Annotated in this window: 55 protein-coding genes (2 of these 55 only partly in view); 24 read left to right on the top strand and 31 right to left on the bottom strand. The window is 57.4% G+C overall.

Features of this window, described 5'->3' with window-relative positions:
- The 11 genes from ACIPF8_RS11805 to rpsP form a co-directional block, all read right to left on the bottom strand.
- A protein-coding gene (locus ACIPF8_RS11805; protein WP_400421098.1) for a translocation/assembly module TamB domain-containing protein crosses the window boundary here: on the bottom strand, positions 1-1300 show its start. It extends 2723 nt beyond the left edge of the window; the window shows 1300 of its 4023 coding nt (coding positions 1-1300); its start codon is at positions 1298-1300; its stop codon lies beyond the left edge, outside the window.
- Between the two features lie 27 nt (positions 1301-1327).
- Positions 1328-3130 carry an autotransporter assembly complex family protein gene (locus ACIPF8_RS11810; RefSeq protein ID WP_400421100.1) on the bottom strand — a complete coding sequence of 601 codons (1803 nt, stop codon included), beginning with the start codon at positions 3128-3130 and terminating at the stop codon, positions 1328-1330.
- Positions 3131-3300: 170 nt separating this feature from the next.
- Positions 3301-4692 carry a class II fumarate hydratase gene (gene fumC / locus ACIPF8_RS11815; protein WP_400421102.1) on the bottom strand — a complete coding sequence of 464 codons (1392 nt, stop codon included), beginning with the start codon at positions 4690-4692 and terminating at the stop codon, positions 3301-3303.
- Between the two features lie 97 nt (positions 4693-4789).
- Positions 4790-7513, bottom strand: coding sequence for an EAL domain-containing protein (locus ACIPF8_RS11820; RefSeq protein ID WP_400421104.1), 2724 nt, complete (start codon positions 7511-7513; stop codon positions 4790-4792).
- A 252-nt stretch (positions 7514-7765) separates the two neighbouring features.
- The gene (locus ACIPF8_RS11825) at positions 7766-8116 is read right to left on the bottom strand and encodes a DUF3579 domain-containing protein (protein ID WP_400421105.1); all 351 of its coding nucleotides are present in this window, start codon (positions 8114-8116) and stop codon (positions 7766-7768) included.
- 233 nt (positions 8117-8349) lie between these two features.
- On the bottom strand, positions 8350-9306 hold the full coding sequence (locus ACIPF8_RS11830) for a CobD/CbiB family protein (RefSeq protein WP_400421107.1): 957 nt from the start codon (positions 9304-9306) through the stop codon (positions 8350-8352).
- A 189-nt stretch (positions 9307-9495) separates the two neighbouring features.
- A complete protein-coding gene (locus tag ACIPF8_RS11835) occupies positions 9496-10170 on the bottom strand; it encodes a CoA pyrophosphatase (protein WP_400421109.1) in 675 nt (224 codons plus the stop codon).
- Between the two features lie 249 nt (positions 10171-10419).
- A complete protein-coding gene (rplS, locus tag ACIPF8_RS11840) occupies positions 10420-10812 on the bottom strand; it encodes a 50S ribosomal protein L19 (protein WP_400421111.1) in 393 nt (130 codons plus the stop codon).
- Positions 10813-10990: 178 nt separating this feature from the next.
- The gene (trmD, locus tag ACIPF8_RS11845) at positions 10991-11737 is read right to left on the bottom strand and encodes a tRNA (guanosine(37)-N1)-methyltransferase TrmD (protein WP_400421113.1); all 747 of its coding nucleotides are present in this window, start codon (positions 11735-11737) and stop codon (positions 10991-10993) included.
- Between the two features lie 62 nt (positions 11738-11799).
- Positions 11800-12363, bottom strand: coding sequence for a ribosome maturation factor RimM (rimM, locus tag ACIPF8_RS11850; RefSeq protein WP_400421314.1), 564 nt, complete (start codon positions 12361-12363; stop codon positions 11800-11802).
- 35 nt (positions 12364-12398) lie between these two features.
- Positions 12399-12650 carry a 30S ribosomal protein S16 gene (gene rpsP, locus ACIPF8_RS11855; RefSeq protein ID WP_400421115.1) on the bottom strand — a complete coding sequence of 84 codons (252 nt, stop codon included), beginning with the start codon at positions 12648-12650 and terminating at the stop codon, positions 12399-12401.
- Between the two features lie 353 nt (positions 12651-13003).
- Between rpsP and ACIPF8_RS11860 the strand changes: the two genes are divergently transcribed.
- Complete coding sequence (locus tag ACIPF8_RS11860; RefSeq protein ID WP_400421116.1) at positions 13004-13423, top strand: NINE protein; 420 nt, start codon at positions 13004-13006, stop codon at positions 13421-13423.
- 77 nt (positions 13424-13500) lie between these two features.
- On the opposite strand, the gene ACIPF8_RS11865 is transcribed toward ACIPF8_RS11860, so the two are convergent.
- The 4 genes from ACIPF8_RS11865 to ACIPF8_RS11880 form a co-directional block, all read right to left on the bottom strand.
- Entirely contained in the window at positions 13501-15291 is a 1791-nt protein-coding gene (locus tag ACIPF8_RS11865; RefSeq protein WP_400421118.1) for an acyl-CoA dehydrogenase, read from the bottom strand.
- Between the two features lie 139 nt (positions 15292-15430).
- Entirely contained in the window at positions 15431-16360 is a 930-nt protein-coding gene (locus ACIPF8_RS11870) for an electron transfer flavoprotein subunit alpha/FixB family protein (RefSeq protein ID WP_400421120.1), read from the bottom strand.
- Between the two features lie 93 nt (positions 16361-16453).
- Complete coding sequence (locus ACIPF8_RS11875) at positions 16454-17206, bottom strand: electron transfer flavoprotein subunit beta/FixA family protein (RefSeq protein WP_400421122.1); 753 nt, start codon at positions 17204-17206, stop codon at positions 16454-16456.
- A 340-nt stretch (positions 17207-17546) separates the two neighbouring features.
- The gene (locus ACIPF8_RS11880) at positions 17547-17774 is read right to left on the bottom strand and encodes a sulfurtransferase TusA family protein (protein WP_170851072.1); all 228 of its coding nucleotides are present in this window, start codon (positions 17772-17774) and stop codon (positions 17547-17549) included.
- A 264-nt stretch (positions 17775-18038) separates the two neighbouring features.
- On the opposite strand from ACIPF8_RS11880, the gene ACIPF8_RS11885 reads away from it, so the two are divergent.
- The gene (locus ACIPF8_RS11885; protein WP_400421124.1) at positions 18039-19388 is read left to right on the top strand and encodes a tol-pal system YbgF family protein; all 1350 of its coding nucleotides are present in this window, start codon (positions 18039-18041) and stop codon (positions 19386-19388) included.
- Here ACIPF8_RS11885 and ACIPF8_RS11890 read toward each other — a convergent pair.
- The 5 genes from ACIPF8_RS11890 to ugpQ form a co-directional block, all read right to left on the bottom strand.
- Positions 19385-20974: a rhomboid family intramembrane serine protease gene (locus ACIPF8_RS11890; protein WP_400421126.1), complete on the bottom strand. Its 1590-nt coding sequence runs from the start codon at positions 20972-20974 to the stop codon at positions 19385-19387. The two genes, ACIPF8_RS11885 and ACIPF8_RS11890, sit on opposite strands and share 4 nt — an antisense overlap.
- Before the next feature lie 120 nt (positions 20975-21094).
- The gene (locus ACIPF8_RS11895) at positions 21095-21646 is read right to left on the bottom strand and encodes an NUDIX domain-containing protein (RefSeq protein ID WP_400421127.1); all 552 of its coding nucleotides are present in this window, start codon (positions 21644-21646) and stop codon (positions 21095-21097) included.
- 134 nt (positions 21647-21780) lie between these two features.
- A complete protein-coding gene (gene alaS, locus ACIPF8_RS11900) occupies positions 21781-24405 on the bottom strand; it encodes an alanine--tRNA ligase (protein ID WP_400421129.1) in 2625 nt (874 codons plus the stop codon).
- A 257-nt stretch (positions 24406-24662) separates the two neighbouring features.
- Positions 24663-24863, bottom strand: a complete 201-nt coding sequence (locus ACIPF8_RS11905; RefSeq protein WP_400421131.1) for a hypothetical protein — start codon at positions 24861-24863, stop codon at positions 24663-24665.
- 214 nt (positions 24864-25077) lie between these two features.
- Positions 25078-25848, bottom strand: coding sequence for a glycerophosphodiester phosphodiesterase (gene ugpQ / locus ACIPF8_RS11910; protein WP_400421132.1), 771 nt, complete (start codon positions 25846-25848; stop codon positions 25078-25080).
- Between the two features lie 212 nt (positions 25849-26060).
- Here ugpQ and ACIPF8_RS11915 point away from each other — a divergent pair, with 212 nt between their 5' ends.
- The 6 genes from ACIPF8_RS11915 to ACIPF8_RS11940 all read left to right on the top strand — a co-directional run bounded on the left by ACIPF8_RS11915 (position 26061) and on the right by ACIPF8_RS11940 (position 31482).
- A complete protein-coding gene (locus ACIPF8_RS11915; RefSeq protein ID WP_400421134.1) occupies positions 26061-26345 on the top strand; it encodes a 2TM domain-containing protein in 285 nt (94 codons plus the stop codon).
- Positions 26342-27445, top strand: a complete 1104-nt coding sequence (locus ACIPF8_RS11920; RefSeq protein ID WP_400421136.1) for a sensor histidine kinase — start codon at positions 26342-26344, stop codon at positions 27443-27445. Before ACIPF8_RS11915 ends, ACIPF8_RS11920 begins: the two co-directional genes overlap by 4 nt.
- Positions 27442-28236, top strand: a complete 795-nt coding sequence (locus ACIPF8_RS11925) for a LytR/AlgR family response regulator transcription factor (RefSeq protein ID WP_400421138.1) — start codon at positions 27442-27444, stop codon at positions 28234-28236. Before ACIPF8_RS11920 ends, ACIPF8_RS11925 begins: the two co-directional genes overlap by 4 nt.
- 231 nt (positions 28237-28467) lie before the next feature.
- Positions 28468-30243, top strand: a complete 1776-nt coding sequence (locus ACIPF8_RS11930) for a glutamine--tRNA ligase/YqeY domain fusion protein (protein WP_400421140.1) — start codon at positions 28468-28470, stop codon at positions 30241-30243.
- A gap of 153 nt (positions 30244-30396) precedes the next feature.
- Positions 30397-30876, top strand: coding sequence for a DUF4429 domain-containing protein (locus ACIPF8_RS11935; protein WP_400421142.1), 480 nt, complete (start codon positions 30397-30399; stop codon positions 30874-30876).
- Positions 30877-30972: 96 nt separating this feature from the next.
- Positions 30973-31482 carry a DUF1993 family protein gene (locus ACIPF8_RS11940; protein WP_061534125.1) on the top strand — a complete coding sequence of 170 codons (510 nt, stop codon included), beginning with the start codon at positions 30973-30975 and terminating at the stop codon, positions 31480-31482.
- A 164-nt stretch (positions 31483-31646) separates the two neighbouring features.
- Here the strand turns inward: ACIPF8_RS11940 and ACIPF8_RS11945 are convergent, their stop codons facing one another.
- A complete protein-coding gene (locus tag ACIPF8_RS11945; protein ID WP_400421144.1) occupies positions 31647-32948 on the bottom strand; it encodes a solute carrier family 23 protein in 1302 nt (433 codons plus the stop codon).
- Between the two features lie 249 nt (positions 32949-33197).
- Entirely contained in the window at positions 33198-33716 is a 519-nt protein-coding gene (locus ACIPF8_RS11950) for a DUF1269 domain-containing protein (RefSeq protein ID WP_400421146.1), read from the bottom strand.
- Between the two features lie 180 nt (positions 33717-33896).
- Between ACIPF8_RS11950 and ACIPF8_RS11955 the strand changes: the two genes are divergently transcribed.
- Positions 33897-34199 (top strand): antibiotic biosynthesis monooxygenase family protein, encoded by a 303-nt coding sequence (locus ACIPF8_RS11955; RefSeq protein ID WP_400421148.1) that lies wholly within the window; start codon positions 33897-33899, stop codon positions 34197-34199.
- 227 nt (positions 34200-34426) lie between these two features.
- Here the strand turns inward: ACIPF8_RS11955 and ACIPF8_RS11960 are convergent, their stop codons facing one another.
- Entirely contained in the window at positions 34427-34666 is a 240-nt protein-coding gene (locus ACIPF8_RS11960; protein WP_400421150.1) for a DUF3563 family protein, read from the bottom strand.
- A 247-nt stretch (positions 34667-34913) separates the two neighbouring features.
- Here ACIPF8_RS11960 and sbcB point away from each other — a divergent pair, with 247 nt between their 5' ends.
- A complete protein-coding gene (gene sbcB / locus ACIPF8_RS11965) occupies positions 34914-36347 on the top strand; it encodes an exodeoxyribonuclease I (RefSeq protein ID WP_400421152.1) in 1434 nt (477 codons plus the stop codon).
- Positions 36348-36486: 139 nt separating this feature from the next.
- On the opposite strand, the gene ACIPF8_RS11970 is transcribed toward sbcB, so the two are convergent.
- The 4 genes from ACIPF8_RS11970 to ACIPF8_RS11985 all read right to left on the bottom strand — a co-directional run bounded on the left by ACIPF8_RS11970 (position 36487) and on the right by ACIPF8_RS11985 (position 40710).
- Positions 36487-36813, bottom strand: coding sequence for a DUF3861 domain-containing protein (locus tag ACIPF8_RS11970; RefSeq protein ID WP_400421153.1), 327 nt, complete (start codon positions 36811-36813; stop codon positions 36487-36489).
- Between the two features lie 71 nt (positions 36814-36884).
- Positions 36885-37454 (bottom strand): PadR family transcriptional regulator, encoded by a 570-nt coding sequence (locus tag ACIPF8_RS11975; RefSeq protein WP_400421155.1) that lies wholly within the window; start codon positions 37452-37454, stop codon positions 36885-36887.
- A gap of 149 nt (positions 37455-37603) precedes the next feature.
- A complete protein-coding gene (gene speG, locus ACIPF8_RS11980; protein ID WP_061534130.1) occupies positions 37604-38140 on the bottom strand; it encodes a spermidine N1-acetyltransferase in 537 nt (178 codons plus the stop codon).
- A gap of 74 nt (positions 38141-38214) precedes the next feature.
- Complete coding sequence (locus ACIPF8_RS11985; protein WP_400421157.1) at positions 38215-40710, bottom strand: acyl-CoA dehydrogenase; 2496 nt, start codon at positions 40708-40710, stop codon at positions 38215-38217.
- 533 nt (positions 40711-41243) lie between these two features.
- On the opposite strand from ACIPF8_RS11985, the gene ACIPF8_RS11990 reads away from it, so the two are divergent.
- From ACIPF8_RS11990 to ACIPF8_RS12010, 5 genes are all read left to right on the top strand, one after another.
- A complete protein-coding gene (locus ACIPF8_RS11990) occupies positions 41244-42362 on the top strand; it encodes an SDR family oxidoreductase (RefSeq protein ID WP_400421159.1) in 1119 nt (372 codons plus the stop codon).
- Positions 42363-42462: 100 nt separating this feature from the next.
- On the top strand, positions 42463-43344 hold the full coding sequence (locus ACIPF8_RS11995) for a neutral zinc metallopeptidase (RefSeq protein ID WP_400421161.1): 882 nt from the start codon (positions 42463-42465) through the stop codon (positions 43342-43344).
- A 98-nt stretch (positions 43345-43442) separates the two neighbouring features.
- Positions 43443-43826: an MAPEG family protein gene (locus tag ACIPF8_RS12000; RefSeq protein WP_400421162.1), complete on the top strand. Its 384-nt coding sequence runs from the start codon at positions 43443-43445 to the stop codon at positions 43824-43826.
- Between the two features lie 25 nt (positions 43827-43851).
- Positions 43852-44145 (top strand): hypothetical protein, encoded by a 294-nt coding sequence (locus ACIPF8_RS12005; RefSeq protein ID WP_400421164.1) that lies wholly within the window; start codon positions 43852-43854, stop codon positions 44143-44145.
- Between the two features lie 27 nt (positions 44146-44172).
- On the top strand, positions 44173-44403 hold the full coding sequence (locus tag ACIPF8_RS12010) for an RNA-binding S4 domain-containing protein (protein ID WP_061534136.1): 231 nt from the start codon (positions 44173-44175) through the stop codon (positions 44401-44403).
- 81 nt (positions 44404-44484) lie between these two features.
- Here the strand turns inward: ACIPF8_RS12010 and ACIPF8_RS12015 are convergent, their stop codons facing one another.
- Both ACIPF8_RS12015 and ACIPF8_RS12020 read right to left on the bottom strand, forming a co-directional pair.
- Positions 44485-45249 carry an SDR family NAD(P)-dependent oxidoreductase gene (locus tag ACIPF8_RS12015; RefSeq protein WP_400421166.1) on the bottom strand — a complete coding sequence of 255 codons (765 nt, stop codon included), beginning with the start codon at positions 45247-45249 and terminating at the stop codon, positions 44485-44487.
- 61 nt (positions 45250-45310) lie between these two features.
- Positions 45311-46468, bottom strand: coding sequence for an aldo/keto reductase (locus ACIPF8_RS12020; RefSeq protein WP_400421168.1), 1158 nt, complete (start codon positions 46466-46468; stop codon positions 45311-45313).
- A gap of 319 nt (positions 46469-46787) precedes the next feature.
- Here ACIPF8_RS12020 and ACIPF8_RS12025 point away from each other — a divergent pair, with 319 nt between their 5' ends.
- The 6 genes from ACIPF8_RS12025 (at position 46788) to ACIPF8_RS12050 (ending at position 51615) form a co-directional block, all read left to right on the top strand.
- Entirely contained in the window at positions 46788-47681 is an 894-nt protein-coding gene (locus ACIPF8_RS12025; RefSeq protein ID WP_400421170.1) for a LysR family transcriptional regulator, read from the top strand.
- A 133-nt stretch (positions 47682-47814) separates the two neighbouring features.
- Complete coding sequence (locus tag ACIPF8_RS12030; RefSeq protein ID WP_400421172.1) at positions 47815-48708, top strand: LysR family transcriptional regulator; 894 nt, start codon at positions 47815-47817, stop codon at positions 48706-48708.
- 130 nt (positions 48709-48838) lie between these two features.
- Positions 48839-49246, top strand: a complete 408-nt coding sequence (locus tag ACIPF8_RS12035) for a cupin domain-containing protein (protein WP_400421174.1) — start codon at positions 48839-48841, stop codon at positions 49244-49246.
- Between the two features lie 8 nt (positions 49247-49254).
- Positions 49255-49788, top strand: a complete 534-nt coding sequence (locus tag ACIPF8_RS12040; protein WP_400421176.1) for a cupin domain-containing protein — start codon at positions 49255-49257, stop codon at positions 49786-49788.
- 130 nt (positions 49789-49918) lie between these two features.
- Positions 49919-50596: a carboxymuconolactone decarboxylase family protein gene (locus ACIPF8_RS12045; RefSeq protein ID WP_400421178.1), complete on the top strand. Its 678-nt coding sequence runs from the start codon at positions 49919-49921 to the stop codon at positions 50594-50596.
- Between the two features lie 2 nt (positions 50597-50598).
- On the top strand, positions 50599-51615 hold the full coding sequence (locus tag ACIPF8_RS12050) for a zinc-dependent alcohol dehydrogenase family protein (RefSeq protein WP_400421179.1): 1017 nt from the start codon (positions 50599-50601) through the stop codon (positions 51613-51615).
- A 19-nt stretch (positions 51616-51634) separates the two neighbouring features.
- Here the strand turns inward: ACIPF8_RS12050 and ACIPF8_RS12055 are convergent, their stop codons facing one another.
- On the bottom strand, positions 51635-52513 hold the full coding sequence (locus ACIPF8_RS12055; RefSeq protein WP_400421181.1) for an MBL fold metallo-hydrolase: 879 nt from the start codon (positions 52511-52513) through the stop codon (positions 51635-51637).
- Between the two features lie 379 nt (positions 52514-52892).
- Here ACIPF8_RS12055 and ACIPF8_RS12060 point away from each other — a divergent pair, with 379 nt between their 5' ends.
- Positions 52893-54500 carry a beta-lactamase hydrolase domain-containing protein gene (locus ACIPF8_RS12060; protein WP_400421316.1) on the top strand — a complete coding sequence of 536 codons (1608 nt, stop codon included), beginning with the start codon at positions 52893-52895 and terminating at the stop codon, positions 54498-54500.
- 36 nt (positions 54501-54536) lie between these two features.
- Here ACIPF8_RS12060 and ACIPF8_RS12065 read toward each other — a convergent pair whose 3' ends face one another.
- The gene (locus tag ACIPF8_RS12065) at positions 54537-56861 is read right to left on the bottom strand and encodes a heavy metal translocating P-type ATPase (RefSeq protein ID WP_400421183.1); all 2325 of its coding nucleotides are present in this window, start codon (positions 56859-56861) and stop codon (positions 54537-54539) included.
- A 128-nt stretch (positions 56862-56989) separates the two neighbouring features.
- Here ACIPF8_RS12065 and cadR point away from each other — a divergent pair, with 128 nt between their 5' ends.
- Together cadR and ACIPF8_RS12075 are read left to right on the top strand one after the other, a co-directional pair.
- The gene (cadR, locus tag ACIPF8_RS12070; RefSeq protein WP_400421185.1) at positions 56990-57445 is read left to right on the top strand and encodes a Cd(II)/Pb(II)-responsive transcriptional regulator; all 456 of its coding nucleotides are present in this window, start codon (positions 56990-56992) and stop codon (positions 57443-57445) included.
- A 1-nt stretch (position 57446) separates the two neighbouring features.
- On the top strand, positions 57447-57671 hold the start of the coding sequence (locus tag ACIPF8_RS12075; protein ID WP_400421187.1) for a LysR substrate-binding domain-containing protein. It continues 657 nt past the right edge of the window; only the first 225 of its 882 coding nucleotides appear in the window; it begins with the start codon at positions 57447-57449; its stop codon lies off the right edge, out of view.

Consider the following 57671-nt stretch of genomic DNA (forward strand, 5'->3'; position numbering starts at 1 on the left):
GGTCCAGCGCAAGCTGCTGGTTCTGCGGCGTCAGCTTGACGCTGACGGGCCCACGCAGCTGCGACGGTTGCAGCTTGCCGTGCAAGGCGTGTAGATCCAAGCCCGTTACGGCGAAATTGAATTCGCCATTTTCTTTATCCTTGCCGTCGCTGTGATAGACGCCCTGGCCGTTGATGACAGCGTCTTTCAGCAACTTTATTTGCAGCTGCGATATCTGCTGCGCCTGCGCATCCAGCCGCAGCTCGGCGCTGGCGCTGACCAACGGCAAACGATCCTGATCGAGCGTGCCGGCCATCGCATTGATAATCCGGATCGGGCCACTCACCGCCAGGGCCGATAAATCAACCGAAGGCGCGGCAGCGCCATTGGACGCAGCTGCGGAAGGCTGCGGTTGCGGCGTGAGCGGTTTCAATTCGACTTGCAGGCTCAAATCGGCCTGTGGTGCACCGCTGCTGAACAGTTTGGGATTCACGTGTGCGGCCTGCAATGCGACGCTCTGGAAAGGGATAGACGCGAACGGCGTCGCGGCAATCTTGGCGGTACCGGACAATTTATCGCCACGCGCATTCAAATCGATATCCAGCGCTTCCAGTGAGCCGGACAAGCGCGCATCGACCTGATATTTTTCCTGCTGGTATTCGCCGCTCAATTCGACACCACCACTCAGTGCGAACGGGCGCGCACCGTTCAGGCTGAGCTTGGCGCCGGCCTTACCGTAGGGCGTATCGAGCCGCTCCACCACCAGTTGATGCTGGAGCCCATCCGACTCGCCGTGCAATTGCAGATGACTCAGTTCGGTCGTGCTCAAGCCTTCATGCAGCGCCAGCTGCGCCAGTGAAATGTCGTTGAGCTCCAGTTGCAACGGTAGCTTGAGGCTGGACGGCAGCACGGTTGGCGTCGGCGGCGTCGGTTGCAGGCGGGCGTCGACCTTGCCGACATGCAGGTAAGCGACCTGCAACTTCAGCGGCGACAAATTAAGGTGCCACTTGGCGTCGATCCGGTCAATCGTATATTCCTGCGTCGCGTCGCGATACACCAATTGGCGCAATTGCAGGCCATCAGCCAACGTGCCGCCGGCCAATTGACCCGACAGGTTGCCATGCATGGCCCAGGTCGCTAACTGCCACAAGGCGCGCGTACCCGCCTCCGAGCGCACGCTGAAAAACAAGGCGGCTGCAGCCAGCGCCACCAGCAGCAGCACTGTACCGATCAAGCCAGCAAGCAAGCGCAACCAGCCGCGCCGCCGGGTTGGCGTTGGCGGTGTAGCTGGTTCTGGCGATGTAGCGGGCGCTTGGGTCATGCGTTCAGTCTTGAAAATGTGAGGGAATCAAAAAGCGATGCCGAGCGAAATATGCGGCCGGAACTGCCTGGCCTGGATGCCATAGGCAAGGTCCAGATTGACGGTGCCGACCGGACTGCGATAACGCAAGCCCGCGCCGGTGCCGACCTTGACCTCCTTGTCGACCCAGCTGTCGGTGGCCGTGCCGATATCGTAAAACAATGCCCCGCCCCACTGCTGGGTAACCCAGTGCTGATATTCGGCGCTGCCGGTGACCAGGTATTTGGTCGGATAAACCGTGCCGTTCTGCGTATTGCCGATGCTGTCATAACTGTAGCCGCGAATCGATTCGTTACCGCCTGCGCGAAACAACAGAGAAGCCGGCACCGCAGCGCTGGAGCCGCTGGTAAACACGCCGCCCATCTCGGTGCGCAAGATCACCACATCGCGTTTGCCGACCGGGACAAAATACTTGTAGCGACCGTCGGCACGGAAAAATGTCTGATCGGTCAGCAAGCCTTTCACGGCAAAACCGGTTTGTATCGAGAAAATATGGCCGCTGCGCGGAAAGATTGAATCGTCGACTGCGCGCCGCACCCAGGCAAATCCCGGCACCAGCGCCTGATGCTGGCCCGGCTGCACCACGGTATTGGGAGGCAGGACCGCGCCGTCGGTCTGCTGCAGCTGATCCCGGTAGTAATCCAATGTTAGCGCAGTGTCGTAATTTTCCAGCGAGCGAGCACGCTTCAGGCCGACCTTCAGACTGCGCAAATCGACGCCCTGCAAGGTAGTGCGGTCATACGAGCCATTGACGCCGTTGACAAAGCTGCGGGTATCCGGCGGCATCGACAAATCCAGCGAGCCGTACTGGCGGCGCTGCTCGATCTTGGTCTGCGCGTCGAACACCCAGGCTTTACCGAACACGTTGTAGTTGGTGTAGCGCCCCTGTACCTGCGCCCCGGTATCGGTCGCATAGCCAAGCCCGGCACGCACCCGTTGCGTGGGGAATTCGCTGACCTGGACATTCACCGGCGATTCGCTGGCGTGGGCCGGATCGTCATCGATGCTGACGATTACATTACCGAAGTAAGAGGTATTCTGGATCTGCCGCTGCAGCAGCAGCAAGCGGTCAACACTGTATTCCTCGCCAACGAACAACGGATTGACATTCTCGATGATGCTGGCGGGATAACGTTTGGTGCCGGTGATATGCAATGCACCGAGTGTAAAACCCGGCCCGCTGTCGTACTTGACCGCCAGTTCGGCATCATTATCCTCAGGCGTAATGCGCGCTTCCGAGCTGGCGATCTTGGCCGCCGGATAGCGTCGCTTCTGCAACACCTGCAAACCGTCGTCCTTGGCCTTGGCCCAATCGGCCTGGCGAAACGGCTGTCCTACCGGCAAACCCCAGTTCTGCTTGATCTGGCTGACGCGTTCCGGGGTATCGGTGGCCGCGCTGCCGATCACATCGATAACCGCCTGCGACACCATGGTGCGCTGATGGGCCTCGACATTCAGATGGATGGTCTTGGGTTCGCCCGGTTCCACAGTGACGCTGGTGGTGGCCGAAAAATAGCCTTCGGTCGAGGTCAACTGCGTCACCTGGTCGCCCACCGTATCGATCAGATACTTCAGCTGATCGTCGCTGAGGTCAGTACGATCCTTGTAACGCGACAAATCCAGATGCTGCTCCAGCAAACCCTTGATATCCGAGGGCGCCTCGATGTCAACCCGATATGTGGCGTTCGCTGTCGGCGCGGCGAAGCCGGCGACCAGCGCCAGAAAACCGAAAACAGTGCCACGGATAGAGGGCGTCAACCAGGTCGCTGGCGTATAAAGACGTTTCACCATGCGCTGCAATCCATACGGAGCAGCGCAAGAAATGTGTGGATTTCCCTCAAGAAAATCGATAAAAACATAGATAAGGGCAATACAGGCATTAGAGGGATAGCATTCTAACAAACATTAAATTTCAATTGTAAAAATAGCATCTCTTATGTGCCACTGCATGGTAGACGAGGCTATTCCGGATAAGTCATCTTGACCGGTTGCACCCAATCGTTGAACTGTTGCTCGGTCACGTAACCCAGCTCCAGCGCCGCCTGTTTCAAGGTGCTACCGTCGTGATGTGCGTGCTTGGCGATCTGCGCCGCACGGTCGTAGCCGATATGCGGCGCCAACGCCGTCACCAGCATCAGCGAGCGCTCCATCAACTCGGCGATGCGATCACGATTGGCGGCGATGCCGTCGACGCAATGCTCTTCAAAGCTGGTCATGCCATCCGCCAGCAAGCGCACGCTCTGCAAAAAATTGTGGGCGATCAGCGGCTTGAACACATTCAGTTCGAAATTGCCCGATGCGCCGCCAAAATTGATCGCGACATCGTTGCCGAACACCTGGCAACACAGCATGGTCAGCGCTTCGCACTGGGTCGGATTGACCTTGCCCGGCATGATCGAGCTGCCGGGTTCGTTTTCCGGAATGCTGATTTCGCCCAGCCCCGAGCGCGGCCCGGACGCCAGCCAGCGTACATCGTTGGCGATCTTCATCAACGCCGCAGCAAGCGTCTTCAAGGCGCCGTGAGCGGCAACCAGCGCGTCGTGCGACGCCAGCGCGGCGAATTTATTGTCGGCGCTGCGGAACGGCAAGCCTTCGGTTTTTTCAAGCTGCGCTGCCACCCGGACGCCAAAATCCTTCGGCGCGTTCAAGCCGGTACCGACTGCAGTACCGCCGGCCGCCAGGTCGCACAATGGCTCCAGCGCCGCCGTGATGATTTTTTCGGCGAGATCCAGCTGCGCCACGTAGCCGGAGAATTCCTGGCCCAGCGTCAGCGGCGTGGCGTCCTGCAGATGGGTACGTCCGATCTTGACAATATCATCGAAGTCGACTGACTTCTTGTGCAGCGTGGCGCGCAGCTTGCGCAATGACGGCAGCAACGCATTGGCAATCGCCAGCGCCGCCGCCACGTGCATCGCAGTCGGGAAAATATCGTTCGACGACTGGCTCATGTTGACCGCATCGTTGGGGTGCACCAGGCGCGATTCGCCGCGCACGCCGCCAAGCAATTCCGAAGCGCGATTGGCCAGCACCTCGTTCATGTTCATGTTGCTTTGTGTGCCGGAACCGGTCTGCCAGATCGACAATGGAAATTCCTGCGGATGCTTGCCTGCCACCACTTCCTGCGCCGCCTCGATGATCGCCGCAGCCTGGGTTTTCGGCAGCTTGCCGAGATCCTGGTTGACTTGGGCGCAAGCCTGCTTGACCGCCGCCAGCGCCACGATCAGTTCGGTCGGCATGCGCTCGCTGGATATGTGGAAATGATGCAGGCTGCGCTGTGTCTGCGCACCCCACAAGCGATCATCCGGGACTTCGATTTTGCCAAAAGTGTCACGCTCTGTTCTGGTAGTAGTCATGTCATGCTCCATCAAATAACAGGGATGCGGTCGGCGCAGGGCCGGAGGATGCTGGCTTGCCGCACGCGTCGAAGACGCGGCAGCGTGGCTGAATTGCCTATGGTAATACTTTTCCGGCGCGCAGGAGCTCTTCGATAGCCGCAGCTGCGATCGGTTCGCTGAAGTAGAAGCCTTGCATTTCGTCGCAACGATGACGCTGCAGGTAGGATAACTGTTCCTGGGTCTCGACACCTTCGGCGATCACCTGCAGGCGCAGGTTATGCGCCAGCGAGATAATTGAAGCAACGATCGCCGCATCGTCCTGGTCGACGGTGATGTCCCGTACAAACGATTGATCGATCTTCAGTGCATCGATCGGGAAACTCTTCAGGTAAGCCAGGCTCGAATAGCCGGTGCCGAAATCGTCGATCGACAATTGCACGCCGATCGCTTTCAAATCGTTAAGGATGCCGACCGCCAGTTCGACATCGGTCATCACCAGACTCTCGGTCAACTCGATTTCCAGGTAATGCGGCGCCAATCCGGTGTCTTCCAGCACTTGCGCCACCGACTGCACCAGGTTCTGCTGGAAGAACTGACGGGTCGACAGGTTGACCGACATGCGCAGGTAGCCCAGTCCCATGCGTTGCCACGCCTTGTTTTGTTCACAGGCGGTATGCATCACCCAGGCGCCGATCTGGACGATCAGGCCGGTCTCTTCCGCCAGGTTGATGAAGCGCGTCGGCGAGATCATGCCGAGCTGCGGATGCTTCCAGCGGATCAATGCTTCCATGCCGACCACGCGCCCGGTGCGTAAATCCACCTGCGGCTGGTAGTACAGCAGCAATTCCTTGCGCTCCAGCGCATTACGCAAATCGCCTTCGATGCGCAATCGCTCCAGCGCTCGCTCATTCATCGCAGCGGTATAGAACTGATAGTTGTTGTTGCCCATCTCCTTGGCGCGGTACATGGCGATGTCGGCATGCTTGAGCAGGCTTTCCGGATCGGCGCCATCGTTCGGATAAACCGCGACGCCAATGCTGCAGCTCAGGAAGAAATCATAACCTTCGATTTGCAGCGGCCGCGCGATCGAGTCCATCATGCCCTGGATCAGCCCCACGCTTAGTTCCTCGTCAAGGCGCTCCGGCAGAATCAGGACGAATTCGTCGCTACCCAGGCGCGCAATCGTATCGGCTTCGCGGGTAAAGGCCTTGAGACGCTGCGCAACTTCTTTCAACAGCAGATCGCCGGCATTATGGCCCAGTGTGTCGTTGACGAACTTGAAGCGGTCCAGGTCGACAAACAATACCCATACCCGATGGCCGTAAAGCTCGCCGTAGACGATTGCCTGGCTCAGGCGATCGCTCAGGACGTTGCGATTGGCAAGACCGGTCAAGGTATCGTGGCGCGCCTGGTGTTCGAGTTCGGCCTCATAGCTTTTCATTTCGGTGATGTCATACAGCGCCGTCACGAAATGACTGACGCGGCCGGAACTGTCCTTGACCGGCGCCACGTATAGATCGTTCCAGAACAGCGTGCCATCCTTGCGATAACTACGGATCACCGCGTTGGCGCTGCGCTGTTCGCGCAAGGCCGAACGGATTTCCTCCAGTCCGAACTGGTCGTGGTCATCGCCATGCAATATCTCGAGATTGCGGCCGATCATTTCGCTCGACGTGTAGCCGGTAATCCGTTCGAAAGCCGGATTCACATATTCGACCAGGTGGTCAGGCAGCTTGGCGCTGGAAATGATGATCGCGTGTGCACTGGATTCGATGGCGCGTTCACGCAGTTGCAACGCATCTTCGGCGCGTTTGCGGGCAACGATATCCTCTTTCATCATCTGGGTCGCCAGCCGCACTTGCTGTGTGCGCGCATCGACCAGCTGTTCGATGCGCTTGGAACGCGTCGACAAGAAATACAGATAGGCGGCGCCGATGACGCTGAGCAGGCTGCCCAACAACAGCACCAGCATCGAACCCGCATTCTTCTTGGTAAAAATTCTTGGCGGCGAGGATGCTTCGATGTACCAGGATTTGCCGGCAAGTTCGAAGTTTTGCGACATGTCTTGCGGCGCATCGTAAAACAACCACGATGGCAGCCATGTGGCCGCCTCCGAAGAAGTCACCGGATTGCCCTGGCGATAAACCAGGCTGGCGTCCTCGGGCTTGGCGCTCGCATACACCCGGAGAAAAAAATCGTCGCGCGCCTGTGCGCCATCCTTGGCCAGCACGCTACTGACAAAAGCATCAGCCCACACCGCCGCGCTGGTATAGCCGATCAAGGCGCGACGACGGTCGTCGACGCTGTCCAACACTGCATCATGCTGGTAGACCGGCATCAGGATCATCAACCCCAGCTGGCGCCCATTATCGCGCCTGGTTAGATCGAACAAATCGGTGGAAGCCGGCAAACCTGTATCGCGCGCGCGCTGCGAGGGCTCCGCCTGGATCTTGCTGGTTGAAACATCAAGTCCGAAAGCCCGTTCGTTGCCCGCCATCGGCTCCATGTATTCGACCACGCGATACTGGTCCCGGCCCACTGCAGACTCGGGCTTGCCGTCACCTAATTGCCGAATCGAATAATTGGGATAGTACCTGCGCATTTCCGCTTCAAACGCGGGACGCTGTGCTGCAGTCACCAGGCGCTGGAAGCCCAGCGACTTGACATACGGAGAACGCTGCAGCATCGGCGTAGCAAATGTGTGGAACTGCTCGCGGGTGACGCCGTCCACCGTGATGAACAGGCGATTGATGGTTTCCAGCTCATGTACCAGTGCATCGAGTCCGTCGACCACAGCCTTCAGATGGCCGCTGGCAAGGCGCCGAAATTCCGCATCCACTTTCTCGTGCTCGAGATGCCGCACCGAGACAAAAAGCCCAAGCGTAATGGCCAGGCCCAATATCAAACTGAATAAAGAGGCAATGGGTACAAAAATTGACGAGCCTCGACGAAACATTTCCACTCCATTGCGAACAATAGCCGAAATATTACACGGACTTTTTGCTAGGTAACGTAGCGAATTGATTTCTTTTTAGTGCTCAAAAGAAATTAAAATCCATATCACAACAATTGTCGCGATATTAATCAGAAATCAGGGGGCTTTTGGCACTTCGGCATCAGGCAAAAGACAGGCATGCACGATTTGTAAATCGTTATCTTTGGCAAAATTGACCACGAAATGATAGGCAAGCGGCTCAATCTGACGCAGCTCTTCGTTGACAACGACAGACCGCACGCCATTCAGCAGCACCGGCCTGACATAAGGGGAATATTGTAGATGAGCGTTGCGCCCTCCCGATCCTTCCGGACGGAAGCAGGCCATCACGCCGCACAGACGCTCCGCCCAGTCGCTGGGTCGGAATTGCCTGCCATCACTGGTAATGCCTTGAATGAAAAATTCGCGGGCAGGTGCGTCGGGAGATGATTGAATAGTATCAGCCATGCGTACAGCTCGTTTCTTCTATAACGCTTGCTACAGACATTTGCTTGGCCTCTTTTGGAAGCAAGCCACAATTTTCGCGCGCTCATATACGATCACGAGATCGGATCATGAGATCGCCTAGGTTAATTCTTACGTATTATATCTTATATAAGACCAACACGCCACGCCTGACATGGAAGGACTCCTGCGCCGGCATCTTGCTTGTAAGCACGCACCGGCGCCGCCGCAAGCAATCAGCCGAACCAGATCGCAGCCGACAATAGCAGCAACAGGAACATCCACAATAACAGAGCGCGCCACACCAGGCCGACTGTGCTTTGCAATGCGCGCGGAGTTGGCGCATCGCCAGGCGGGCTGTCGCCCTCTGCAGTCGTCGAATCTACCGTCGAGGCGTCAATCGGCAAGATGGCGACAGCATTCTCCAACGGCGTACCAAGCAGAACACCCATCGCTCCACCACCAGTCGAGAGGATGATGCCGTCGGTCTCGTTTTTCCAGCGATCGGCAAAATTTCGCCAGGCGTAGATCGCATCTTCAAAATTGCCGACCACGGCAAAAGCGGCTGCCGTCAAACGTGCAGGAATCCAGTCGATCCAGTAAAACGCCTGGGTGGCAAAACGTCCGAAAGCTTCGTTTTTCATATGGTCCGGCTCGTTCCAGCCGCGCGCCAGATACTCTGCAATGCGATACATCACGGCACACGCAGGGCCGACCGGCATCAGGAACCAGAAAAATACGCCGAACACGTGACGATGCGTGGTGATCAGGGCTTTCTCTACGGCGATACGGGAAATTTCGCTGACATCCATGTCTGTCGTATCCAGCTTGGTCCATTCAGCCAGCAGCGCCCGCGCGGTGGCTTCGTCGCCGGTATTGAGGGCCAGCTGGATCGAGCTGAAGTAATGACTGTAATGACGAAATCCGAGGGTCAGATAGACAATCAGCACATTCCACAAAAACGCCGCCCAAAAGCCGATATGCACGCACAGCCAATAGATCAACGCAGTCGGCACGGTCAATGCCAGCATCACGCAGAACCAGCCCAAACGACCCTGGCGCGCCTGTCCCGCATTGAACGAGTTTTCTATCTTGCTCGCGAAGCGCTTGATCCACGCATACACGGGATTATCCGCGCGAAGCGGCTTCAGTTGTTCGATCAGCAACGCAAACAGAATAGAGAGGAATGTCATTAACCAGCCTTATAAGTCAACAAACTGCGTATCAAGTCCGCACCGTGCCAGCAATCCAGGAATCGATTTTGCACCAAAACCGAAGTATCCCATACGATAACGCAGCACACTCGCAGAATCAAACTTGTACAGTGAGCTGCCTGCAATTAATTTGGCAATCAGCGAAAAATAAGTAGCGCGATACCCCGATCAGGCTCGGAGAAAGTGAAACAGATTTCTGAGCATTGCCGCCGTTGCGCCCCAAATAAAGAAGCGCTCATATGGCATCGCATAAAAGGTGCGGCGATAGCCATCCGGCAGATCGATGCTGCGCAATTGATGATTCAGGCCATCCATCAGGAACGCCAGCGGCACTTCGAAAATTTCTGCCACCTCATCCGGATCGGCGCGCAAGCTGATCGGTGGAGCAATCAGGCACACCACCGGCGTGACCCGATAACCGGTACCGGTAAAATATTCAGGCAAAGTGCCGATCACTTCAACCTGGCGCCGCGCCAGCCCGATTTCTTCTTCGGCTTCGCGCAAGGCGGTCTCAACCGGAGAGGCATCGCTCTCTTCCATCCTGCCGCCGGGAAAACTCACCTGCCCGGCGTGATCGGTCAGATGAGCAGCGCGCTGCGTGAACAGCAAGGTTGGCTGCTCCTCATGCATGACGATCGGAATCAGCACCGATGCTGGGGTTACCGGCCGGCCCTGCTGCATGCGCTGGATGGCCTGGCTATCCAGATCCTCGGGCTGCCACTCCGGCTGATGAGCAAAGCGCTGACGCAACCAGGCGGCGCTCATCCTTTCAGGCGCCAGCGCAGACTCGCCGGCTACGGCGTCGACCGGCATCATCAAAGGATCGAAAGTTAGCTTAACCAAAAAAATTCCTCAAAAAATCTGTCCGGCACTTTGCTGCGATAACGCCACCTATGCCAGCGCGAATATTCCACTGCAGACACAGATGATAACAATTAATGCATTTCCCTTAGCCGTTAATCGATACCGATGCCTGTCCCGCTACGCAAACAGTCGATAGCACGCCAAACACAGGGGAAACGACAGATAAAAAAAAGGGACACCTGACGGCGCCCCTTTTTCATGCAATACCTATGCCTGACTCGACACAACTTACTCAGCTGCTGGTGCAGCCCTTGCAGTGTTGCGACGTTGTGGCAATTTTTCCTTGATACGTGCCGATTTACCGGAACGTTCACGCAGGTAGTACAGCTTGGCGCGACGGACATCGCCGCGACGCTTGACTTCGATCGATGCGATCAATGGCGAGTACAGTTGGAATGTACGCTCAACGCCTTCGCCGGAAGAGATCTTACGGACGATGAAGTTGGAGTTCAAACCACGGTTACGACGCGAAATGACGACGCCTTCGTAAGCCTGAGCACGCTTGCGCGTACCTTCAACCACGTTAACGTTCACAACGACTGTATCGCCTGGTGCGAATTCAGGGATATTTTTGGCAAGGCGAGCAATTTCTTCTTGCTCAAGTTGTTGGATCAAGTCCATTTTTAGCTCCAGATACCATCTTGCTGACGCCAATTGGTGCATATGCACCTGCTCAGTAGAGGATGGGGTTAAACATAGGCGGCCGGTTGGCCTCCCGTTGGTACTACTTTTACTGCTTACTACAACCTGCTATCGGCTATAACCGAGGGCTTCGCTCTCGATTCATAGCCATAAAAACCTATAAGCTCCGCAAGAATTTTTCATCAGCCGGGCTCAGCAAACCAGCCTCGCGTATCTTCTGAATCAAATCCGGACGCTTGCTTGCGGTGGCAAGCAACATCTGCTGGCGTCGCCATTTTTCAATTTCAGCGTGATGCCCACCCATCAGTACGGGAGGCACCGCCACGCCTTCATACACTTCCGGCCGCGTGTAATGCGGACAATCCAGCAAACCGTTGACAAAACTGTCTTCGACTGCTGACGCACCGTCATTCAGTACGCCCGGCAACTGCCTGATCACTGCATCCATCAAGGCCATCGCCGGCAATTCGCCACCGGATAAAACGAAATCGCCGAGGCTGATTTCTTCATCCACGCAACGATCCAGCAAACGCTGATCGACCGCTTCATAACGCCCGCACAACAATACCAGGCCAGGTTCGGCGGTCAACTGCATGACGCGCTGATGGGTCAACGGCCGGCCTTGCGGCGACAAATATACAACTTTCGGTACGGGCAAGTCCTGCTTCAGCTGACGCGCCTTGGCTGCCTCAATCGCAGCTTCCAGCGGTTTTGCCAACATCACCATGCCAGGTCCGCCGCCATAAGGCCGGTCATCCACGGTGCGGTGATTGTCGGTAGTGAAATCGCGAGGATTCCACATCGCCAGTTCGCATTTCTTTTGCTCAAACGCGCGTCGGGTAATCCCCGACTGCGTCAATGCTGCAAACATCTCGGGAAACAGTGTGACGACATCAAATTGCATCCCGCTCACCCTTCTGTTCCGCTTGCAAGCGCTTGAGCGATTGCAACTTCAGCTGCTCGGACTTAATAATCAAGTCCCCAGTCAACCGTAATTTTCTTGGCTGCCTGATCCACCGTCTTGACGAACTGGTCGACAAACGGGATCAATAATTCTGGCGCCGCCTTTTCTTGATCTGCAACTGCCGGGACAGTGATCCGAAGAATCGGATGTGCGCCGTTGTCCATCAGATCGGCGACTACGCCCAGGTTTTCGCCCTGCAGATTTTCAACTGCCAGGCCGATCAGATCGACCCAGTAGAACTCATCATCCGAGAGCGCCGGGAAATGGCTGCGTGGTACATGCACCACGGTGCCTTTCATGGCCTCGGCTGCATCGCGCCCTGCCACACCCATCAGGCGCGCCACAATGTCGCCACTGTGATTTTTCGCCTGCATCATTTCAACATCGCGCAGCTCCGGCGAATTCTGCCGGCCCAGCCACCATGTCTTGGCGTGCAACAACGCATCTGCATCCGCCGAATACGGTTTGATCCGTACCCAGCCATTGATACCGTAAGCGCCAGTAACGTAACCGACCACCACCAGGTCCGAAGGTATTACAGCTCCAGCCTGTGCTGCGGTCGACAAATTCACTGACGCGTTCAACGGTTCAAACTGCCGAATTAAGCAGATTTCTTGGCAGCGTCAGCAACCAGACGAGCAACGGTCGGCGACAATTGCGCGCCAACACCTTGCCAATGCGTCAGGCGGTCCTGAGCAATACGGAAAGTCTCTTCAGCACCAGACGCTACCGGATTGTAAAAACCGATGCGCTCGATGAAGCGACCGTCACGGCGATTGCGCGAATCAGTAGCTACGATGTTGTAAAAAGGACGCTTCTTTGCGCCACCACGGGATAAACGAATAACGACCATAATGTTTCCAAAAAGTGTTCGAACACGGAAAAAGCCGCAAATTATAACGCATACCAGACCCAACCCGCAACCCGAGCGGGCCACAGGTGTGGTTTCTCCACGTCAAACTAATTTGCAGGACTACCCAAATCGCCTTGCCGGCGACATCCGGAGCAAGGGCAACAGCGACATGCTTGCAACTCAAAGCTGTACACTACGCCCCATTCCATCGCCCTTTCCGGCTCGCGCGATGCGGACAGGAAATACAGAAAGCGACATCCAACCTAGTATATTAACATTTTACCCACCTGATACAAGAAATTGCTGCTTTTTAATGCAGATTCCCGAAGATCAATAATCCAAGCGACCAGCAAATGACCACTAGCCACAAGAACAAGACTTGCGCGACTTTCCTTGCCACCGTATTCGGCAGCATCGGCCTGCACCGCTTCTACCTGGGCGGCTTGAAAGATAAATGGGGCTGGCTGCACCTGATTTCATTGCAACTCTCGCTACTGGCTTACCTGTTGTGGCGACAAGATCAGCTGGTGCCCTTCCTGTTTGCTCCGCTCGTGATTTCAGGACTGGTTGCCTGCATTGAATCGCTGGTGATCGGCCTGACACCCGACGAGAAATGGGACGCCAAGTACAACGCCCATTCCGGCAAGAAATCCGACTCCAGCTGGTTTGTCATATTGCTGGTGGTACTGACATTGGGGGTCGGTGCGATTGCCCTGATTGGCGCCATCGCGCGCACCTTCGACCTGCTGTTCACCGGCGGCGCCTACGGCTGACACCTTGAGCAGCACCGTCAGATGAAAAAAAAGCAGCCGCTTGGGCTGCTTTTTTCTTTGCCTGGCTAAACCAGTTATCAGAACTGGTCTTCCGTCAACGCCATCACACCACTGCTGCCTTCGACAATAGAAACACGATAGGCATCGGCCTGGGACAAGATATGGTCCGCAAAGAAACGCGCGGTGCCGATCTTGGCCTGGTAGAAACTGGCGTCGCCGCCACCCGCCTGCAGCTTGCTAGCCGACACCAACGCCGCCCGTCCCAGCTGCCAGCCACCGAGCACGATACCGGCCAGTTTCAGGTACGGCACGCTACCGGCAAATACGCCCTTGATATCGCTCTTCAGGTTATCGACCACATAAGTGATGACCTGCTCCAACGCATCGACGCCGCGCGCCAGTTGCTTGCCGATCGCAACCAGGTCAGCCGATCCGCTCGCAGCCAGCTCGGCCTGGGTGGCGCGTACCTGGGCGACAATGCCCTTGGCTACCGCACCACCGTCGCGCACGGTCTTGCGGCCGATCAGGTCGTTGGCCTGGATCGCTGTGGTGCCTTCGTAGATCGTCAAGATCCGCGCATCGCGATAGAACTGCGCGGCGCCGGTTTCTTCGATAAAGCCCATGCCGCCGTGGATCTGCACGCCGGTGGACGCCACATCGATCGAGAGCTCGGTCGACCAGCCCTTGACCACCGGCACCATGTATTCATAGAACGCCTGGTTCGACTTGCGGGTCGCCTCGTCGGCGTGATGATGCGCCGCGTCGTGGGCAGCTGCGGTAACGTAAGCCAGCGCCCGTGCTGCCTCGACCTGTGAACGCATCGACATCAGCATGCGCCGCACATCGGGTTGATGGATGATGGTTACCGCGCCGGCGGAGCCAGCCAGGTCACGCGACTGCACCCGATCCTTGGCGTAAGCCACGGCTTTTTGATAGGCGCGCTCGGCAACGCTGATGCCTTGCAGGCCAACTGCAAAACGCGCCGCATTCATCATGATGAACATGTATTCTAGGCCGCGATTTTCCTGGCCGACCAATGTGCCGATGGCGCCGCCGTGATCACCGAACTGCAGTACTGCGGTCGGGCTGGCCTTGATGCCCAGCTTGTGTTCCAGCGAGACGCAATGGAAGTCGTTGCGGGCGCCTGGCGTACCGTCGGCATTGACCAGGAATTTCGGCACGATGAACAGTGAAATGCCTTTCACGCCTTCCGGGGCGTTAGGCGTGCGCGCCAGCACCAGATGGACGATATTCTCGGCCATGTCGTGCTCACCGTAGGTAATGAAAATCTTGGTGCCGGAAATCTTGAAAGTGCCATCGTCTTGCGGCACCGCGCGGGTGCGCACCAGCGCCAGGTCGGAACCGGCTTGCGGTTCGGTCAGGTTCATGGTGCCGGTCCATTTGCCCGACACCAGGTTTTCCAGGTAAATCCGCTTCTGCTCGTCGCTACCGGCTGTCAGCAACGCTTCGATGGCGCCGTCGCTCAGCAGCGGGCACAGCGCAAACGACAAATTGGCGGCATTCAGCATCTCGATGCATGGGGTTGCGACCAGCTTCGGCAAGCCTTGTCCACCGAATTCGACCGGGTGCTGAACACCTTGCCAGCCCGCTTCGGCAAACGCCTTGAACGCCTCTTTAAAACCCTTGCTGGTGGTGACCTGACCGTCGTGCCAATAGCTCGGTTCCAGATCGCCGCTACGATTCAGCGGAGCGACAACTTCGCCGCAAAACTTGGCATTCTCCTGCAGCACCGCTTCCACGGTTTCCGGCGTCGCATCCTCGCAGCCCGGCAACGCATTGACCTGCTCCAGTCCGGCCAACTCGTTCAGGACAAACAACATGTCTTTCAGTGGGGCGACATAACTCATGACCTACTCCAAAAAAAATCGGGTGGCACTACTAGATCTGGCGCCGCCAGTACCTGCAATACCACCCTTTATGACTCCTGACAGAACGTTGAAAATCAATCCGTAGTTTGCTTTTCAACGCCCTGCAACACTATGCAGTTCAGCCCAGTTCGGCTACCAGCTGCGGCACGATCTCGAACAGATCGCCAACGATGCCGTAGTCGGCCACCGAGAAAATCGGCGCTTCTTCGTCCTTGTTGATGGCGACGATGACTTTGGAGTCTTTCATCCCGGCCAGATGCTGGATCGCGCCGGAAATACCGACCGCGATATACAGTTGCGGCGCGACGATCTTGCCGGTCTGACCGACCTGCCAGTCGTTCGGCACGAAGCCGGCGTCGACTGCGGCGCGCGAAGCGCCCATTGCCGCGCCGAGCTTGTCGGCCAGCGGCTCCAGGATCTTGAAGTTTTCAGCCGAGCCCATGCCGCGGCCGCCGGAAACGATGATCTTGGCGGCTGTCAGTTCAGGACGATCCGACTTGGCGAGTTCGCGTGAAACGAAGGCCGATTTGCCGAAGTCGGCGGCTGCAGTAATGTTTTCCACTGCAGCGGAACCGCCCGCGGCAGCAGCATCAAAGCCGGTGGTACGAACGGTGATGACCTTGACGGCGTCAGCCGATTGCACTGTCGCGATCGCGTTGCCGGCATAGATCGGACGCTCGAAGGTGTCCGGGCTGTCGACCTTGGTGATTTCGGAAATCTGGCCGACATCCAGCTTGGCGGCGACGCGTGGCAGGATGTTCTTGCCGTAGGCGGTAGCCGGAGCCAGGATGTGGCTGTAAGCGGAGGCCAGAGCCAGCACTTGCTCGGCGACGTTTTCTGCGAGGCCGTCAGCGAAGTACGCAGCATCGGCGACCAGCACTTTGGTCACGCCGGCAACTTGCGCGGCGGCTTGGGCGGCTGCGCCGCAGTTGCTGCCGGCGACCAGCACGTGGACTTCGCCACCGCATTGGCTGGCGGCGGTAATGGTATTGAGGGTACTGCCTTTTAACGAGGCGTTATCGTGTTCGGCAATGACGAGAGCTGTCATGGTGACTCCTGATTTGTATGCGCGCGCCTGCAATCACTGGATGCGGCACTGCGCGTGGTTCTTGGATATGAATTGGTTCAGGTTGGTAATCGCTTACAGGACCTTGGCTTCGTTCTTCAACTTGGCGACCAGGGTAGCCACATCAGGCACCTTGATGCCAGCGCTGCGCTTGGCCGGCTCGACCACTTTCAGCGTCTTCAGGCGCGGCGCAACGTCGACACCGAGATCGGCTGGCTTGAACACGTCCAGAGTTTTCTTCTTGGCCTTCATGATGTTCGGCAGCGTCACGTAGCGCGGCTCGTTCAGGCGCAAGTCGGTAGTGATGATTGCAGGCAGAGTCAGGGCGATGGTTTCCAGACCGCCGTCGACTTCACGTGTGACCGTGACTTTGCCGTCTTCCAGCACAACTTTGGAAGCGAATGTCGCTTGCGGCCAGCCCAGCAGCGCAGCCAGCATCTGGCCGGTCTGGTTGCAATCGTCGTCGATAGCCTGCTTGCCGAGGATGATCAGTTGCGGCTGTTCCTTGTCGGCGACTGCCTTCAACAGCTTGGCGACTGCCAACGGTTGCAGATCGGTATCGGCAGTATCGACCAGGATGCCGCGGTCGGCGCCGATCGCCATTGCTGTGCGCAGGGTTTCCTGGCATTGCGCGACGCCGCAGGAAATCGCGATCACTTCAGTGACCTTGCCGCCTTCTTTCAGGCGCGTGGCTTCTTCGACGGCGATTTCGTCAAACGGATTCATCGACATCTTGACGTTGGCAATATCCACACCGCTGCCGTCAGACTTGACCCGCACTTTGACGTTGTAGTCGACGACGCGCTTGACTGGTACTAGTACTTTCATCGTTATGCCTTTTATTAAAATAAAGAAATCTGAATTGACGTTAACGTAAATCTGAATTGGGAATTATAAGAGAGAATTCGATCTAACACTGGAATTTAGCACGATCGTTCTATTAAAGAATAGAGCAAACCAACTAATTGCCACAAGTTATTGCAGAACATCTGGGGTCAAATGCCGATTTCGGCTTGCTTGAGAGGAATTTTCCGGCCTGGGACCAGGCGGCGGGAGGAAATGGTTAAAGCGGGAGGCGACCAGCAGGATGCTGGTTGCAATGTATGTGACAGGTACGACGAAGCCAGCTGAAAGCGCCAAACGCCAGGCAAGTTTTATAGGCGTTTGTTTATTTGCGCTTCATGAAGAAAATAAACTCTCTGTTTTCTTCACTCTGCTCCAGCAGATCGTTCCCGGTCTGCTTGGCAAACGCCTGGAAATCCCTGACCGAACCAGAATCCGTCGCCATCACACGCAGCACTTCGCCACTCAGCATGTCAGCCAGCGCCTTCTTGGTTTTCAAAATCGGCAGTGGGCAATGCAGGCCGCGTGCGTCGAGTTCTTTATTAAATTCCATAACCACTTCGTAAAGTAAAGATTTTTAACATTTGCTGCCAATTTGTGATTCTACTCCAAACATACAGCGCTTTGACGCGTCGCAACAAACCATCAATCATTTTTACAACAGCTGTTACGATAATTAAATATGTCTTTAATGCAATCTTTATGCATCGTCCCCGTGCTAACATTCAATAACTTAGTAACAAAATGTAACAAGCGCAAGCCGCAGAAGTGCGCATCAGCTCCAATGCTGCCCTGAGCGAGCCCCTGAGGAAAAAGCATGTCGGATACCGCTACCGAAAAGCCATATAGGAACATTACGCCATTCTGGCAACGTCTGCCGCAATTTTTCCTCTATCCAGCCCAACCGCAATTACTCTGGCATCCGGCAGTCTATGCACTGATCGGCGCCGGCTTGTGGATGTTGGGCGGATACGGCGAAGACGGCGGCTTCTCGCCACTCATCCTGATCATCACGGTATTGGTCGGCATCGGTTTCCTGGTCGACCTGATGCGCCAGGCGTTCCGGGTCCTGGAACAGACCTCGCTCGGCAATCTGCGCCATGCGGATTTTGATGAGCCGAATGACGTGCACAAAATGTCGCCGTACAAATTGCTGCTGGTGGTGCTGGTGCAAGGTTTTTTTATCGCGATCCTTGGCGAAATCCATCCGCTTCTCCTGTTGGCGGGCAATGCCGTGGCCAACCTGATGCTGCCGGCCTGCATCATGGTGCTCGGACACACCCACAGTTTCACCGAGGCGATCAATCCATTCAACGTGTTCAAGATGATCAAGGCGGTCGGCTGGCCCTACCTGGCGCTGTGGGTATTCGGTTTCATACTGAACCAGTCGGCGCCGGTGCTGATCGCACTATTCGTCGGAAAGCTGCCGATCGTGCTGCTGGTCGGACTCGGCATTTTTGCCTTCGCCTACTTCACGTTGGTCGGCTTCAACCTGATGGGTTATACGATGTATCAGTACCATCAGGAGATCGGTTATTCCCCGGATCGCAATTTTGAAATCAACGCACTGGCCAGCAGCCGCAAGAACCGTCCGCTGACCGACGAAGAAATCCTGGCGCAACAGATCGGCGCGATGATCCGCGATGGCAATATCGACATGGCGATGGAAATGGTGTGGGAAGAACTGCGCTACGATCAGCATAACGCGCAGCTGTGCGGGCACTACGCCAAACTGCTGATGCTCAAAGGCGATACCAAGAAACAGCTTGAACATGCGCAACGCCATCTGTTTGCGCTGGCCCGCTCAGGCAAGGCCGGACGCATTGGCGACACCTGGCGGCAGGCACGCCAACTCGATCCCGAGTTCAAGGTCGACAATCCGGATCACGTACTGGACATTGCCACGGCGGCGGCTTCGATCCGCGAATATCAAGTGGCGCTTGAAATTGTCTCAGGTTTCCACAAACGCGCCGCACGCCACAAGGATGTGCCGGCGGTGCTGGTGCTGGCGGGGAAATTACTGTCCGACCATCTGCGCCAGGATGCTCGTGCGATGGCTCTATTCAATCACGTGATTGCGCAGTGGCCCACCAGCCCGGCAGCCGTCGAAGCGCAACAGTACAAGCAAATTATCGAACGCCTTGCCGAACCGTCGTCGCCAGCCTAATACCGGTTACCCGGGCTGGAAATCAAACGGCTTTCGTCACTCGCCGGAAATTGTTGCAGCAATAACTTCTGGTATTGCTGCCCTTTGTCGTGCCTACCCGCAGCAATAAATCCCCTGGCGATGCAATGCACCAGCTGCGGCAGTTGCTGGTGCTGACGCGCTGTCACCATCAGTATCTGCAAGATATTCTCAGCCGTCTGCGGCTGGCCGTTCAGGGCAAAGCGCTTGGCCAGGGCCAGCGATTGCTCGCTGCTCAGCGACGGCCGCGGTGCGGCGCGCGCCACATAATCCAGATACACTTGGTGGATTTTCTCTTCATCGAGCGCGCCTTTCGGCAAGCGCAGCAGCATGGCTGCGACTTGATGAAATGCTGACGACGACGGTGCGCCTTTCGACAGGTTGAACAACTGCAGCAGCCAGTCGGGCTGCGGCGTCCGTTTCTGCGCCAAGGTCTTGCTCACCAGGCTGCTGAAATCACGCCGGGCACGCTCGAAGTCGAGACGGCTCAACGCTGCATAGGCGCTCTGCTGCAAGGTGCGCAGCAACTTGTCGTCATCGGCAGGGGCAACATAGTTCGCATGTGCCTGCTCCAGCTTGCGGCGCGCCAGCAAGCGATACAAGAGCGCCAGCAATGCGCCGCCAAGCAGGCCGCCGATATGCGCGTAGTAATTGGTGTTGGACGGGCCGCCGAACCACAGGTCGAAAGCTTCCTTGCCGACCCAGATCGGCAACATGATCAGCGCCGGCGCCGTGAAGAAATCGAAATAGAACAGGAACCAGTAGAAGAAACGAATCCGGCGCAGGCCGTACAGCACGGTGTACATTCCCATGACGCCGGAAATTGCGCCCGACGCGCCCAGCGACAAGATCATGCTATCGCCGCGGAACAACAGATAAAAGGCGGCCGACAGCAAGCCTGAGGCGAGATAGAACAGCAAGAACAAACCACCACCAAGCAGTATCTCGACCGCGTAACCGACCATCGCCAGGAACACCATATTGCCCAACACATGCTCGACGCTGCCATGCAGGAACATGTGGGTGATCAAGGTCACCGGGCGTTCGAAAGCCTGGGCCGGAATCAGCGCATAGCGTTCGGTAAAGCTGCGTTTGCGGATCAGCGAATAGTGTTCGCGCTGTTCCTTCCACACGGCCAGATCGTCGGCATCGATAGTGCCAAGGACGGACGGCTTCGGTTGCTGCATCAGCGCCGAAAAAGCCGTATCGGCATCCAGCACATACCAGGCCTGGGCGATTTGCCCGTAATCGTCCAGCGATGCCGTCTTCCCATTGCGTGCGGCGGCCAGGTCAGCGCGCGCACGTATTTGCTGCCAGCGTTCCAAGGCCTTGCGCATGCTGGTTGCGGCGGCGGTCTTGTTGTCGCTTTCCAGATAGCGGGCGTAGGCGGGGAATTCGAATTCCGGCAGGCGCGATTCGACCAGATAATAGTCGGCAGCCGGCTCCATATGGTTGCGCTCGCCCCACTGTATGCCGAAGTAAATCAGCAAATTGACCAGCACCAGAAAAATGGTAATCAGCGGCGGGCGCCGCCAGTCTGGCTTACGGTCTACCGGAATAATCAGCATGGCGGTTCAGCGGCGCTAAATGGGTAATGGGATACGGGAATTTCAATTATCCAATTCTACCCAGTCATTGCCCCATGGCAGCGTTATTTATTTGCAATAAAACCCGCTGTGGCGACCAAGCTACGATTTCAGCGCGGCTTCCGGCGCCGGTTCCAGCAACGGCCGGTCGACATATTCAACCGCCAGCCCTTGGCCGCGCATCCAGTCTGCCACCGCATGGCCGGTGCCGGCGCGCCATGGCCGCAATTTGGCCGGTTCCAGCAGGCGGTATTCCAGCAGTTCTTCAGACAAGCTGATCGTGCCGCTTGCCTTGACGTGATAGGCGATGATCAGTTCGTTCTTGCGGATGAATTCATAGACACCGATCAGCGTAATCTGGCCGGCATCCAGGTTGGTTTCTTCTTTCAGTTCGCGTGCAATGCCCTGCTCCGGCGTTTCATCGCGCTCCATGAAACCGGTGATCAGCGCAAACATGCCCTCCTGCCATGCGGCGTTGCGCGCCAGCAGGATCTTGCCGTCGATCTCGACGATTGCGGCCAGCACCGGCAGCGGATTGTCCCAGTGGGTCCAGTGGCCTTCAGGACAAGCCAGGCGCAACTTCCCGGCTTCGCCTTCGTCGGCACGCTGGATCAGGGATGCTGCACAAACCGGACAGAATTTGAATTCACTCATGGCTGATGTTGTCAGTTGGATGGAATAGAAAAAAGCGGGAAGAATCAATCCGCGATACTACTGCGATTTGATGCTTCCCGCTTTGTTGAACTGCATGGCCTGTATCTCAAGCCATCATTGAAAGCTCATCTTCTTCAGGCGCGCTCGCCGACCCATGCCGCAACGCCTTGCAAGGCTGCCGCCAGGCCGCTCGGATCGGTACCGCCAGCTTGCGCCATGTCAGGACGGCCACCACCCTTGCCGCCGACTTGCTGGGCGACGAAGTTGACCAGTTCACCAGCCTTGACCTTGCCAGTGGCGTCGGCAGTGACGCCGGCAATCAGGCTGACCTTGCCATCCTTGACTGCCGCCAGCACGATGGCTGCGGTTTTCAGCTTGTCTTTCAGCTTGTCCATGGTTTCGCGCAGTGTCGCGCTATCGGCGCCTTCCAGCGTCGCCGCCAGCACCTTGATGCCGTTGACGTCGACGGCTTGCAGCACCAGTTCATCGCCCTGATTCGCTGCCAGCTTCGACTTCAGGCTGCTCAATTCTTTTTCCAGCGCCTTGACGTGATCTTGCACCTGCGCGATGCGCTGGGTCAGTTCCTCCGGCTGCGCCTTCAATGCGGCAGCGGCTTCGTTGACGCGGTTGCTCAAATTTTGCACCAGCGCCAGGCCGGCTTCGCCGGTCACTGCCTCAATACGGCGGATGCCGGCAGCGACACCACCTTCGCCGACGATCTTGAACAGGCCGATATCGCCGGTGCGGCTAACGTGGGTACCACCGCACAATTCGCGCGAAGTACCGATCGACAGGACACGCACTTCGTCGCCGTACTTTTCGCCGAACAGCGCCATGGCACCGGCGCCAACCGCGTCGTCAAACGACATCAGCTTGGCTTCGGTAGCGACGTTGGCGAGGATTTCGCGGTTGACGATTTCTTCGATACGACGAATTTCATCGGCGCTGACCGGCGCATTGTGGCTGAAGTCGAAACGGGTCTTGTCGGCATCGACCAGCGAACCCTTTTGCGCCACATGCGCACCCAACACTTCACGCAAGGCCTTGTGCATCAAGTGCGTTGCCGAGTGATTGCGGATGGTGCGGCCGCGCACGGCGGTATCGACCTTGGCGTTGACCTTGTCGCCGACGGCCAGCGAACCGCTGTGCAGATTGCCGTGATGACCGAATACTTCAGCCTGGATTTTCAGGGTATCGGCCACTTCGAACAATGCGCCAGATGCTTCCAGCACGCCGCAGTCGCCAACCTGGCCACCGGATTCAGCATAGAACGGCGTGGTGTCGAGCACCACGATGGCGTCCTGGCCGGCTTCGATTTTCTGCACCGCGCTGCCGTCCACATACAGGGCCAACACTTTGGCTTCATGCGCCAGCTCGTCATAGCCGACGAAGCGGGTCTTATCGCCGCTATATTCCACTGCCGCAGCCATCTTGAATTTGCCAGCCGCACGTGCTGTCGTTTTCTGACGCTCCATCGCAGTGGCAAAACCGGCTTCGTCCAGCTCGACTTCACGTTCGCGGCAGATATCCGCAGTCAGGTCGAGTGGGAAACCGAAGGTGTCGTACAAGGTGAATGCAGTTTCGCCGTCCAGCTTTTTGGAATTCTTGGCCAACGCTGCTTCCAGGATCTTCATGCCGTGTTCCAGCGTTTCGCCGAAACGTTCTTCTTCCTGCTTGAGCACCTGCTCGACGCGCTCTGCGGCTTCCGGCAGCTCTGGGTAGGCAGCGCCCATCTCCAGCACCAGATCCTTGACCAGCTTGTAGAAGAACGGCTTGGTCTGGCCCAGCTTGTGACCATGACGCAATGCGCGGCGGATGATCCGGCGCAGCACATAGCCGCGGCCTTCATTGCCAGGAATGACGCCATCGACCACCAGGAAAGAACAGGCGCGGATATGATCGGCGATCACTTTCAGCGAGTTGTTTTCCAGGTCGGTGATATTGGTTTCGCGTGCCGCGGCCTTGATCAGGCGCTGGAACAGGTCGATTTCATAGTTGCTGTGCACGTGCTGCAATACCGCAGCCAGGCGCTCCAGGCCCATGCCGGTATCGACGCATTGCTTCGGCAGCGGCGTCAGAGTCGCTTCGCCGGTTTTCGGATCGATCTGGCGATCAAACTGCATGAACACGTTGTTCCAGATTTCGATGTAACGGTCGCCGTCCTGCTCGGGGCTGCCTGGAGGACCGCCCCAGACGTCCGGGCCGTGATCGTAGAAAATTTCGGAGCAAGGGCCGCAAGGGCCGGTGTCTGCCATTTGCCAGAAATTGTCCGATGCATAAGGCGCACCCTTGTTGTCGCCGATGCGCACGATGCGTTCTTTCGGCAGGCCGATCACCTTGTGCCAGATATCGTAGGCTTCATCGTCGGTTTCATACACGGTGGCCCACAATTTATCGGCCGGCAAGCCGTATACCTTGGTCAGCAGCTCCCAGGCCCAGACCAGCGAGTCATGCTTGAAGTAGTCGCCGAACGACCAGTTGCCCAGCATTTCGAAGAAAGTATGGTGACGTGCGGTGTAACCGACGTTTTCCAGGTCGTTGTGCTTACCACCGGCACGCAGGCAGCGCTGTACCGAGGTGGCACGCACATAGTTGCGCTTTTCGGTGCCCAGGAACACATCCTTGAACTGCACCATACCGGAGTTGGTAAACAGCAATGTCGGATCGTTGCCGGGGACCAGGCTGGACGAGCGCACAATGGTGTGGCCTTTGGATTCAAAGAATTTGAGAAACTTTTCGCGGATTTCGGCTGAGTTCATGTTCTTGGGCAAAAAATGAAACGGTGCAAGGAAAAAGGCAAGGAAACAAGGTCGGCGCCATATCCGGATACGATCGATCCGCAATGCGAAGGCCAAGTATGTTCTTTTGCAAACCTTCGATTATACGTGATACCAGCCGCATCATTCTGTCGTGGCAGGATGAAAAAAGCCCGTCAGGATCGCTCCCGGCGGGCTTTGAATGGCATGAGGTCTGAATTTCGCGAAATTCAGACCCCTATCAGCCGTACAGCGGGCTATTAGGCGCCCTTATTAACTGGCGTAGCTGTGATCTTGTGGCTCTTCTTGTGGTGATGTTTCTTGTGCGCTTTTTTCGCTGGCGCTGCTGCATCGGCAGCAGGGGCTGCGGCTGGTGCTGCAGGAGCAGGAGCGTTTTGCGCCATGACTGGCAGAGCGAAAGCAGCGATAACAACAGCAGCCAGCAATTTATTGATCTTCATCTTGACTTCCTTTCGGTTATTAGAAAAACAAGCAAATTCGATACTTCAAGAGTAAAACCTACGACTAGTCACTCGCTTTGTGGTCACTGAATATGACCTGAAACTCGGTTCTGCCCTCTCATAACGCCTGCTTACCGAGTTAGGTTGACATGATCGACCACACAAAATGTTGATTTTTTCACTCGCGGCGCATGAACCAAGGATTGCATAAGCTTCAATTAGCCGAAATCAGATCAATGCGGTCAGTACAAAAGCCGTCCACGCCCCAGCCAAGGATCTCGGCGGCGCGGTTCGGCGTGTTCACCGTATAGCAAAATAAACCGTAACCGGCTTGCTTGACTGCCTGCGCCTGCATCGGCGACAGGTATTTATGGTTGGTATGCAACGCAACCGCGTCCAGCTCCTGCAGACGCTGCTGCCAGTCGTCTTCGATGGTATCGGTCAGGAATCCACGCGGGATATCCGGCGCCGCCACCTGCGCCGCGCGCAAGGCTTCAAATGAAAAAGATGAAAACAACGGCAAGGCCGGGTCGGCCCATGCACCGTCGGCACTGGCGACATGTTGCGCCACCTCATTCGCAAAACACTCCTCCGTCAGCTGCGCGACGATGCGCCCGGTTTCAACCTCGAATCCTTCTGCCGGTTTGATTTCGACGTTCATCCAGATATCGTTCTGACGGCAAAAGTCGAGCGCCTGGCGATAGGTACAAACGCGTTCGCCGGCAAACTGCTCTCCCAGCCAACTGCCGGCGTCCATCGCGGTCAATTCGTCAGCAGTGAAATCGGAGACTTTGCCGACGCCGCGCACGGTGCGGCCAAACACCGCGTCATGCATCAGGATCGGCACGCCGTCGCGCGACAGCATGACGTCAAACTCGACCGCACGGTATCCGTGCTGCAAGCCGCAGCGCAGCGCCGCCAGCGTATTTTCCGGCGCCAGCGTGCCGCCGCCGCGATGCGCAACTACTTTTGGGTAGGGCCACATGAATATTGTCTCTCTATCGGATAGGTTGGAATAACGGAGGGAAAGCAAGCTGCTGCCCCCTATTTAACGTCAATCTTAATGGATTTGATGTATTTGGCAATCCGCGACCTCTGGCTACCATTCGCGGCACGTAATCCCGGTTTCGTCGCATTTCACTTCTTGACGGTGGCTGACAACGCCACAATTGAGCCATTCATAACAAGGAGAATGCCATGAACGATACCAGACCCGGCTACCTGGATGCGCAACGTCAGGTTGAACGCAAAATTGGATTTTTCGTGCACCTGACAATTTATTTGATTATCAACAGCGGCCTGGTGCTGCTCAATTTCTTGCACAATCCTGGTCGGCCCTGGGCGCTCGGTCCGCTTCTGGGGTGGGGAATCGGGTTGCTATTTCACGGCCTTGCGGTATTCTTGAACGCCCCTGGTGCGCAGTGGAAACGGCGCATGATCGAACGCGAACTAGATAAAAATAACCCTATTCCTCCCGCATGAAGCCAACTCCCGAGATCGCTTTGCCGCAAACAACCGAGCCACTGAGGCGGCGTCTGCTGCGCACTTTGTACGTCAATCTGGTCATCGACATCGTTTGCGCCGTCATTGTCACTTACGTGATGCGCATCAGTGACAGCTTCCTGGTGAACCTGGTGTTTTCACTGTGCATCGGCATGACAGCGATGGCCCTGATAGAAGCTGGCCGCTCCCTGCTCTGGCGTAACGCAACGCCACCCAAGGCGCAGTTCATGGTCTTCATACTGGTGGCAGCAGGGATCGCCCAATTTGTCGGCATCCACCTGGCCGATTTGCTGCTTGGACTGCCCACAGACAATTTTTCCTCTATGTATATGAATGTAAGCGGCCTTGGCCTGATCATCCTGACTGTCTCGGTCTGCGTCGGCGCTACGCTGTTTTTCTGGAACCTGAGCACGCTTGCCGAATTGCGCAACCAGGCGGCAAACGAAAAGGCGCGGGCCGCCGCCATCGAGAAACAGGCACTGCAAGCGCAATTGCAAATGCTGCAGGCGCAGATTGAGCCACACATGCTGTTCAACACGCTGGCGACACTGCAAAGCCTGATCGCCATTGACGCGCCGCGGGCGCAGCAGATGCTGGACCAGTTGATTCAGTTCCTGCGTGCCTCGCTCTCCTCTTCGCGCATTGAGCAGACTACATTGGCGCAGGAATTCAGCCTGATGGAAGCCTATCTGGAGCTGATGTCGCTGCGCATGGGCAGCCGCCTGAGTTTTGACCTGCAGTTGCCAGCAGAACTGCGCGATACCGTGATTGCGCCGATGCTGCTGCAGCCGCTGGTGGAAAACGCCATTAAGCACGGCCTGGAGCCGAAGATCGAGGGCGGCCGCGTCGAAGTCGCGGCCAGCCGCCAAGGCGAAATACTGCTGCTTGACGTCAGCGACACCGGCCTTGGTTTGAGCGCGCAATCCGATCTGCAGCCGAACAACCATGCCAGCCACATCGGCCTCAGCAATATCCACGAACGCCTGCAAGCGCTGTACGGTTCGCGCGCCAGCCTGACTGTGAAACCGAAACTGCCGCACGGCGTTATCGCCCAACTTCAACTACCCATCCTGCCATGACCACACCATCCAATTTGCGCGCCCTGATTGCCGAAGACGAACCGATCCTGGCGGCGGCCTTGAAGCAGGCATTGCAGCGCCTGTGGCCAGAGTTGCAGATCATCGCCAGCGTCGACAACGGCCAGGCCGTGGTCGAACAAACCCTCAGGCAGCGCCCCGACATCCTGTTCCTGGATATCAAGATGCCAGGTAAAACCGGTCTCGAAGCAGCCCAGGAACTGGCCGAGGAATGGCCTGATAACGAGGCGTTTCCACTGATCGTGTTTGTCACCGCCTACGACGAATACGCGATCAACGCCTTCGAGCACGCTGCCGCCGATTATGTACTGAAGCCAATCAGCGATGCGCGCCTCGGTAAAACCATCGCACGCCTGCAGCAGCGGCTGCAACAGAACGACGATAGCAATTCTGCGTTGGAGCGTCTGATCGGCCAACTGAACAACATGCAGCCCAAATCGGCCGCCGAGCCGCTGACCATGATCCGCGCCGCAGTCGGCAACCAGATCCGCATGATTCCGATCAACGAGGTGATCTACTTCGAAGCCACTGACAAATACATCAATGTCGTTACCGCCGACAGCGAATCGCTGATCCGCACCAGCCTCAAGGATTTACTGCAACAGATCGACGGCCGCCAGTTCTGGCAGGTGCATCGCGGCACCGTCGTCAATCACCAATGCATCCAGATGGCGATCCGCGACGAAAGCGGTAAGCTCTCGCTCAAACTGCGCGGCCGCAGCGAGGCGCTCGCCGTGAGCCGTGTATTTGCCCATCTGTTCCGGCAAATGTAAAGGGCATCTGGAGCCGACGAATATCGGCTCCAGATCGACGAGCAGCTTTATTGAAGTAAATCTTTGACAATTATTCAGTTCCCCAGCCCCATCCTTAAAAGCGCCCCCGCCTCCTGCCATCCTGCAACCGCAGTGCAACAAAATCCGCCCGGCCACGCCTGAAACCGCTCTTGCTACGGTAGAATGAAGTACATCCCTACCAATTCAGCAAAGCGTATAAACCAATTCTCCATGAGCACTGACCACACCAACGGCCATACCCCACCTGCACCAGCCTCGTCCAATTTCCTGCGCGGCATCATCGAAACCGATCTGACCGCCGGCTCCTACGCCGATCGCAAGGACAGCCAGGGTCAGCCATTGCCGCCAGTCGTCACCCGTTTTCCGCCGGAGCCGAACGGCTACCTGCACATCGGCCATGCCAAGTCGATCTGCGTCAACTTTGGCCTGGCCCGCGATTACGCCGGCCGCTGCCATTTGCGCTTCGACGACACCAATCCTGAAAAAGAAGAGCAGGAATACGTCGACACCATCATCGACAGCGTGCGCTGGCTGGGTTTCGACTGGAAAGACAATACCGGCGAGCACCTGTACTTCGCCAGCAACTATTTCGACAAGCTGTACGAGATGGCGGAATACCTGATTACTGCGGGCCTGGCCTATGTCGACAGCCAAAGCGCTGAACAGATGGCTGCCAATCGCGGCAATTTCGGTGAAGTCGGCAAGAATTCGCCATTCCGCGACCGCCCGGCAGCTGAATCGCTGGACTTGTTCCGCCGCATGAAGGCCGGCGAGTTCAAGGATGGCGAGCACATCGTGCGCGCCAAGATCGACATGGCGTCGCCCAACATGAACCTGCGCGACCCGGCCATTTATCGGATCCGCCACGCCCATCATCACCGCACCGGCGACAAGTGGTGCATCTATCCGATGTACGACTACACACATCCGATTTCCGATGCGCTGGAAAACATTTCGCACTCGATCTGCACCCTGGAATTCCAGGATCACCGGCCATTCTATGACTGGGTACTGGAACACCTGAGCGCCGCCGGCTTCCTGCAAAAACCGGTGCCGCACCAATACGAATTCTCGCGCCTGAACGTCACCTACGTCATTACCAGCAAACGCAAGCTGCGCCAACTGGTGGATGAAGGCATCGTTGACGGCTGGGACGATCCGCGCATGTCGACGCTGGTCGGCATCCGCCGCCGCGGCTTCACGCCGGAATCGCTGCAACTGTTCTGCGAACGCACCGGCGTCACCAAATCCGACGGCTGGATCGACATGAGCTCGCTGGAAGGCGCACTGCGTGAAGACCTGGATCCGAAAGCGCCGCGCGCCAACGCCGTGCTGCGGCCACTGAAGCTGGTCATCGACAATTTCCCGGAAGGCGAAACCGTGGATTGCCATGCTCCGGTCTATCCGCCAGCACACCCAGAACACGCCACCGCATTGCGCCACTTCCCGATCAGCAAAACGCTGTGGATCGAACAGGAAGATTTCATGGAAAACCCGGTCAAGGGCTATTTCCGCCTGGTCCCGCCAAGCGCCGACAAGGCCGGCAGCCGGGTACGCCTGCGCCACGGTTACGTGATCGAATGCACCGGCTTTGAAAAAGATGCAGATGGCAAGGTCACCGCAGTCCATTGCACCTATTTCCCGGACAGCAAGAGCGGCACCGAAGGCAGCGCCAACTACAAGGTCAAGGGCAACATCCATTGGGTCAGCGCCGCCCATGCGCTGGAAGCCGAGGTACGCCTGTACGACCGCCTGTTCACCGATCCGCATCCGGACGCCGGCGGCAAGGACTTCAAGGCCGCCCTGAATCCAAACGCCAAGGAAGTCATCACTGCTTATCTGGAACCAAGCCTGAAGGACGCCAAGCCGGAAGACCGCTATCAGTTTGAACGGCATGGTTACTTCGTCGCCGACCGGGTCGATTCGAAGCCAGGCAAGCCGGTCTTCAATCGGACGGTTACGTTGAAGGACAGCTGGGTCAAATAAACGACACTTAATTTCCGCACGGAAAAACAATAAAGACGCCACGCCGTTAACCCGGTACGGCGTCTTTATTCATTTGAGGCAAGGTGTTACAGTATCCGATGCATAGACGACAAGATCGTCACCAGAGAGACCGCACACAAGAAAGTAGCTGACGTGAACCGAGCTGTCATACAGGTAGAGATACAGGTACGGGGCATTAATGGCCAAGTAACGCTGCTCAGCGACCGAATCCAGATAAAGCGCGCCGGCGCCATGGCGCGCCTGACGCAAGCCAGGAACGGCGACAAGGACATTTTGATCAGCGCCTTGAATGGCGTTCGCATCCAGTTGCCGGGCCTGCTGAGCAACGGCTACATCCGCTTCTACCCGGCCGATGGCAACCCCGACGACACCAGTCTGGTGCGCGCCGCCAGCGACGCCAATACGGTACTATTCAACTCCCGCCAGCTGGGCAAGTTCGCCAACCTGAAAACCGAGATCGAGAAAAAAATCGTCACCGCCAGGACGCTGCCCCCACCGCCGCCGGCCACCATCGACTTCGACTTGCTCGACCAGTTGAACGAGCAATACAAGCAGGGCCTGATTTCCAAACCGGAATGGGTCAGCGCCAAGAAACGGCTGCTGGGACTGTAATCCGGCCGTCGCAGCGAAGTCGACACGCAAGCACTATAATCACCCACCGTTTCGCTCCGTCATACGCCTCAGGCAATAACTAACCAAGGAACATTCATGACCATCTCCATGTATAGCGCTTCAATTCCCGTCTTCAAGCAAATGCTCAACGCCTTGAACGATGTGCTGGCCAAAGCTGAAGCCCACGCCACTGAAAAGAAAATCGACCCGAACGCACTGCTGCAGGCACGCCTGTTTCCAGACATGTTCCAACTGACCCGTCAGGTACAGATCGCCGCCGATTTCGCCAAGAGCGTGCCGGCGCGCCTGGCTGGCGTCGAAGTCCCAGCTTATGAAGACAACGAACAAACCTTCGCTGACCTGCATGCGCGCATCAACAAGACCCTGGCCTTCATCGACGGCCTGAGCGCGGCGCAGATCGACGGCAGCGAAGCTCTGGAAATCGTATTGCGTCCAGGCACGCCAAAAGAAAAGAAACTGAGCGGCCAGACTTACCTGCTCGGTTACGGCCTGCCGCAATTCTTCTTCCACGTGACCACCGCCTACGACATCCTGCGCCACAACGGCGTGGAAGTCGGCAAGCGCGATTTCATGGGCGCATACTAATTTTTTTGCGTTTCCCAGTACCATCAATCACGCGGCCTACGGGTCGCGTTTTTTTATGCGCGCAACCGTAGGGTCGGCAGATTTCTACCCACCCTACGCGTTCTTGAAAATAAAAAATGCCGTTCAGTCTTCACTGAACGGCATTGGCGCAATGCGCAGCTTTTTTATGTTGTCTTGCGCGGCCGCAAAATGGCGTGAAGGATGATTGCGCCAAAGGTCGCGGTGCCGATACCGCCCAGCGAGAACTGGCCAAGCTTCAGGGTAAAGTCGCCAGCGCCCAATACCAGGGTCACCGCGGCGACGATCAGGTTGCGATTGTTGGAAAAATCGACCTTGTTTTCAACCCAGATGCGCGCACCCGAGACGGCGATCAAGCCAAACACCACAATCGAGACGCCGCCCAGCACCGCGCCGGGAATGGTCTGGATCACCGCGCCAAACTTTGGCGAAAAACCGAGCACGATGGCCATGCAAGCTGCTACCACGAACACCAGCGTCGAATAAATCTTGGTGACCGCCATCACGCCGATGTTTTCAGCGTAAGTGGTGACGCCGGTGCCGCCGACGCTGCCGGAAACGATCGTTGCCAGGCCATCGCCGACAAAGGCGCGGCCCATGTATTTGTCGAGGTTCTGTCCGGTCATCGCCGCCACTGCCTTGATGTGGCCGAGGTTTTCCGCCACCAGGATGATGGCGATCGGCGCCAGCAAGGCCATCGCGTCGGCCTTGAACACCGGCGCAGAGAAGTGCGGGATGCCGAACCAGGCGGCATTGGCGACAGTGCCGAAATCGATCGGCTTGCCCAGTCCTGCGCCATTGGTCAACAGCGCATAGATCACATAAGCCAGCATCAGGCCGACCAGGATCAGCAGGCGTTGCAGCATGCCGCGCGCAAACACGGCGACGCCGCCGACGCACAAGACCGTCCCCAGCGCCATCCAGGAATCGAAGTTATTGCCGCTGACACCTTTGACCGCAATCGGCGCCAGGTTCAGGCCGATTACCGCCACCACTGCACCAGTGACGACCGGCGGCATCAGGGTTTCGATCCAGCGCGTTCCGATCGCCATCACCAGCAAACCGATCAGCGCATACACGACGCCACAGGCTATGATGCCGCCGAGCGCGACGCCGAGATTGGGATTGAGTCCATGGCCGCCATAGGCGCTGACTGCGATCACCAGGCCGATGAAGGAAAAGCTGGAGCCGAGATAGCTCGGCACCCGGCCGCCGACCAGTACAAAGAACAGCATGGTGCCGATGCCCGACATGAAAATCGCCAAGTTAGGATCGAAGCCCATCAGCAACGGCGCCAGCACCGTCGAACCGAACATGGCGACGACGTGTTGTATGCCCATCGCAAAGGTCTGCGGCCACGGCAAGCGTTCGTCGGTGGCAATCACCTGGCCCTGGCCGTCGGCAGTACTTGTGCGCAAACGCCACTTGGGAAAATAGGAAGCCGCCATTGAATGTCCTCTCTGTATGACGATGCACTTTGCGGCCGCGCTTGTCGGCCTCGGTGAATTCGTATGATTGATTTTGTTTTTACCGGGGGTAGTGTACGAAGCCGGCCGCAAAATAACAATGCAGGAGACTCGGGAAATCAAAGAAATATGCGGGAGAGAGTCGCCGGGACGGAGAATCGAACATTGCAAATCACACAAAAAAAACACCGGGCACAAGGCCCGGTGTCGATTGCTGCTAGTCCGATGAGATTATGGGAATACTGGAATATGTTTCTCTACGCCGGAGAAAGCTGCCTCCGGATGACGCTTTTCAATCAACTCTTCAATTTCCGGCACACGCTTGAACGGCACATCCACCAGCAACAGGATCTTGCCCTCCTCAATGCCTGCATGGAACGACTTCAGGCGTGAATTAGGCAGCGCCGCCGCCGCCATTCCCGACATCCAGCTACCGAGCACCGCGCCAGCCAGCGTGGTCGCCACCATCGCCAGCCAATTCAGATGCACCCACTCGGGCGGGAAATAAACCAGCCACATGCCCAGAACCAGGCCGATGACACCACCTGCCAGCAGGCCGACTTCGGCGCCGTTGGCGAGATCGGTTTTGTGCAACACATTGGCTTCCGGCATATCGGCGGGCAACTTCCCTTCGGCGGCCCAGAAATGGATGTGCTGAATCCCGACCCGGGCCAACAGCAACTCGTCCAGCGTGCTGCGTGCACTGGGAAGATCCGGCAACATGAAATAAAGTCTTTGTCTGCCCAACATGACGGTCTCCTTCATGTGACTGTTTATGCTTTCAGCATAGTCAATGGAGCGGCAATCCACAAAGTTTGATTGCCGTCTTGTCAAATTGGCCTGGTCGAGCTGAATCGCGCCCGTCGCTGAAGCCATTCGCCAAAAATGCGACAATCGCCTTTCAGTCAATCAACCACGATGGAAATCCCCATGATTCTCGAATTAGCCGATATCCGGATCCAACCGGGCAAACAGCAGGAATTCGACGCCGCCATCCAGCGCGGCGTGGAGCAAGTCATCAGCAAGGCCAAGGGCTTTGCCGGTTTCAAGATACACAAGGGAATTGAATCGCCGGAGCGTTATGTGCTGACGATTTCCTGGCAGACGCTGGAAAACCATACAGTCGATTTTCGCGAATCGCCGGCATTTGCCGCATGGCGCGCGATTGTCGGCCCATTCTTTGCGGTGCCGCCAACGGTCGAGCATTTTACGCTCTTGACAGAGTCGCACTAAAAACCTGGGAAGTATCTGGGAATGTGAAGCGAGACGCACTGTGTGAGCAGCGGGGCAGCCCGATCTACGGCCTGTGCCGGTGGGATGCCCTACTGCTACGCAGCGGTTTTGATGAACTACAACTACAGTTTGTTGCTTAAACTAATTGCTAGCTACTTGCGCTACTGAACACATGCTTTTACTGCGTGCTTCACTACAGGTACTTAGGTTGCCGCTCAATATCTTGCTTAGAAACCCTTGAGCCATGCCGCAGTCTGCGCGCTTTCACGATCCAGTTGTTGCATGCGGTATTCCAGGTCGTACAAGTCAACTGCTTCTGCCAGGTAGGCTTCTTTACGTGCTGCTTCCGAACGCTCGTAGGCATTGCCGACACGCTTGAAAAATGCGGCGACGGCGCTGAAAACACCGATCGACGATGCTGCTGGGCGGGAAATACTGTTATTGCTGTTAATGGTCAATGTAGACATGATGATTCCTCTTCGTTTTGCGTTCACCGCAAGCCAATTGTTGCGTCGCACAATCAGAATAGCGTTTCCCCATCAATTATCCAATTTCGATTGCCAATAGCAGTTATCAGTTTTGTGAATTTAAGGGGCTACAAGCGACTTTTTAGGCCACCCCGGCATTTCTCTTAATGTGTTGTAAAACAGCTATACATGCGTCGAAAGTTGCCTGTAAACTGCTGCACCTCTCTTCCCTACGAATCCGCGACCGATGTCCAACCACACCTTTCTCTGGCACGACTACGAAACCTTCGGCGTGCAGCCGCGCCGCGACCGTCCGGCCCAGTTTGCCGCAATCCGCACCGATGCCGAGCTCAACGAGATCGGTGAGCCGATCATGCTGTATTGCCAACCGGCAGCGGATTTCCTGCCGAATCCGCAATCTTGCCTGATTACCGGCATCACGCCGCAACTGTGCCTGGAGCGCGGCATCCCGGAATTCCAGTTCGCGGCGCAAATCGAGAAAGCATTTTCCGAACCCGGCACCATCGGCGTCGGCTACAACACGATCCGTTTCGATGATGAAGTGACGCGCTTCCTGTTCTGGCGCAACCTGATCGATCCGTATGCGCGCGAATGGCAAAACAATTGCGGCCGCTGGGATATCCTCGATGTGGTGCGTACCGCTTACGCGCTGCGCCCGGACGGCATCCAGTGGCCGACCAATGACCAGGGCCGGCCCAGCTTCCGCCTGGAGCACCTGACCGCCGCCAACGGCCTGAGCCACGAAGCAGCGCATGATGCACTGTCTGACGTCCGCGCCACCATCGGCCTGGCGCGGCTGATTCGCCAGCATCAACCCAAGCTGTTCGACTTCTGCCTGGCGCTGCACAAGAAAGACCGCGTCGGCGCGGAAATCGGCTTGCCGACGCCGCGGCCGTTCCTGCATATTTCCGGCATGTTCCCGGCTGAACATGGCTGTATCGCCGTGATGTGGCCGCTCGGCGTGCATCCGACCAACAAGAATGAAATCCTGGCCTGGGACCTGGCTTACGATCCAAGCGAAATCTTTTCGATGGATGCCGAGACCGTGCGCACCCGCCTGTTCAGCAAGACCGACGCGCTGCCGGAAGGCATGACGCGGTTGCCGCTGAAATCGCTGCACATGAACAAATCGCCGATCGTCATCAACAAGCTGCAAACCCTGTCGAGCGACATGGCGGCGCGCTGGGGCCTGGATGTCGAACTGGCGCTGCGCCATGCCGAGATTGCAGCGCGCGCGCCCGATCTCAGCGGACTCTGGCGCCAGGTGTTCCAGCGCGCCGACGAGAGCGGCGTCGATGTCGATGAAGATTTGTACGGTGGCTTCGTCGGCAACAACGATCGCCGCAAGCTCAACGAGCTGCGCGCACTACCGCCGCAGAAACTTGCCGGCGCCGCTATCAGCTTCGACGACCAGCGCCTGGAAGAACTGGCGTTCCGCTACCGCGCCCGCAACTTCCCCGACACATTGAGCGAGGAAGAAACACAGCGCTGGGAAGAACATCGGGCGGCGCGCCTGTTCGATGGCGAAGGCAATGCCCGCACCGTCGACATGCTGTTTGAGGAAATCGATAATCTGTCGGAAACGGCGGATGAGCGCGGCGAAGAAATCCTTGGTGCGCTGTACGACTACGCAGAGATGATTGCACCGGCGCGCGACTGAAGCGATGCTGTGTGAAACGAATGGCAAAGCGCCTTCGTGGATGAAATGCAAAGCGGGGCCAGGATAATTATCCCGGCCCCGCTTTTTCCATCTATATCGGCACCTCAGGCGGCGTCCCGCCCGAGTGTGCATTCCCTACTTAATTTGTGACTTGATTTGCTGCTGCCTCTGCGGCTGGCGGTTGCTGCGCTTTCAGCTTCTGGATGAAATCGCGCATCGGCTGGTTGATGTCGGCAAACAACGGATTGCTGCGGTTCTTCAGCATCACTTCGGTAAACAACTTCAAGCCCAACGCCAGCGAAGCGGCGGTATCGGCATCAAATTGTCCACGGCTGCGCACCTTGTCGATGATCACGAACAGATCATCGTGGTTGCCGGTTTCGAAATCGATGGCCGCATGGGTTGCGGCGCCCTCTTTCGGCGTCGCCAGATGTTCCAGGGTGACACGGTAACGATGTTCACGCATAGGTACTCCTTATTTCAGAATGACTTTCATCATTGGATTGATTCAGTAGCGGCGATATGCCCGCACCTGCTTCAGGCCCGTTCGATCTTGACTGCCGCCATGTCGATGGCATCGATGATCGCGTACATCTGTTCCTGGCTCAAATCGCCGCGTTCCAGGCGCATATGCACCGCCATGCGGAAGTTCTGGATCGCGCGTTTAAGTTCAGGCGCCGAGCCACCGGATGCACGTTGTGCAATTTCCAGGCGCTTCAATGCCGCCGTCAACGCTTCATTGTTATCAGCCAGGAACTGCTCGCCTTCGGGAGTGATGCGATACAGCTTCTTGCCGCCGGCTTCAGCTTCGATTGCCGTGTAGCCCAGCTCTTCCAGCAAGGTCAGGGTCGGGTAAATGACACCTGGGCTCGGGCTGTAATCGCCGCCCACCAGTTCTTCGATGGCCTTGATCACTTCGTAGCCGTGGCGTGGCTTTTCCTGCAATAAATTGAGGATTACCAGGCGCAAGCTACCTTGCTCGAACATGCGTCCACCGCGCCCGCCTTCGCGCCGCCCGCCGCGTTCAAACAAACCGCCGCCGCGATGCGACCTTTCGTGTCCTTGATGCATACGGCCGCGTTCGCAGCCTCTGTGATGTCCAAACATGGTTCTTCCTTATCTCATTGAATGAGATACTAAGATATATCTTAGAAACTGCTAAGTCAAGCTTGTTTTGAATTCGCCACAGTTCCCGAAAGCAACATTGAACAACAGTGAGCAACACCGAGCGCTCTACATCCCTGCGCGGCAAGCCATCAACGCGGCCGCTTGGCCAGGTATTCCGGCTGGAACATGCACATGCGGATCGCATCGCGGTACACGCCGTTGATGAAGAACTCGCTCTTCAATTCGCTTTCCAGTTCAAACCCGCATTTCTGGTAAATGTGGATCGCCTTTTGATTTTCCTTGTCAACGTACAGGTACAACTTGTACAGGTTGAGCACGCAGAATGCGTACTCGATCGCCAGCCGGGTAGCGCGCTCGGCATAGCCGCGGCCTTGGGCGCTGGGTGCGACGATGATCTGGAATTCCGCGCGGCGGTGGATGTGGGTAATCTCGACCAGTTCCACTAACCCCACCATTTCGCCGTTATCGCTTTCCAGGATGAAGCGCCGCTCGCTTTGATCGTGGACGTGCTGGTCATACAGCTGCACCAGTTCGACATAGGCTTCGTACGGCTCTTCGAACCAGTAGCGCATGATGTGGCTGTTGTTGTCGAGCTGATGCACAAAATGCAGGTCGTTGCGTTCCAGCGGGCGCAATTTGAGACCTGGTTGTACTAAGGTGGTCATGATTTTCTCTCTTGCTTGTTGCGAATTTCTTTGCTTGCTTTGGTTGCGTTGGTTGCTTTGATTACTTTGGTGGTTCAAGTTTGCTGCAACGCTTGCATGCGCTTTTGTATCGATTCCAACAGATTGAAATCCTGCGGGAAATCATCGACCTGCACGCTGCTGTCGCCATGGCGCGCAAAATCCTGCAGCAGTTGCTGCTCGTCTTCGCTGATGTCGCCGCTGGCGGCTGCAGCAACTATCCAGTGCTGCATTTCGATCAGGCTTTGCGGGATCGGCGCCAGCGTACCGGCCTGGATTGCCGGCTTCAGGCGCGCTTCGATCGCATTGACCTGCAGGATCAACTGGAAAGCCAGTTCACCGGCGGCATGCGGCGATTCACCGGCGACCGGCATGTGCATGCCTGCAATCAGGCGATCGCGGCTCTCACCATTGGTTTGCATGTTCCTGGCCACGGTGCTGTCGAGCGCATCGGAAGGCAATTGGTAAGGCCGTCCGAAAGGAAAGGCAACCACCCGCAACAACAACGCCAGCGGGCGATTCGGGAAATTCTCAAGCACGCCGAGATAAGCTTCCTGCGCCTGGTGCAAGGCATCCTGTATCGCCCAATGCACGTAGGGCAAATCCTCCGTCGGCCGACCATCGTCTTCATAGCGCTTGAGCACGCTCGACACCAGGTACAACTGCGACAGGATGTCGCCAAGACGCCCGGAGATCCGCTCGCGGAATTTCAATGAGCCGCCCAGAACAAACATCGACATATCGCTCAGCAACGCAAACGCTGCCGACATGCGGTTGACTGCACGGTAGAAATGCCGCAGCTCGGATGGCGCCGCGCGTGGCGCCGTCGGCAGGCTGCCGCTCAATAATCCAGCCACCAAAGTCCGTGAAAAATTGGCGCAAACAAAACTGATGTGGCCGAACAACGCCTGGTCGAAATCGTGCAAGGCCTTGTCCTGATCGACCTCGCTGGCCGCGGCCATTTCCTTCAGCACATAAGGATGGCAGCGGATCGCACCCTGGCCGAAAATGATCAGGCAGCGCGTCAGGATATTCGCACCTTCGACCGTGATCGCAATCGGCATCTGCTGGTAGCTGCGCGCCATGAAATTGTTTGGCCCCATGCAGATACCTTTGCCGCCCAGCACATCCATGCCGGCGTTGATCAGTACCCGGCCGCGCTCGGTAACGTGATACTTGGAGATCGCGGAAATCACCGACGGCTTTTCGCCGGCGTCCACCGCCAGCGCCGACAGTCGCCGCACTGCATCCATCATGTAAAGGTTGCCGCCCATGCGCGCCAGCATTTCGTGGATCCCTTCGAACTTGCCGATCGGGATCTTGAACTGTTGCCGCATTGCGGCGTAGGCGCTGGTACCCTGCACTGCCAGCTTGGAAAAACCGACAGTCGACGATGGCAGCGAAATCGCCCGCCCTGCCGCCAGGCATTCCATCAGCATGCGCCAGCCCTTGCCGATCTGCTCGCGGCCGCCGATCACCCAATCAAGCGGGATGAAGACATCCTTGCCGGAAGTCGGACCATTCTGGAACACGGCGTTCAGCGGCCAATGGCGGCGCCCGGTCACGACACCTGGATGATTGGTCGGGATCAGTGCGCAAGTGATGCCCAGGTCGATTTCAGCATTGCCATCGACAGCCAGCAGGTGGTCGGGATCCTGAACCCGAAATGCCAGGCCCAGTACGGTGGCGACCGGCCCCAGCGTGATGTAGCGCTTGTCCCAGGTAAGCTTGAAACCCAACATTTCCTGGCCGTCATAACTGCCCATGCAAACCACGCCGACGTCCGGAATCGCCGCGGCATCGGAACCGGCGTAGGGACTGGTCAACGCGAAACACGGAATTTCCTGGCCAGCGGCCAGGCGCGGCAGGAAATAATCTTTTTGCTCTTCGGTGCCGTATTGCAGCAGCAGCTCAGCGGGGCCAAGCGAGTTCGGCACCATCACCGAAATCGCCGCCGCCGAGCAATGCGACGACAGTTTCATGATGACTTGCGAATGCATATAGGCCGAGAATCCCTTGCCGCCATATTGCTTGGGGATGATCATGCCAAGAAAGCCCTTGTCCTTGACGAACTGCCAGGCTTGCGGCGACAGGTCCTGCCAGATTTCGGTGGTTTCCCAATCATTGACCAGGCGGCATAGCTGTTCAACTTCGTTATCGAAGAAATCCTGTTCTTCGGCGCTCAATGTCGGCGCCGGCAACTGCAGCAGTTTTTCCCATGCCGGTTTGCCGGAAAACAGTTCGGCATCCCACCAGATGGTGCCGGCTTCGATTGCATCACGCTCGGTCTGCGACATGCGCGGCAAAATGCGCTGGAATACCTTGAGCGCCGGCCGGCTCAGCAGTGCGTAACGCAAGGGCTTAATGGCGACGATCAGGGTTGGGGGCACCAGCAGCAGCAACAGCAATATCGCTGCCAACGCGCCAATCCCGGCAAACTGGAAACCAGCGCCGATCCAGACCAGGATGGCAAGCAGCCAAACCCAGGCGCCGACGCGCAACTGCATCAATGCCAAGGCGCCGATAAACAACGCTACGATCCAATAAAACATGCTTGCTCCCAATTTGACGGTATGTCTTGCGGCAAATCTTGTACATGACCGCTACATGACAACAATACGGCTAACAAGATTGCACTGGATGTGGAATGAGTTCTACTGCCCGACGCGGACGGATATCACGCGTAACAATGAAATGCGTCTCGTGGACGACCCATCTAAGGTTTCTCTTTAACCTTTGGTCACTTTTTGTGATGTGAAAGTTCACTGGAAGCAAATTTAAATGTTAGACAACATTCATTTTTTGCTTGCGGCATCCCATACTCGAATACCAAAAAAGGTTATGCAAAAATAAATAACATGCAACCCTTTGTAAATCTTTGTATCCGTTTGTCAACCTTACTATAGAATCGCGCGTTACATCGTTTGTATACTTGCGCCATCCATGAGAACAACAAAATTAATTGGCAAACAAGCAACAATGCGTGCAGTTTCACCATAAACCAACGCCCCGTCGCCAGCCCATAAAAAAGCCAGCAGGTAGCCATCAACCCGTATCAGAAAAGTTACAAGAGCACACGCTTTCCATGAATAATTTAATTTTGATGACCGGCGCGACCGGCTTTCTAGGTGGTGCAAACGCAGTCGAGGCAATACATCGGGGGCTAGGCAAGAATCTGCTGTTGCTGGCACGCGGCGAAACCCCGGCAGCGGCGCACGCCAGGGTTATCGAAAATCTGCAATTGCTGGGGGCAAGCGCAGCCGATATTGCACAAATCGGCGTAGAGCAGATCCTTTGCTCCGACCTCTCCGAACTTGACAACGTCAGCAGCGACCCGCGCCTGGACCAGGTATCAGTCGTGATCCATTCGGCCGCGCTGGCGACTTTTTCGAACCATCCATCGCTCGAAAAAATCAATGTCGACGGTACTGTCGCGCTCGGCAAGCTGATGCATCGCCGCCCTGCCCTGAAGCGTTTCATGTATATCGGCACCGCGATGGCTTGCGGCGAAGGCGCCGGCATCAACGCCGTGGTGACGGAGCAGATCAACTTGCCGCTCGGCGACGAGCACCTGGTTCCTTATACCCGCTCCAAGGCCTTGGGCGAAAAGAAATTGCGCGATGCATTTCCCGATCTGCCGGTGATTTATGTGCGGCCGTCGATCATCGTCGGCCATACCGTGCTCGGTTGTGCGCCGTCGCAAAGCATTTTCTGGGTATTCATGGTCTGGCAATTGCTGGGCGCACTGACTACCGCGCTCGATGAGAAGGTCGACGTGGTGCCGGTTGACTGGTGTGCCCAAGCCATCATCGACCTGGCGCAGAAGGAAACGCTGTCGCACAACGTGTTCCATATCTCGGCCGGCCCTGGCTCGTGCGTATCGTTCCGCGAGATCGACCTGGCGCTGGCAGCAGCGCGCGGCATCGAGCCAATTGGCGCCACCTACAAGCAAATCACCCCGGATGCTATCGCCACCTTGCTGCCACGCATGCGTGAATGCGTACCGGAATGCAATGATCGCCTGCTGCTGCGCGCGCTCAAGCTGTATGGCGCATTTGCCGGCCTGAATTACGTATTCGACAACAAAAACCTGCTGGCCGAGGGCATCCGCCCAGCTCCGCTGTTTACCGATTACCTGCCGCTGTGCGTCGAGTCGGCCAAACACATCCCGATCGCTGAACAGATGAAGTGGGACTTCAAGTAACATTTCGATAGTTCGCAGTCGTCTTTTGCTGCTATCCGTTACCCCTCAATGATGGCGTATTCCGTTAGAATTGCCATCTAAAACCAACGGGGGAACAGCCATGAAATGGGAAGGCAATCGGGAAAGCGACAACATCGAAGATCGTCGCGGCGATGGCGGTGGAGGTGGTGGCTTCGGAGGCGGTCGTTCGATCGGCCTCGGCACCATTGTCATCGCCCTGGTGGCGTCCTACTTTTTCGGCATCAGCCCCAGCACGGTACTAAGCCTGTTGAGCGGCGGACCAGTCAGCCAGCCGCAATCGCAATCACAACAAGCACCGTCGCGCGCTGCACCGGCCGAAGACCGGCAAACCAAATTCGTGCGCACGGTGCTGGCCGATACCGAAGATGTCTGGACTCAAATCTTCCGCGCCAATGGCCAGACTTACGCGCCGCCGAAGCTGGTGCTGTTTTCCGGCGCCACGCAGACCGCCTGCGGCACCGGCCAGACTGCTTCAGGTCCGTTTTATTGCCCGGGCGACCGCAAGGTATACATCGACCTCAGTTTCTATCAGTTGATGCAACAGCGCTTCCATGTGTCCGGTGAATTTGCCCAGGCTTACGTGATCGCCCATGAAGTCGGCCATCACGTGCAAAACCTGATGGGCATCATGGACAAGGTCGACAGCGCACGCAGCCGGATGTCGGCAACCCAGGCCAATGCCATTTCTGTACGGCTGGAACTGCAAGCCGATTGCCTGGCCGGGGTCTGGGCCTTCCACGCCAACCAGGCGCGCAGCATCCTGGAGCAAGGCGATATCGAAGGCGCTCTGAACGCCGCCACCGCGATCGGCGACGATGCCTTGCAAAAACAGGCGCAAGGCTATGTCGTGCCGGACTCGTTCACGCACGGCACGTCGGCCCAGCGGGTGCGCTGGTTCAAGCAAGGCATCAGCAGCGGCGAAGTCAAATCCTGCAATACATTTGAAGTAAAAACACTGTAAGCGATGGGCGAACGGGAATGGCAGACGGCGTGGCGACAACGCCCGGCGCTGCCCCGTACTGCAAACGCTGAATCGATTCATCCTGCGGAGAACAAGTTATGACTATTGCCTACTGGTGTGTGCTGCTAGCCGGATTGATGCCGGTACTGACCGTGGCAATCGCCAAGGCCGGTCGGCCCGATTTCGACAATGGCGAACCGCGCGCCTGGCTGGAGAAACAATCCGGCATGCGGCGCCGCGCTGATTATGCGCACCGCAACCACTTTGAGGCGTTCCCATTCTTTGCCGCCGGCGTGATCATCGCCCAGCAGGTCCACGCCGCGCAGGGGATCCTGAATCTGCTGGCGCTGATATTCATCGTCGGCCGCATCGCCTACACCGCGCTGTACCTGAAGGATCGCCCTTCCCTGCGGTCCGCAGTGTGGACTATTTCTTTTCTTGCGACGATCGGTTTGTTCGTACTGGCCGGAATGACGCACTAATTAATTCTCTGCACTCTCTATAAGCATGTCACAACAAGTCACCATCGAATTACTGCGCACAGCACTGAATACCTTGCGCACAAGCAGTGACAGCAATGCCGTCGCCGTCTTTTGCCAAACCTGGCGCGCGCAGACGGCGCTGCTGTCTGCATTGCCGCCGCGCTTTGCAGAAGTAGCCGAAAATTTCCTCGGCCGCCTCGAAGCCGGCAGCCTGTTCACAGAAGAAAGCTGCTCGTTCAGCCAGCAGGATCTGCTCGACAACCTGCAGCTCTGGCTCGACCAGGCTGAACTGGCGCTGGGCCGCATCGCCAACGCTTAACCACTCCACTTACATCAACGGAACACTATGCAACAACTGGAATTACGCCTCAACAGCGACTACGTCGAACTCAACCAACTGCTCAAGCTGACCGGCGTATGCGATAGCGGCGGCGCCGGCAAGGCGTTGGTCGCCAGCGGTGTCGTCTCGGTCGACGGCAAGGTCGAACTGCGCAAAACCTGCAAGATCCAGGCCGGCCAAAAAGTCACCATCGGCGACTTGCTGATTTATGTACTGCCCAAGCGTAGCGGCGGCTGATCTTTATCCGACGCGAACAAGTGAGCAAGGGAGGCGTCTTCGGACAAATCGAAGACGCTTCCACAACGCAGCCTTAAAGCATCAACGCATGATCAATCCGCCGTCTACCGAGATTGACTGGCCGGTCACGTAACTTGACGCCTGACTGCACAACCACAAGACGACATCTGCTATCTCATCGGCGCGGCCATGCCGTCCCATTGGAACGCTCTTCGTCATGGCATCGAGCGCATCGCCCTGGCCAGAAGCAACCATTTGATCGGCCATTGGTGTCCAGATCAGCCCTGGACACACGGCGTTAACCCGGATGTTTCGCGCGGCATATTCAAGAGCAGCGCTCTTGGTCAGACCGAGAACGCCATGCTTGGCGGCGTGATAGGTTCCGCGCTCGGCCCCGCCCACAAGTCCCCCGATCGACGAGCAATTGACGATGGCGCCATTGCCCTGCCGGCGCATCTGCTGCAGTTCGAACTTCATGCAGGCCCATACGCCGCGCAGATTGACCGAATTCACCCGATCGAAATCCTCCGAAGAAGCATCAGCGGTCTCCGCAAGAATGTTTTGCACGCCCGCGTTGTTGAATGCCCCGTCCAGGCGACCGAATACGGAGATCGTCTCTTTGACCATCGCCTCGACTTGTTCCAGGTCTGCGACATTGCATTGAATGCCGATGGCTTTATGCCCCGCAGCGACAAGGGCCGCCGCCGCGGCACGTGCCGCATCGCCGTTCACGTCCGCCAATGCAACAGCCGCACCCGCCTGCGCAAACGCCTGGGCAGTCGCCAGCCCTATGCCGGACGCAGCGCCCGTGACAAGTGCGACCTGGTTTTCAAAAGTGAATTTCATGATTTCTATTCCATAGAAGTTTAAAGATTGTGGATAACTGCTCCAGGAAATTCGATGCTGATCAGCTCTCGACCTGTCTTTGCTGCGCAGCCGGATACCGGTCTCCGACGATCTGAATCTTCGAGACGGCCTCCTCCAACTCGCGTATCTCGCCTGAAGTCAGTTGCAAATTGGCCGCGCGCAGGTTCTCATCGAGATGCGCCAATTTGGTCGTACCTGGTATCGGAACAATCCAAGGAGCTTTCGCCATCATCCACGCCAGCGCAACCTGTCCAGAGGTCGCCCCTCTGGTTCTGCCAAACGCATTGAGTACTTCCACCACGGCCAGATTCGCCCTGATGGCTTCCGACGTAAAACGCGGCAAGGTGGCGCGGTTGTCGTTGCCGGAGTCGAAGCGGGTGTATTCGTTGATCGCGCCGCCGAGAAAACCGCGATTGAGCGGGCTGTAGGGAACAAAACCTATGCCAAGCTCCTCCAGTACTGGGAAGACTTCCTTCTCCTGCTCGCGCCACATCAGGTGGTATTCGCTTTGCACAGCGGTCACCGGTTGCACGGCGTGGGCGCGGCGAATGGTTTGCGCACTGACCTCGCACAGGCCGAAGCGCTTTACCTTGCCTTGTTGAATCAAGTCTTTGACCGCGCCTGCGACCTCTTCGATCGGAACGGCAGGATCGGCCCGATGCTGATAGAAAAGATCGATGGCATCCACGCGCAAGCGTTTGAGCGACTCTTCCGCCATGCGTCGAATGGTTTCCGGGCGGCTGTCCAACTCGCCATTCATGTACTTCCCATCGACGATGCGATGGCCAAATTTGGTCGTGACACTTACCTTGTTTCGATACGGTTGTAGCGCCTCGCCGGCCAGTTCTTCATTGATGAGCGGTCCATATACCTGGGCTGTATCGAACAGCGTTACACCGCGCTCCGCCGCCTGGTGCAACAACGCGATCATTGCTTTGCGATCCGGATGCGGCCCCCGGTTGTAGTTCATGCCCATCACTCCAAAACCCAGCGCTGAGAGTTCCATACGGGAGGCGCCTGTGCCCAGCGTGCGTCGTTGGGTGATAACCGGCAGATCCAGCGCAGCGTTAGTTGCCGTCGGCAGGATCTGCTGTGTCGCCGCAGTCGCGCCAAAGGCGACAGGCGCGCAAGCGGCGGCGCTAATCGTTGTGCTCGTCTTCAGAAAATTCCGTCGGTTGGAGGATATTTTTTCGTTCATTAGATCTATTCCTTCAATATTTGGAAAACAAAGTAGCCGTACAGCAGTGCGACGACCAAATCTGCCTTTGTCTTTCGTTCTCGCCACAGGCTCCTCAATCGCAAGGCAGATACTCACCCTCGATTGCTCTTTTTTAGTGTAGGTCGTGCCTTGTAGATTGACTACGTGGCTTAATTCGCATGCTCTTATAAATTTTGCTCATCAATGGACGCGAGCACAGGACAATTGCACATGGCACTTCGATCACCCGCACCGCGTACTTGGGCAGCGGGCTTCAATGCTTGTAGAATTGAAGCAATCCTATAAAGGGAACTCATCAATGCCGCGTGACAATTTCAGCGACCTACTCGCCTTCATCGCCGTGGCACGCGCGCGTAGCTTCACGCGTGCTGCCGCCCAGCTCCAGGTGTCACAGCCTGCGCTGAGCTATACCATCCGGGAATTGGAAGCGAAACTCGGGGTTCGTCTTCTCATGCGTAGCACTCGCAACGTATCCCCCACTGAGGCGGGGCAACGCTTGCTTGATCGTCTTGCTCCAGAGTTTGACGAGATCGAAGCGGAAATCCAGGCGCTGAGCGAACTTCGCGACAAGCCGACAGGAACGGTCCGAATCACCGCCATCGACTATGCAATCAGGAGCAACCTGTGGCCGAAGCTGGCAAAGTTCTTGCCGCAATATCCCGACATCAAAGTGGAGTTGATCAGTGAGTATGAAAGCGTCGACATCGCCGCACGAGGCTACGATGCCGGCGTTCGTTTCGGCCAGGAACTGGCGCAAGACATGATCTCGGTCCGCATCGGTCCTGACGTGCGCAACATGGTGGTCGGATCGAAGTCGTATTTTGCGGGCAGGCAGCCACCAAAAACGCCGCACGATCTGACTGAGCATGTTTGCATCAATCTACGCACATCCACCTATGGCGGCCTTTACGAATGGGAATTAAGCAAGGGAAAGCGCTCCCTCAGCGCCCGCGTGGACGGCTCACTCATATTCAATAATGTCTACGACATTTTTGAGGCGCTCAAAGCCGGCTTCGGATTGGCCTACTTGCCTGAAGATATGGTTCGCCCTGGTATCGCGAAGGGGCGGTTCATTTCTGTTTTAGAGGATTGGTGCCCGGTGTGGCCTGGACTTCACCTCTATTATCCTCACCGGCGTCAACCTTCGCGTGCCATGACCTTGGTCGTTGACGCCTTGCGCCACGGGCGATAGAGACGATAAAGGGGACATCTTTGACACGATTGGATTAAAAGCCTGGGAATGATTTTGGCCAATCAATCGACAAACACAAGCAGTTCGTAAAACCATTTCTGTCCTGTAGGACTTGATTAGCGGAGTACCTAATATGTCTGGTGAGAATTTTCGGGACATCCAAGCTTTTCTCGCCGTTGCGCGCGAGCGGAGCTTTACCCGCGCGGCAGCGCAATTGGGCGTATCTCAGTCCGCATTGAGTCACACCATTCGCGGTTTGGAAACGAGGCTGGGGTTACGTCTGCTGACGCGCACAACCCGCAGCGTTTCGCCTACGGAGGCGGGAGAACGTCTGATTCATAGTGTGACGCCGCGCTTCGAGGTGATCGCCGCCGAGCTGGCTTCGTTTGAAGAACTGCGCGACAAACCTGCGGGGACAGTGCGCATTACGGCATCCGATTTTGCGGCAAACACGGTCCTGTGGCCCAAGCTATCCAAACTTCTACCGAAGTATCCAGACGTCAAAATCGAGATCGCCGTTGACTCAGGATTGACTGATATCGTTGCCGAGCGCTATGACGCCGGCATTCGTTTCGGCGGTCAAATTGCCAAGGACATGACGGCAGTCCAGATCTCACCTGACATCCGCATGACAATCGTCGGCGCTCCTTCATACTTGAAGAAGCATCCAGCGCCGAAGACTCCGTCCGACCTGACCCATCATGCCTGCATCAACATGCGCTTCTCCATCCGTAGCGGCGTGTATGCCTGGGAACTCAAGAAGGGAAAGCAAAGCCTGCAAGTGCGAGTGGATGGGCCATGGACCTTCAACAGCATTTACCCCGCCATCGATGCTGCACTGGCTGGATTTGGCTTGGCTTACATGCCGGAGGAATTGGCACGCCCCCATATCGATAGCGGCAAACTCCAGCCTGTGCTGATGGATTGGCGCCCGACCTTTCCTGGCTTCCACATCTTCTATGCGAATCGACGTCAGTTGTCGCCAGCGTTGTCCCTGATCGTCGAGACGCTGCGCTACCCAAAGTAGCAAGATCAGCGCGGCGCTGACCATTCGATTGATGAGCTGGCTTTATAGGTCCATGCAAATTCTGGCGTCTAGTCGCTGGAAGTTCCTTCAACTATATTGGTAGCAATACCTATATTGAAAGGAACGATCCATGGAACTCAAACGCGCTGGATCTCAGCCATCCATCAAAGGACCTGCAGAGTGGTTCACAGGCACTGTCCGCATTGATCCGCACAATAATCCGCCGACGCCGGCGCGTGTATCTTGCGCCAGCGTGACCTTCGAACCGGGCGCGCGCTCGGCCTGGCACACGCATCCGCTCGGCCAGACGCTGATCGTCACTGCAGGCTGCGGCTGGACGCAGTGCGAAGGCGAAGCCATCGTCGAAATCCGCGCCGGAGACGTCATTTGGTGCCCGCCCGGGCACAAGCACTGGCATGGTGCAACGTCTACCACCGCCATGACCCACATCGCGATCCAAGAGGCCCTGGATGGCAAGAACGTCGAATGGCTGGAGCACGTCACCGACGAGCAATACCTTGCAGGTCCTCCGCGCTGAGCCGCTTCATGCCGCTCTTCACTTCCATCGAGAAAGGACTGTCCTTGAAATCCATTCTGAGGTTTGCTTTATGCGCCGCTGCTCTGCAGTCTGGTCTAGCCACAGCCGCCGAGCCGCAGGCGAACACGACGACAGCCGCCGACCAGCAGATCATCCGAGCGGGCGCGCAACCTTCGGCCGTCGGGCCGGCCGATTATTTCACTGGCCGGGTCAGGGTTGATCCAGTGTGGCCAGCCAATGGCAGCATCAATGCGTCGGGCGGATTGGTGACGTTCGAGCCTGGCGCACGTTCCGCATGGCACACCCATCCTGCCGGACAGCGTCTGGTAGTGGTCTCAGGCGTCGGCCTGACGCAAGAGTGGGGCAAGCCGATTCAGGAGATCCGTCCTGGCGATGTGGTCTGGTGCCCGCCTGGCGTCAAACACTGGCATGGCGCCGCGCCCACTACAGCAATGACGCATTTGGCCGTCACTGGAACAGTCGATGGCAAGAACGTTACATGGATGGAGAAAGTCACCGATGAGCAATACAGCATGCGCTAATCGACTCACTAATCACCCAGTTAAGCGGCACATGAAAGCCCAGCGGGCCGGTGCCATGATTGCGGCCCTGAGTCTGGGATTGGCAACCGCACTGAGCCACGCTGCAGCGAACGCACAGGAGTCACAAATAATGCCCAACACACAAACCGCGGCGCCAAGCGCTTCCGAAACCCTTACCGCTCGTCAGCAGGCCATCGTGCCCATTGCGGCCTTTGCTGCCGCGGGCGATATGACCAAACTGAGCGCGGCTTTGAACCAAGGGCTGGATGCCGGCCTGACGGTGAGCGACGCGAAAGAAATCCTGGTTCAGTTGTACGCCTATGCCGGCTTCCCGCGCAGCCTGAATGCACTGGGCGAACTGATGAAGGTGCTGGAGGCGCGCAAGCAGCGCGGCATCCAGGACGCGCCAGGCGCATTGCCCAGCCGCGCCATCCCCAAAGGCGATGCGCTGCTGGCAGCAGGCACGGCCAACCAGATCGAGTTGGTGGGCAGTCCGGTCAAGGGACCGCTATTCGATTTCGCCCCTGCCATTGACGAGTACCTCAAAACCCATCTGTTTGGCGACATCTTCGAACGCGACAACCTCGACTGGCAAAGTCGTGAACTGGCCACGGTCGGCATGCTGTCGGCATTGCCGGGAGCAGAGTCGCAATTGCAATCACACCTGCGGATCAGCATGAACGTCGGCCTCACGGTTGGCCAGTTGCGCCAGCTTGCCGAGGTGCTGGCTGATCGCGTGGATGCCGAGAATGCGCGCCGCGCTCGCGCGGCGCTGGAGCGGAACCTGACCACATCGGGAGTAAAGTAACCATGAAAGCGACCATGCTGTACGGTCCGCGCGATATCCGCTTCGAAGATCGCGCCGACCCGCAAATCCTCAAACCGACCGACGCCATCATACGCATCGCCGCCGCCTGCGTATGCGGGTCAGACCTGTGGCCGTATCGCGGCATCCAGCAGATCGTCGAGCCGATGGCCATGGGGCACGAATACTGCGGCGTAGTGGAGGAAGTCGGCAGCGCAGTACGCCACATCAAGCCGGGCCAGTTCGTCATCGGCTCCTTCTTCGCCTCGGACAACGTCTGCGCGGTTTGCAACCATGGTTATCAGTCCTCTTGCCAGCAAGCCGAATTCGTGGGCGGCGCTCAAGCACCGCTCCTCCGCGTTCCGCTCGCCGACGGCACGCTGGTGGCAGCACCTGGCATTCCTGCGAAGGAAATGATTCCGAGTCTACTGGCTACATCCGATGTGTTGGGCACCGGCTGGTTTGCCGCCGTCGCGGCCAATGTCCGGTCCGGAGCGACAGCCGTTGTCGTTGGCGATGGCGCGGTCGGGCTGCTCGGCATACTTTCTGCTAAACGGATGGGCGCGGAACGGATCATCGCGATGAGTCGCCATGCGTCCCGGCAAAAGCTCGCTCTCGAATTCGGCGCGACCGATATCGTCACCGAGCGTGGCGAAGAAGGCGTGGCGCGCATCATGGAAATGACCCATGGCCTTGGCGCCGACTCTGTCCTGGAGTGTGTCGGCACCCAGGAATCGATGATGCAAGCGATCCATTGCGCTCGCCAAGGCGGTTTCGTTGGATACGTCGGCGTTCCGCATGGCGTCTCACTCAATGGCGAGGAACTGTTCTTCGAGCATGTCCATCTGCATGGCGGCCCGGCGCCGGTGCGTCAATTTCTGCCGGAACTCATTGATTTGGTCTGGAGTGACAAGATCAATCCCGGCAAAGTGTTTGACCTGACGCTACCGCTCGACCAGGTCGCCGAAGGATATAGAGCGATGGATGAACGTCGAGCGATCAAAACTTTGTTGATCCCCTAGGGCCTGCCAAATCAATGGATCAGAGCATCAGGTTCAACGGAATCTTCAGATAACTCACGCCATTTTCTTCTGCGGCAGGCAAGACACCGGCACAGACATTGAGCTGGATTGACGGCAGCATCAGCGTCGGCAACGCCAGGCCAGCATCGCGCCGGTTGCGCATGGCGATGAACTCGTCTTCGCTGATGCCGTCGCGCACGTGGATGTTGTGTGCGCGCTGCTCGCCGACCGTTGATTCACAGGCCGGCTCGCGGCCGTCAGGCGGATAATCGTGGCAGACAAACAGCCGCGTCGCTGTCGGCAAGCTCAACAGCCGGGTCACGGAACGGTACAAAGCGCTGGCGCTGCCGCCAGGGAAATCACAGCGGGCGGAACCGATATCGGGCATGAACAAGGTATCGCCAACAAATGCGACGTCGGCTACCTCATCTTCCACTACATAGGCCATATCGGCCGGCGTATGGCCCGGCACATGCAGCGCTCGTGCCCTCAATGTGCCGATCTGGAATATCTCGTCCGGCGCGAACAGGTGGTCAAACTGGCTGCCGTCGAGTAAAAATTCAGACTGCAAATTGAAGATTTTCTTGAATACCCCCTGCACTTCCCTGATCCGGTCGCCAATCGCGATGGCGCCACCCAGATGCCTCCGCAAGTACGGGGCGGCCGAAATGTGATCGGCATGGGCGTGGGTCTCCAGCAGCCACTGCACCTTGAGATTATTTTCCCGTACGAACGCAATCACACGATCGGCGTTTGTGGTGGAGGTATGTCCGCAAACCGGATCGTAATCCAGGACCGGGTCAATGATGGCGCACGCGCCGCCGACAGCCTCATACACCACATAGGTGAAGGTGGCGGTGTTTTGGTCAAAAAATACTTCTATGTTGGGGCTTGCCATTAATCAATGTCCTTCAATTCAATGTCGCACAATTCACACAACTATATATAACTTAAAACAACATTGACAAATATTTAATTTTCATCTTACTATTAGCAAATAAATAATATTGTCTGTAATGTAATGCGACATCTTTTATACGGCGCAAATCGGCAACACGCAGCACCACTGTAAGCAGTAGCAATTCGAGCGGATTATTCTCAGCAATGGTAACGAATATCTCCCCGGCTTTCCTCAAACAATCCAGGCAAATGCAACAGATATTGCGGGCACCCTCCACAATTGCCGGCGCGCCGGCGATGCAAGCTCCGGTTGACGATGGTGACTGGCAAACAAATCAGCAATACCGTCCGTCGTGATCGAATCCGCCTCCATGAATATTCCGCTCATCAAGCATAGCGACTCGTTTTCCACGACCAGCCAGATCTGTCTGGAAGATCTGGACGAGATTGTCGCAGCCGGCTACAAATCAGTGATCTGCAATCGGCCGGACAATGAAGATGGCGGACGCCATGTGAGTAGCCGCGAACTGGCGGCCGCTTGTGCATCGCGCGACCTCGCCTTTAGCTACCTGCCCGCCGACGCCACTCATGTCGGCAAGGAACATGGCGCGGCATTGCGCGCGTTGCTCGCCGAGATGCCTGGCCCGACCCTGGCCTTCTGCCGTACCGGCAATCGTTCGACCAATATATTCCGGTTGGCAAATATTACTGCGGCATCCAGCGATTCGTTCAGGGCGGAACAGTCGAACGACAAGCCTCAACAGTTTGAAGTCGTGATTGTCGGTGGTGGTTCCGCCGGCATCGCGGTCGCTGCCAGCCTGCTGCGCCGCGCTCCCAACGTGCAAATCGCCATTATCGAACCGTGCAGCCATCACTATTATCAACCGGCCTGGACCCTGGTCGGCGCCGGCGCGTTCAGGCAAGCCAAAACCGTGCGGCCGATGGCGTCGCTGATGCCGGCAGGTGTGCAATGGCTACGCAACGCGGTGTCGGCATTCCTGCCGGATCATAACCGTCTTCAGCTCGATGACGGCCGCCTGATCGCCTATCGGCAACTGATCGTCTGCATCGGCCTGCGGCTTGCCTGGGAAAAAATAGAAGGCCTGGAACAAACCCTCGGCAAGAATGGCGTCACCTCCAATTATCGCTACGACCTGGCACCCTACACCTGGCAACTGGTGTCGCAGCTGAAACGGGGCACTGCACTTTTTTCACAACCGGCGATGCCGATCAAGTGCGCCGGTGCGCCGCAGAAAGCGATGTATCTGTCGTGCGATCACTGGCTGCGCAAAGGCGTATCCAGGCAGATAGAAGTCGAATTCAACTGCGCCGGCAAGACATTGTTTGGCGTCGCCGCCTTCGTACCGTCGCTGATGCGTTATGTCGAAAAATATGGGGCGCGACTGGCGTTCGAATCCAACCTGGTCAAGGTCGATGGCGAAAGAAAGCTGGCCTGGTTCGAGGTCACGGATGCTAACGGCAATCTCAGCCGCGAGAGAAAATCGTTCGACATGCTGCATGCAGTGCCGCCGCAAGTGCCGCCCGATGCGGTGCGCAACAGCCCGCTAGCCAACGCCGAAGGCTGGTGCGAAGTCGATCCGGCATCGCTGCGGCATGTTCGCTACCGGAATGTTTTTGCATTGGGAGACATCTGCTCAACCGCCAATGCCAAAACCGTGGCGGCAATCCGCAAGCAAGCCGTCGTGGTGGCGGACAACCTGCTCGCAGCATGCGACGGCCTGCCGCTCAGCGCACGCTATGACGGTTACGGCGCCTGCCCGCTGACCGTCGAAAGAGGCAAAGTGATCCTGGCCGAATTCGGTTATGGCGGCAAGTTGCTGCCGACCTTCCGGCTCGATCCGACCGTAGCACGGCGCAGCCACTGGCTCCTCAAAACCATCGCTTTGCCCTGGGTCTATTGGAAGCTGATGCTGAAAGGCCGCGAGTGGCTGACCAAATCTTCGGAACCTGCGCAGAAGCCCTGATCTAGACCGCAGGCTGCCGGCATCAAGACAACAAACTCAACGCCATGCGCGCAGCAAGCGCATGCCGTTGAACACCACCAGCAAGCTTGCCCCCATGTCGGCGAACACCGCCATCCACAATGTCGCTTCACCGGTCAAGGCGAGTATCAGGAATACTGCCTTGATGCCTAATGCCAGCGTAATGTTCTGCATCAGCACCGCATGCGTCCGTTTGCTCAGGCGGATGAAACCGGCAATCTTGCGCAGGTCGTCATCCATCAACGCCACATCGGCAGTTTCCAGCGCCGTGTCGCTACCCGCCGCACCCATCGCAAACCCGATATTGGCCTGCGCCAGCGCCGGCGCATCGTTGATGCCGTCACCCACCATGCCGACGTAGCCATGGCGCGCGCGCAGATCGTTGATGGCGTTGCGCTTGTCTTGCGGCAGCTGGTCGCCACGCGCATCGCTGATGCCAACCTGTTTTGCGATGGCTTGCGCGGTATGCGCATTGTCGCCGGTCAGCATCACTGCTTCCACGCCGATTTCCTGCAGCCCGGCAACGGCTTCTATCGCAATGTCGCGGATGGTGTCGGCGACCGCCAATATCAGCAATGGCTGCGATGCCGAAAATAGCACCACCGTAGTCTTGCCTTCGCTCTCCAGCGCCGACAGGCGCTCTTCCAGCTGCGGGCTGCAGATATTCATTTCATGCACCAGCCGATGATTGCCCAGATAGAATTGCTGGCCATCGATCACGCCCTGCACACCGCGCCCGGTCAGGGCTTCGAATCCACTCACATCAAGCAAGTTGCCGGCATTGCCGGACGCCTGCCAGTGGCTGGCCACCGCGCCCGACACCGGATGATCGGAATGACCAGCCAAGCTTGCCGCCAGGCGCTGTAGACGTAACAGCTCGGACTCTTCGCCGACAACTGCCGGCTGCACCAGTTGCACATCGGTGACGCGCGGCTTGCCCAGTGTCAGTGTGCCGGTCTTGTCCAGCGCCAGCGCCTTGATCTTGCGCCCCAGCTCCAGGTACACGCCGCCCTTGATCAATACGCCATGCCGGGCCGCTGCCGCCAGGCCGCTGACCACGGTCACCGGGGTTGAAATCACCAGCGCGCATGGGCAGGCAATCACCAGTAGCACCAGCGCCTTGTACAACCACGGATAAAACGGCAACCCCAGCAGCAGCGGCGGCATGATCGCCACCAACAGCGCCGCCAGCACCACCACCGGAATGTAATAGCGCGCGAACTGATCGACGAAGCGTTGCGTCGGCGCGCGCTCGCCCTGCGCCTGCTGCACGCTCTTGATGATGCGCGCCAGCGTCGAACTGCCTTGCAGGGCTGTGACGCGGTACGTGAACGAACCGCGCTCATTGATCGTGCCGGCAAACACCTGATCGCCGGCTTGCTTGGTCACCGGCATGCTCTCGCCGGTAATTGCCGCCTGGTTGATGGTGGTTTGGCCATCCGTCACCATTCCGTCGAGCGGTACGCGCGCACCTGGCTTGACGCGGATCAGCGCATCCAGCACCACCTCGGCGGTGGCGACTTCACGCCATTCGCCATCGGCACCTTGCACGCTGGCCAGGTCCGGCGCCATCGCCATCAAGCCTTTGATGGCATTGCGGGCGCGATCCAGCGATAGTGCTTCGATCATTTCCGCCAACGCGAACAGGAAGATCACCACCGCCGCTTCCGGCCACTGGCCGATGATAGCGGCGCCGATCACGGCCAGCGACATCAGGAAATTCATGTTGAGCGAGAAGTTGCGCAGCGCGATCCAACCCTTCTTCAGCGTATCCAGGCCACCCGTCAGGATCGCCGCCAGTGCCAGTCCGATGACCAGCCACGAGCTATCCTGGCCGCTGCTCCAGGCCACCACTTCGGCGGCGATGGCACTGATGCCGGAGACCGCCATCAACAGCCATTTTTTCTTCGATATCTTGAAGGCGCCATCGCCCAGGCCATCTGTCAGGCCGGTGGCGCCGGTCAGCGTGTCCGACTTGAGCGCTGGTTCCATGTCCAATGCTTTCAGCGTCGCGACGATTGCATCCACCGATGGCAAACGATGCTGGACCGTCAGTTCGCGCTGGATCAGGTTGAATTGCATGGCTTCGATACCGGCCATGCCCTTGAGGCGGTCGCGGATCAATTTTTCTTCAGTCGGGCAATCCATTTTCTGAATCAGGAACACCGCCTGTTCCGCACCTGCGGCCAACGCAGCCTCGAGTTCGGCATGGCCGCCGGCATCCGCTACCGGATGTTGATGCGCGTGCTCATGATCATGGTCATGGTCATGGTCATGAGCATGATCGTGGCCGTGCTGATGCTGGTCGTGATGATCGCGGTGGTCATGTTCGCAACGGGCCATATGGCTCTCCTTGATTCCGATATTAAAATTGCAATTTAAGTGTAATTTATTACTCCTTGCATATTTAAAACCCTGTAGCTACTATAAGGTCAAGGATTAATCTTCAAATCACTGAAGAAGGAGAAAACATGAGCACCAGCGCACTCAAAATCGGCGAATTGGCCAGCCATGCCGGCTGCCCGGTGGAAACCATCCGCTACTACGAGCGCGAGGGCTTGCTGCCGGCGGCGGCGCGTTCGCAAAGCAACTACCGCCTGTACGGCCAGGCGCATATCGAACGCCTGCAATTCATCCGCCACTGCCGTTCGCTCGACATGACATTGGACGAAGTGCGGCGGCTGTTGCAGTTCCGCGATTTACCGGAAGACAATTGCGCCGAAGTCAACACGCTGCTGGACCACCATATCGATCACGTGGCCAACCGCATCGCCGAATTGAAGGCCCTGCAAGCCCAGCTCAAGCAATTGCGCAAGCAATGCCAAAGAAGCCAGGCCGCCAAGGATTGCGGCATCCTGCAAGGACTGGCCAACATGGAGGACGACGCGCCGGCCAATCTTGGCAGCCATGGCGGCGGCGTCCACTGAGATGAATATTCACTCCGATGATCTGCGGATCTTTATCGCCGTGGTTGACTCCGGCACGCTCAGCGCGGCTGCCGAACAGCTGGGACAAACCACTTCCGGCCTGAGCCGCGCATTGACGCGACTGGAACAAAAGCTGGCAACTTCGCTGCTGACTCGCACCACGCGCCGCATGGAGCTGACTGAAGAAGGCCGGCTGTTCCTCGACAAGGCGCGCAGCATCATTGCA

It is taken from the genome of Collimonas sp. NPDC087041 (assembly GCF_044745265.1).
GTDB lineage: Bacteria > Pseudomonadota > Gammaproteobacteria > Burkholderiales > Burkholderiaceae_D > Collimonas.

Bases quoted from the DNA above. Each gene is read 5' to 3' on its own strand.
- ACIPF8_RS12035 (WP_400421174.1), top strand. From the start codon at position 48,839: ATGGAACTCAAACGCGCTGGATCTCAGCCATCCATCAAAGGACCTGCA.
- ACIPF8_RS11870 (WP_400421120.1), bottom strand. From the start codon at position 16,360: ATGACAGCTCTCGTCATTGCCGAACACGATAACGCCTCGTTAAAAGGC.
- ACIPF8_RS11915 (WP_400421134.1), top strand. From the start codon at position 26,061: ATGAACGATACCAGACCCGGCTACCTGGATGCGCAACGTCAGGTTGAA.
- ACIPF8_RS11865 (WP_400421118.1), bottom strand. From the start codon at position 15,291: ATGAGTTATGTCGCCCCACTGAAAGACATGTTGTTTGTCCTGAACGAG.
- trmD (WP_400421113.1), bottom strand. From the start codon at position 11,737: ATGCAATTTGATGTCGTCACACTGTTTCCCGAGATGTTTGCAGCATTG.
- ACIPF8_RS11985 (WP_400421157.1), bottom strand. From the start codon at position 40,710: ATGTTTTATTGGATCGTAGCGTTGTTTATCGGCGCCTTGGCATTGATG.
- ACIPF8_RS11995 (WP_400421161.1), top strand. From the start codon at position 42,463: ATGAAATGGGAAGGCAATCGGGAAAGCGACAACATCGAAGATCGTCGC.
- ACIPF8_RS12030 (WP_400421172.1), top strand. From the start codon at position 47,815: ATGTCTGGTGAGAATTTTCGGGACATCCAAGCTTTTCTCGCCGTTGCG.
- ACIPF8_RS12050 (WP_400421179.1), top strand. From the start codon at position 50,599: ATGAAAGCGACCATGCTGTACGGTCCGCGCGATATCCGCTTCGAAGAT.
- fumC (WP_400421102.1), bottom strand. From the start codon at position 4,692: ATGACTACTACCAGAACAGAGCGTGACACTTTTGGCAAAATCGAAGTC.
- alaS (WP_400421129.1), bottom strand. From the start codon at position 24,405: ATGAACTCAGCCGAAATCCGCGAAAAGTTTCTCAAATTCTTTGAATCC.
- ACIPF8_RS11825 (WP_400421105.1), bottom strand. From the start codon at position 8,116: ATGGCTGATACTATTCAATCATCTCCCGACGCACCTGCCCGCGAATTT.
- ACIPF8_RS11960 (WP_400421150.1), bottom strand. From the start codon at position 34,666: ATGTCTACATTGACCATTAACAGCAATAACAGTATTTCCCGCCCAGCA.
- ACIPF8_RS12040 (WP_400421176.1), top strand. From the start codon at position 49,255: ATGCCGCTCTTCACTTCCATCGAGAAAGGACTGTCCTTGAAATCCATT.
- ACIPF8_RS11930 (WP_400421140.1), top strand. From the start codon at position 28,468: ATGAGCACTGACCACACCAACGGCCATACCCCACCTGCACCAGCCTCG.
- ACIPF8_RS12045 (WP_400421178.1), top strand. From the start codon at position 49,919: ATGCCCAACACACAAACCGCGGCGCCAAGCGCTTCCGAAACCCTTACC.
- ACIPF8_RS12010 (WP_061534136.1), top strand. From the start codon at position 44,173: ATGCAACAACTGGAATTACGCCTCAACAGCGACTACGTCGAACTCAAC.
- ACIPF8_RS12000 (WP_400421162.1), top strand. From the start codon at position 43,443: ATGACTATTGCCTACTGGTGTGTGCTGCTAGCCGGATTGATGCCGGTA.
- ACIPF8_RS11830 (WP_400421107.1), bottom strand. From the start codon at position 9,306: ATGACATTCCTCTCTATTCTGTTTGCGTTGCTGATCGAACAACTGAAG.
- ACIPF8_RS11975 (WP_400421155.1), bottom strand. From the start codon at position 37,454: ATGTTTGGACATCACAGAGGCTGCGAACGCGGCCGTATGCATCAAGGA.
- ACIPF8_RS12065 (WP_400421183.1), bottom strand. From the start codon at position 56,861: ATGGCCCGTTGCGAACATGACCACCGCGATCATCACGACCAGCATCAG.
- ACIPF8_RS11810 (WP_400421100.1), bottom strand. From the start codon at position 3,130: ATGGTGAAACGTCTTTATACGCCAGCGACCTGGTTGACGCCCTCTATC.
- ACIPF8_RS11925 (WP_400421138.1), top strand. From the start codon at position 27,442: ATGACCACACCATCCAATTTGCGCGCCCTGATTGCCGAAGACGAACCG.
- ACIPF8_RS11990 (WP_400421159.1), top strand. From the start codon at position 41,244: ATGAATAATTTAATTTTGATGACCGGCGCGACCGGCTTTCTAGGTGGT.
- ACIPF8_RS12005 (WP_400421164.1), top strand. From the start codon at position 43,852: ATGTCACAACAAGTCACCATCGAATTACTGCGCACAGCACTGAATACC.
- ACIPF8_RS11880 (WP_170851072.1), bottom strand. From the start codon at position 17,774: ATGGAATTTAATAAAGAACTCGACGCACGCGGCCTGCATTGCCCACTG.
- ACIPF8_RS12015 (WP_400421166.1), bottom strand. From the start codon at position 45,249: ATGAAATTCACTTTTGAAAACCAGGTCGCACTTGTCACGGGCGCTGCG.
- rpsP (WP_400421115.1), bottom strand. From the start codon at position 12,650: ATGGTCGTTATTCGTTTATCCCGTGGTGGCGCAAAGAAGCGTCCTTTT.
- cadR (WP_400421185.1), top strand. From the start codon at position 56,990: ATGAGCACCAGCGCACTCAAAATCGGCGAATTGGCCAGCCATGCCGGC.
- ACIPF8_RS11945 (WP_400421144.1), bottom strand. From the start codon at position 32,948: ATGGCGGCTTCCTATTTTCCCAAGTGGCGTTTGCGCACAAGTACTGCC.
- ugpQ (WP_400421132.1), bottom strand. From the start codon at position 25,848: ATGTGGCCCTACCCAAAAGTAGTTGCGCATCGCGGCGGCGGCACGCTG.
- ACIPF8_RS11955 (WP_400421148.1), top strand. From the start codon at position 33,897: ATGATTCTCGAATTAGCCGATATCCGGATCCAACCGGGCAAACAGCAG.
- ACIPF8_RS11895 (WP_400421127.1), bottom strand. From the start codon at position 21,646: ATGAGTGAATTCAAATTCTGTCCGGTTTGTGCAGCATCCCTGATCCAG.
- rplS (WP_400421111.1), bottom strand. From the start codon at position 10,812: ATGGACTTGATCCAACAACTTGAGCAAGAAGAAATTGCTCGCCTTGCC.
- ACIPF8_RS11905 (WP_400421131.1), bottom strand. From the start codon at position 24,863: ATGAAGATCAATAAATTGCTGGCTGCTGTTGTTATCGCTGCTTTCGCT.
- ACIPF8_RS11950 (WP_400421146.1), bottom strand. From the start codon at position 33,716: ATGTTGGGCAGACAAAGACTTTATTTCATGTTGCCGGATCTTCCCAGT.
- ACIPF8_RS12055 (WP_400421181.1), bottom strand. From the start codon at position 52,513: ATGGCAAGCCCCAACATAGAAGTATTTTTTGACCAAAACACCGCCACC.
- ACIPF8_RS11920 (WP_400421136.1), top strand. From the start codon at position 26,342: ATGAAGCCAACTCCCGAGATCGCTTTGCCGCAAACAACCGAGCCACTG.
- ACIPF8_RS12025 (WP_400421170.1), top strand. From the start codon at position 46,788: ATGCCGCGTGACAATTTCAGCGACCTACTCGCCTTCATCGCCGTGGCA.
- ACIPF8_RS11885 (WP_400421124.1), top strand. From the start codon at position 18,039: ATGTCGGATACCGCTACCGAAAAGCCATATAGGAACATTACGCCATTC.
- speG (WP_061534130.1), bottom strand. From the start codon at position 38,140: ATGACCACCTTAGTACAACCAGGTCTCAAATTGCGCCCGCTGGAACGC.
- ACIPF8_RS12020 (WP_400421168.1), bottom strand. From the start codon at position 46,468: ATGAACGAAAAAATATCCTCCAACCGACGGAATTTTCTGAAGACGAGC.
- sbcB (WP_400421152.1), top strand. From the start codon at position 34,914: ATGTCCAACCACACCTTTCTCTGGCACGACTACGAAACCTTCGGCGTG.
- ACIPF8_RS11940 (WP_061534125.1), top strand. From the start codon at position 30,973: ATGACCATCTCCATGTATAGCGCTTCAATTCCCGTCTTCAAGCAAATG.
- ACIPF8_RS11875 (WP_400421122.1), bottom strand. From the start codon at position 17,206: ATGAAAGTACTAGTACCAGTCAAGCGCGTCGTCGACTACAACGTCAAA.
- ACIPF8_RS11970 (WP_400421153.1), bottom strand. From the start codon at position 36,813: ATGCGTGAACATCGTTACCGTGTCACCCTGGAACATCTGGCGACGCCG.
- ACIPF8_RS11890 (WP_400421126.1), bottom strand. From the start codon at position 20,974: ATGCTGATTATTCCGGTAGACCGTAAGCCAGACTGGCGGCGCCCGCCG.
- ACIPF8_RS11860 (WP_400421116.1), top strand. From the start codon at position 13,004: ATGACCACTAGCCACAAGAACAAGACTTGCGCGACTTTCCTTGCCACC.